The sequence below is a fragment of the Micromonospora cremea genome, from assembly GCF_900143515.1.
Classification (GTDB): Bacteria; Actinomycetota; Actinomycetes; order Mycobacteriales; family Micromonosporaceae; genus Micromonospora; species Micromonospora cremea.
Genome location: NZ_FSQT01000001.1, coordinates 1,037,361 through 1,095,031 on the forward strand (window position 1 = coordinate 1,037,361; position 57,671 = coordinate 1,095,031).

Here is a 57,671-nt window from a genome sequence, read left to right on the forward strand (position 1 = left end):
CCACGCCACAGATGACCCTCATCGACCTGGCGGCCGACCCGTCGGCAGTGGTTCGAAAGGCGGTCGCGTCCCGGACCGACGCACCCGCGCAGGCGCTGCGGTCGCTGACCCGGGACCCTGATCGTCAGGTCCGGGAGGCCGTGGCGAGAAATTCTTCGACCTCGGTCGGCAATCTCCTGCGTCTCGTCAAGGACGCCGACCGGTGGGTCCGCTGGGCGGTCGCCGGCAACCCGGCCTGCGACGAGTCGGTTCGACAGGTGATGGCGGAGGCGCCCGACAAGGAGCTACGCGGTCTCCTCGCCGAGACGCGGGGTTTGGAGCCGGAGCTGGCCGCCCGGCTGATCGACGACGTCTCACCCGAGGTACGGGAACGACTCGCCACCCACACCCACGACCCCGACGTGATCACCGCCCTGATGGCCGACCGCACCGCCCGCGTCCGCAAGGGGGTCGCCCGCAACCCGCGGACCACCGCCGCGCAGCGCAGCGTGCTCGCCCAGGACCCGGTGGTCGACGTCCGCGCCGCGCTGGTTCGCGCGGTCGAGCTGGACGAGGCGGATCTGGAACGCCTGGTCGACGACCGTTCGGTGCAGGTCCGACTGGCGATGGCGAAGTCCGAGATCATCCCGTCGCGGATCCGAAAGGCCCTCGAGCGGGATCCCGACGAGACGGTGGCCAGCGCGGCGAGAAGTTTCCGCCCGGGAGCTGGCAACTCCCCGGTGGTACGGGCGCCACGCGTCGGTCAGCGGCGCTCCGGGACCGGCCCCGGTCGACCGGGCGGCGCCACACGCTGAGGCCGGCGCCATCGGGGCCGGGACCCGTTCAGGGCGGGTGGACACCAGGGGACGAAGATCCGCGTAAGCCTCAGCCGGGCGCGCGGCGGCTTACCGGGTCCACGGGCTCGACGGGCGCGCGGCGTCGGCGCAGCAGCGCGACGCCGGCGGTGAGGACGAGCAGTACGAGGGCCGCCGCGTGGCGGTGACGGGCGTGGTGGCTGGACGGGCGGGCATGACCCGAGGCTAGCCCGGGGACCTGGCCGGACACCCTTACCGCCCGCTTACGGCACGCGAACCCGACACTGACCGGGAGGCACGGGGCGACGGGCGCCTCCGGGCCGACCAGGGCTGTTAACCTCCGGGGTCCATCACGGGGGAGGTAACACGATGGTTGGTCCGACGGAATCGCCGACCCAGGATCTCGGCGTGCTGTTCCCAGCGCCGCCATCCCGGCGCGGCGGGCGTCGCCTGCCGTGGGCGCTGGGTGGCCTGCTGATCCTGCTGCTGCTCCTCGGCGGCGGGCTGTATGCCGTCGCGCCGCTGCGCGACCCGCTGCCCGCCCCGACGGTCGAGCTGACCGTACCGGCGTCGATGACCATCCCCGGTACGGCGCCGCGACTGCCCTGGCCGCGTACGGGTCAGGCGATGATCTCGGTCGGCGGGCTCGGAAACCTCGGCGCTTTCGGCGGGTCGAAGCCGGTGCCGATCGCGAGCGTGACGAAGGTGATGACGGCCTACGTCATCCTCACCGAGCACCCTCTCGCCGTCGGCGAGCAGGGGCCGAAGCTGACGGTCAGCGCCGAGCAGGCGGCCGCGTACCCGGCGGAGAAGGCACGCGGCGAGTCGCTCGTCGAGGTGCGGGCCGGGGAGGTCATCACCGAACGGCAGGCGCTGCAGGCGGTGCTATTGCCCTCGGCGAACAACATGGCGCGCATCCTCGCGGCCTGGGACTCCGGCAGCGTCGCCGCCTTCGTCGAGAAGATGAACGCCGTCGCGGACGATCTCGGCATGTCCGACACCGACTACACCGATCCGTCCGGCCTCGACCCGGAGACCGTGAGTACGGCGCGGGACCAGGTGATCCTGGCGAGCAGGGCGATGGCGTTGCCGGCGTTCGCCGAGATCGTCAAGCAGAAGCAGGCGACCATACCGGTGGCCGGCACGGTGCAGAACTACAACGAGCTGGTCGGTCGCAACGGGGTGGTCGGGATCAAGACCGGCTCCACCGACGAGGCCGGCGGCTGCCTGGTCTTCGCGGCGGTGGTCACCGTGGGCGGCCGGAAGCTCAGCGTCGTCGGCGCCGTCCTGGGCCAGCCTGGCGCCAACACCCCGGTCCAGCTGGACCGGGTCTTCGCGGTGACCCGGTCGTTGCTGCGCTCGACAGCGGCCGCGCTCGCGGTCCACACGCTCGTCGAGGCCGGCGAGCAGGTCGCCACCGTGCGCGGCCCGCTCGACACCGGCAGCACCATCCACGCCACCGAAAAGGTCGAGGTGGTCGGCTGGCCGGGCCTGCGGGTACGGCTCGACGCGCAGATCCCCGCGGTGTCGTCGCGGATCGCCGCCGGCGCCGAACACGGCCAGCTCACCGTCGCGGCTGGCGACGGCGAGTTGGTCGCCACGGCGCTACGCACCGGGGCGGCGATGGAACCGCCGACCACCTGGGAACGCATCCGCCGCCACCGCTGACCGTCGGACGGGGCCAGTGCCCCCGTGCGGTGCGCTCTGCACGTCTGCCGTCCAGCCATCGCTCGCCGTGGCGGATGGCGGTGCACGCGGCGCATGGGTAGATGCAGTCGGCCGTGCCGCCCGCCGACCGGACGTGTGGGCGGTTCCGGCGGACGCGACGGGCGTGCCGAGGCTGCTGGTGCCCGGCGCCGGTGAGCTGACGGTGGTCCGCGGTCAGGTGTCGTCGCTGGACGGGGTCACCGGAAGGAGGGTTTGGGTAGGTCCGGGACGGCGAGCCGGTCGGCCCGCTCGCGCAGGTGCCGGGCGATCTGGTCGCTGGCCAGGGTGAAGCCGGCCGTGAAATCGGCGTCGAGGGAGATGCCGGTTGCGGCAACATGTTGGTCGGCCTGCTGGCGTAGCTCGCGGGCGAGCGTGTTGCGCCAGCGGATCACCTCCTCGGTCAGGTGCGCCCGTTGAACCGCCAGCCGGCGCTGCGTCGCGGTCAGTTGCTCCTCCATCCGTTCGAGCCGGTCCAGGGTCTCATCGAGACGGTCGAGCTCCGGCAGGTCAGCCAGGATCGCCCGCCCGATGGCGGTCGAGTCCACGCTCGGGCCGCCGGGGTGCAACGGCTCGATGGCGCTGGTCACCCGCGCCGTCCACTGCTCGTGCCGGGCGTCCCGCTGGTGGGGGAGTGCCGCCACGGCGTCGCGTAGGGCTGCCAGCACCGGGGTGGGCGAATCGGCCGGGTCTGCGGACGGAGCAGCCGTGGCCAGGACGCCGCGGCGGGGGTTGCGCTCCGGCGTCCCCTCGAGCTCCCTCGCCCGATGCGCCATTTGCTTGACGAACCCGGCGTACGCGGCCCGGTAGCCGACCTGGTGTTCACCCTCGCCGGTCACCGGTGCGTGACCGACCCGCTCCGCCTCGAGCCGGAGGGCGTCGGCGATGGTGGTGTCCGGATCGCCGATCCCCAACGCCGGGCCGTGCAGCACCAAGTCGCGCAGCGTGCCGAGCAGGCTCTCGGCGTGCTGGCAGCGCTGCCGGGCGTTCGCCATCAGGTCCAGCTCCGGCACGGCGCGCCAGACCGCCGAGGCCGCGGCGGTCGTGTCGTCCGGCACCGGCGCGTGCCGCCGGACTATCTCGCCGATCGCCTGCACCGGTTCGGGTGTGTGGGTGGACCTCGCCAACGCCAATCGCCGCAGCAGGGCCAGCACCTCGGCCTGGTGCTCCGACCCGGCCGACGACAGGTCCCCGGTCAGGTCCCGCAGGTTGGGCGGCCAGGGGGCCGGCAGTACGCCCCGGGGTGGCCGGCGCAGCGGGTGACGCGATCCGCGCCGAAATCGATTCCACCAACCCATCGATCCAGCTTCGCACCCGACGATGATCATGCGCAATGTGTCCGGTACGCCCTCTTCGGGCGATTCGGGGGCCAAGTTGCCCGGGCGGCGACCTTCTCCGCCGGTCCAGGGTGCCCTCCACCGAGGTCACTCGCCAGCCAACCTCATGGTCTGTGGGGCGGCTCCCGGCTGCCGGTCGGACGGTGCCTGGTCGAGTGCGTGGGCGCGGACGCCGCGCGTCAGCAGGTAGCCGATCATCCAGAACTCGCCGACCGTCGCCGGTAGGACGAGAACGTCGGCGACAGCGTGCGCATCAGGGGCGAGGTATCCGATGAATGCGCTGAGCAGGTATCCGATGCCACCGCCGACGAGGATGAAGCCGAGCGGGCGGGGCATCCAGTTCGAGCGGAGCACGCAGGTGCCCATGGGAATGAGCCACAGGCCGAAGAACAGCCCTCCGACGCCCCACAGGTTTCCGCTGGTCAGGTAGAGGAGTTGGATGCTGGCCGCCGCGTCGCCGATGGGGTCGAGCGCGATGTCGAGCGCCGTGGCGAGCAGCGCCGCGCTGACGAGGATCACGACGGCGTTGATGAGGCCGAACGCGGCGATGGCGCTGGCGGCACGCGCGTCCGCGGTGCGGAACAGCCGGTAGAACCAGGCGGCGGCGAGGGCCTGGGTGACGACGATGAGCAGTTCTGCGGCGACGCCGGCCCGGGCGAGTGACTGGTGCTGGACCAGATTGGCGAGCGTCGGACCGGGGTCGTCGGCCGCGAAGAGGCGCGGCCGGATGAGCAGAAAGCCGAGTGCGCCGGTGATGGCGAGGCCGAGGTAGAGCAGCCCGGTTGTGCGGGCCGTGCGGATCAGCGCGGGCATTGTGGCTCCTTGGGGAGGCCGTACCGGCTCGTGAGGTGGTCGCGATCCAACCAGCTCCCTTACAACGTAAGGCAACCATACGATGTAAGGTGCTGGCAAGATTTGGGGGACAGGTGGCAGCAAAGACATCTCGACAGCCGCTCAGCCGTGAGCGCGTACTCGCGGCGGCGGTCGCCCTGGCGGACGTGGAGGGGATCCAGGCCCTGACGATGCGCCGCCTCGCAGGCGACCTCGGCGTCGAGGCCATGTCGCTCTACCACCACCTGCCCGCCAAGGAGGCACTCCTCGACGGCGTCGTGGACACCGTGATCGCGGAGATCGACGCCGCGGTTGGCCGCCTCTTCGCGAACGGTGACGGCGAAGACTGGCGTACGCGGCTGCGCGGGCAGTTCCTCGCGGCGCGTCAGATCATGGTGCGGCACCCGTGGATGCCAGGGCTGCTGGGCTCGCGCCGCGCCATTCCCGCCGGCCTGTACACGTACTACGACGGAATCGTCGGGACTCTTCTCAACGCCGGGTTCTCGCACCACCTCGCGCACCGCGCGGTGCACGCGTTCGGCAGCCTGCCGCTCGGGTTCGCGCAGGAGGTCTTCAGCCCGGCGGCGGGCGCGAGCATGGAGGCCGACGTGGCGGCAGCGGACCTGGCCGCGATGGCCGAGGCTCTGCCGCACCTGACAGCCATGGTGGCGACCGAGATGCACGACGGCAGCGACCCCACGCTCGGCTGGTGTGACAGCCAGCTCGAATTCGAGTTCACCCTCGACCTGCTCCTGGACGGGCTCGAACGCCTCCGCGGCCTGGGCCCGTCCAGGAGCTGATTCACGACAGACCCCCCGTGGCGAACCTGTCCGGGCAATGTCGGGCACCTATGCAACGATCGGTGGGCGTCCCGCCACACCTCGTACCCCTTTGGAGAGCACGATGTCCCTCGCCCCGGCTCGGGTCTTCGCCGCGCTCAACGCTGTGCAGCCCCCCGACCAGGCGTCCCCGGTGATGGGCAAGGCCGTCGTGCTCGGCGGCAGCATCGCCGGCCTCCTGGCCGCCCGGGTGTTGTCCGACTACGCGGAGAGCGTCGTCATCATCGACCGGGACGACCTGGAGGTGACGGGCGAGCGGCCCGGCGTGCCACAGGGGACGCAGCTGCACGCGCTGCTGCCCGGTGGCTTCCTCCAGTTCGAGCGGCTGTTCCCGGGATTTCGCGAACGGGCCCTGGCCCAGGGAGCGATCGAGGCTCCACCCCCGGCGAGGCGCAACTACCTCGACGGCCGCCTCAAGGTGATCGTCCCCGATGATGCCGACAGCCTGGCGGGCAGCCGGCCTCTCCTGGAGGGGCTGATCCGCGAGCAGGTGCTGCGACTGCCGAACGTCAAGACGGTCACCGCCCGCGCCACGGGTCTCGTGTTCGACGGTGCGGTGACCACCGGTGTCCGCTACGACGTCGGCGGGGTTCCCGGCGTCGAGAGCGCTGACCTCGTGGTGGACGCCATGGGGCGTTCGAGCAGGCTCTCCGACTGGCTGGAGCAGGCCGGTTGGGACCGACCCGCCACACGGCGGATGACCGTGCACCTGAACTACGCGACCGCCCTGTTCCGACGTCCCGAGGCGACCCCGGCTTCGACGGTCGTGCTGGCCCTGCACACCCCGAGGATGTCGTTGGACGTGGCCGGTGCCGCCTTCTTCGCGGTCGAAGACGGTCGGTGGATGGCCATGATGGCCGGTTACGGGGACAACCGCCCGGGGCGTACCGCGGAGGACTTCGTCCGTCGGCTGCGGGAGCAGTTCCCACCGGAGTTCGGCGCGGTTGCCGGAAACGAGATGCTGGGCGACGTCCAGACCTACCACCATTCCGACAGTCGCCGGCGGGACTTCCACGCGCTGAAGCGTTTCCCGGCGGGGCTGGTCAGCGTCGGTGACGCCGTCGCGTCGTTCAACCCGGTCTACGGGCAGGGAATGACCGCGGCGGCCCTGCACGCGGCCTGCCTCTCGATGTACCTGCGGTCAGGCCCGGACCTGAACGCGCCCGCGCGCCGGTACCTCGCCCTGCAGAAGGTCGTGGTCGACGCCGCCTGGTCGACGTCGACCTCCGCCGACCTGGCGTTGCCGCACGTCGACGGGCCCTACCCGCGTGGCTACAAGTTCTCCAGTTGGGCCAGCCGGCAGATCATCACGGCGACCGTCACGGACGTGGCGACCGCGCGACGGTTCAACGAGGTCGTCTCCATGCGGGAGCACCCGCTCTCGCTGGCCACACCCCGTGTGATTCTGGGCGCCCTGCGCGCCAACCGGCGGGCGCGCTGATCGGTCCGCCCGAGGTGTGCCCCGGGTGCCAGAAGGTGTCGGCCCGGCGGTCTCGCGACGCGACCGCCGGGCCTGCCTCCGGTTACGGTGCCGCACGGGTCATACGGCCGCCGCGTGCGACTTATCGCTGGGTCTTGCGCAGGATGTCGACGACGAAGCGGTGGTCGTCCAGTTGCGGAAGGCCCGACACGCCGACCCAGCCGACCACGCCGGTGCCGCGTACGCGCAGGGGCACCGCGCCTCCGGCGGCCGCGTACCGGGAGGCCGGCAGGCCGTACCTCTCCGCCAACGTCACCTGCTTGTCCTGGCAGAGCCGGGCCATGTACAGCGACGAGTGCTCGAACCGCATTACCACGCGCCCCTTGCGGCGCAGCCACGCGTCGTTGTCCGCCGTCGAACCGGGCAGGCCGCAGTGGAACAGCTGGCGCCCGGCCCGCCATACACCCACCGCGATCGGGAGGCGCTGCTCGCTCGCGGCGGCAACGGCGAGCATTCCCAACTCGTACGCGTCCGTCTCCGACAGGCCCGCAAGCTCCAGCTCGCTCTCCTCGCGCAGCAGCTCGTCCAGCGTGGGCCACGGGTCCTGGTCAGATGGCATGCGTACCTTCTCCTTGTCGAGTGGCGGACCGAACCGGGCAGGGTCGACCGCGGGGTCGCCCTGGGTCAGGCCGCGTGGCGTACCTGGTGATTGTCGCAAACCCGCTGGTCCCGGGTCCGAGCCGGCAGCGGAGCGGACGACCCTGACCGACGTGTCGATCACCAGGCGCAGGGGGCGTAGTCCTTCAGGAAACAGCCGTACAGGTCCTCGCCCTGTTCGCCGCGGACGATCGGGTCGTACACCCGCACCGCACCGTCGACCAGGTCCAGCGGGGCGTGGAAGCCCTCGTCCGCCAGCCGCATCTTCGTCGGGTGGGGCCGCTCGTCGGTGATCCACCCGGTGTCGACGCTGGTCATCAGGATGCCGTCGGTCAACATCTCCTGGGCGCTGGTCCGGGTCAGCATGTTCAGCGCGGCCTTGGCCATGTTGGTGTGCGGGTGCCCGGGCCCCTTGTAGCCGCGACCGAACTGGCCCTCCATCGCCGACACGTTCACGACGTACTTGCGGCGGGCCTTCGCGGCGGCCATCGCCGGTCGCAGCCGGCTGACCAGTACGAAAGGCGCGGTCACGTTGCACAGCTGCACTTCGAGGAGCTCCACCGGGTCCACCTCGTGCACCCGCTGGACCCAGCTGTTGACCGAGTCGAGGTCCGGCACGAGGCCGCCCGCGTCGATGGCCGTGGACGCCGCGATCCGCTCCGGCGAGGCGGAGCCGCTGGTCAGCGCCAGCGCGGTCAGCGCGTGCGGGGTGAGCGCGGTCGACTGCGGCCCGGCGGTCAGGCTCCCCGCCGGGGTGCCCTGACCGCCCGGCTTGGCGAAGGTGATCAGCTCCGGCAGCGGCCCCTCCGGCAGGGCGGCGGCCTCCGCCGCGACGAGCTGCGAATACGCCCCGGGCGAGCGCCGGACGGTCTGCGCCGCGTTGTTGATCAGGATATCGAGTGGTCCCTGGCTGCTGACCGAGTCGGCGAGGGCGATCACCTGGGCGGGGTCGCGCAGGTCGATCCCGACGATCCGCAGCCGGTGCAGCCAGTCCGCGCTGTCCGGCATCGCCGCGAACCTGCGCACCGCGTCGTGCGGGAACCGCGTGGTCACGGTGGTGTGCGCGCCGTCACGCAGCAGCCGCAGCGCGATGTACATGCCGATCTTCGCCCGGCCGCCGGTGAGCAGCGCGCGCCGGCCGGTCAGGTCGGTGCGGGCGTCCCGGCGCTCCCGGTTGAGCGCCGCACAGGACGGGCAGAGCTGGTGGTAGAAGGCGTCCACCTCGCGGTAGCGCTGCTTGCAGACGTAGCAGCCGCGCGGGTTGTGCAGGACGCCGGCGGTGGCACCCGCGGTGGGCGAGGCGAGGGGAATGCCCTGCGTCTCGTCGTCGATCCGGCCGGGCGCGCCGGTGGCGGTGGCAGCCGTCACCGCGCGGTCGGCCGCCACGATGGCGTCGCGCCGCTCCTCACGTCGCCGCTGCTTGATCACCTTGTAGAGCTTCGCGGTGGCGCGCTGCACCCGCACCACGTCGGGGTGGTCGGACGGCAGAGCTTCCAACGCCTCGAAGACGCTGAGACAGGTCTCCAGCTGGCTCCGGTCAATCCCGGACTGACCGTTTTCCGTAACGTTGTCCACCGTCATGCGTCTTCGTCTCGTCCCGTTCCCTGCGCCGGATCCAGCCGGCCCGCCCCACGTCCGACCCGGAACTGTACGCACCGCACGGCCCCGGGTGCATCCCACGCGGCTGCCCAGCCCCAGCCCGGCGACGCGGACCGCGACAGCGGGGAACGGGTGGCCGCCGCTCAGGCCGGGTCGGCGCGGCCGAGTCGCCAGTAACCCATGAAGGCCACCGCCCGCCGGTCGAGACCCCGTTCGGCGACCAGGTGCCGGCGCAGGGCCCGGATGACGCCCGCCTCCCCGGCCAACCACGCGTACAGCGGAACCGGTGGCACGGTGTCGGGAACCTCCCAGAGGATCTCGGTGTCGACGTCCACGTCCGCGACGGGCTGGGCGGCCTCCGTCGCGTCGCCGCCCAGCAGTTCCCCCGCCGCGGCGGCGACCGCCGGCACCAGCCGGCTGCCGTGCGCGCCCGCGTGCCGGGCCAGCCAGCGGACCTCGACTCGCGGGGGAGCCACCAGCGGCAGCACGTCGTCGACGTCGGGCACCTCCAGCACGACCGTGCCGCGGGCATCGCGTGGAAGCCGTTCGCAGATGCCGCTGATGGCCGGCACGGCGGTCTCGTCCCCGGCCAGCAGCAGGTTCGCCGCCGATGAGGGGCGGAACTCGATCCCGCCGTGGTCACCGTCGTAGCCGGCGTCGGGCCCGAGGATGGCGATCTCGTCGCCGGCGCTCACCCGCCGGGCCCAGCGGGTCGCCGGGCCGCCGTCGCCGTGCAGCACCAGGTCGACGTCGACCTCGGCCAGGTGCGGCCGGACCGCCCGTACGGTGTAGGTGCGCACAGGATTGCGCAGGTGCTCGGGCAGGGCCCGCCACTTCGCGTACCAGTCCGGTCCCTCCGGCAGGTGCACCCCGCGACGGCCGGGCAGCGGCAGAGCCAGCTTGATCCGCTGGTCGTAACCGTTGTCGGCGAAGCGGTCGAGGTCCGGCCCGGTGAAGGTCACCCGGATGAAGGACGGGCTCAGCCGGCGTACCGCGCGGACCTCGACGGTGAACAGGCGCCACGGGGCGATGGGCATGGTCTCGGTCATGGTGCCTCTCTGGTGCTCGGGCCGGCCTGCTACCGGGGGTTGTTCGCCACGGCGCGGGAGCGCCACAGCAGCCAGACGAGGTACGGGGCGCCGATCATGGCGGTGACCAGGCCGGCGGGGATCTGGGCCGGAGCGATGAACGTCCGTCCGAGGGTGTCGGCGATGCTGACCAGCGCCGCGCCGAGCAGGGCCGCCACCGGAAGCACCCGGGAGTGCCGGCCGCCGACGAGCGCTCGGGCGGCGTGCGGGGCGACCAGGCCGACGAAGCCGATGACCCCGACGGCGCAGACCGCGGTGGAGGTGAGCAGCGCCGCCGCGCCGAGCGCGACCAGCCGGGTGCGCTCCAGCGGGACGCCCAGCACCCGGGGGGTGTCGTCGTCCAGCGTCATCAGGTCGAGTTCGCGTCGGGCGGCGACCACGGCCGGGGTGAGCACCAGCAGGGCGATCACCACCGGAAGGACCTGTGTGGATGTGCGGCCGTAGGTGGACCCGGACAGCCAGGTCAACGCCTTCCCGGTGTTCCAGGGGTCGAAGGCGACGATCAGGTAGGTGATCAGCGCGGTGCCGCCCTGCCAGGCGCCGAAGCCGATCAGCACCAGCCGGTCGGAGCTGAGCCCGCCGCCACGCCAGGCAAGGCCGTAGACCAGGGCGAACGCCAGCATCGCGGCGAGCCCGGCGACGCCGGAGACAGCCCACACGCCGGCCAGCGGCACGAAGGTGAGCAGCGCGACCGCGCCGAGTCCGGCGCCGGCGGTGATGCCGAGGATGCCGGGTTCGGCGAGCGGGTTGCGGCAGACCGCCTGCACGGTGGTGCCGGCGACCGCGAGCGCCGCGCCGGCCAGGACCGCCGCCGCGACGCGCGGCCACCGCTGGTCCAGCACGAAGGTGTACGCGGGCCCGGTGGTGCCGTCGACCCAGTTGACGAGGTCACCGAGGAGCACCCAGGTGTCGCCGGCGAGCATGCCGATCGTCACGGCGGCGACGGTGACCACGGCGGTGACGGCGACGACGGTGCGGTGGAAGGCCGGGGAGCGGATGGCCGCGTGCCCGCCGGGCGGGCGGCGGGTGGGGCCGGCGTCGCGGTGCCGGCGAGCCAACCAGATGAGGATCGCCGCGCCGAACAGGGTGGTCACTACGCCGGTGGGAACCTCCACCCCGGCCTGCCCACCCATGATGGCGCGCAGCAGCACGTCGGAGCCGAGCACGATGACGACCCCGGTGATGCCGGACAGCGGCAGCAGGATGCGGTGCCGGTGCACCCCGGGCACCACGGGGGCGAGCAGCCGGACGATCACCGGGGCGCACAGGCCGACGAAGCCGACCGGGCCGGTGAGGGTCACCGCCGCCGCGGACAACAGCACCGCCAGCACGGTGACGGTGAGTCGGGTACGCCGGACGTCGAGGCCCAACACGGTGGCGGTGTCGTCGCCGAGGGCGAGGATGTCGAGGCGGTGCCCGAGCAGCACCAGCACAATGACGGCGCCGACGATCACCGGGGTGAGCTGGGTCAGCGCGACCATGTCGCTCTGCACCAGCGAGCCGTTCCCCCAGGCGAACATACCGATGGCGGCCTGCTCGAACAGGAGCAGCAGCAGGGTGGTCATCGAGCTGAGCGCCAGCGCGGTCGCCGAGCCGGCGAGGATGAGTCGGGTGGTGCCGGCCTGTCCACCGGCGGACATCGCCATCACCAGAGCCGCGGCGGCCAGCCCTCCGCAGAAGGCGAGTGCGCCGGCGGGCAGGGCGGGCAGCGAGATGCCGAACGCGGCGACGGAGACGATCGCCAGGTGGGCGCCGGCGTTGACGGCCAGGGTGTCGGGGGAGGCGAGTGGGTTGCGGGCGATCGACTGCAACGCGGCTCCGGCGACACCGAGCGCGACGCCGATGGCCAGCCCGGCGAGCAGTCGGGGCAGCCGGGAGGCGACCAGGACACGAGCCGCCTCGTCGTCGACGCCGGCGGCGAGCCGCAGCAGGTCGAGGGCGCCGACGGTGGAGGTGCCCTGGGTGAGGTGCACTGCGGCGACAACGAGCAGCAGCAGGGTCGCGGCGAGCGAGACGGCGACGACGCGGGGCACGGCCAGCCGCCCGCCCGGAGCTGGCCGGGTGGCCGGCTCCGGGCGCGGGGGTGCGATCAGCACGCTCACACCGTGTAGGTCTTGACGAGCTGGTCGATGTACTGCTTGCCGGACAGCGGACCGCCGAAGGTCCAGACGCCGTCGGGCATCTTGTGCAGGTTGCCCCGCTGCACGAAGGGCAGCGACTTCCAGATGGCGTTGCCGGCGAGACCGTCAGCGAACACGTCGGCGCCGTCGGAGGCGTTGTAGAAGAGGTGCAGGTTCGGGTCCTTGAGGACGGTCATGCCTTCGACGTCGGTCTGGCCGAGGCCCCACACCTCGTCGGTCTTGCCGGTCCAGGCGTTGCTGAGGCCGAGCTGGATGCCGATCTGGGAGACGAGCGCACCCTGGCCGAACATCCGGATGCTGACGGTGCTGCCCTCCTTCCAGCCGTCGGCGATGGCGAACGGGCGGCCGGCGGCGCCCGCGTCGGCGATCTTCTTCCTGCCGTCGGCGATGGCCGCGTCGAAGTCGGCGAGCAGCTTCTCCGCCTCGGTGGTCCTGCCGACCGCCTTGGCGATCATGGTGAGGTCCGCGCGCATCCGCCCGAGGTTGTCCTTGGCGTCGCTGCCCCTGGCGACCACGACGGGGACGTACTTCTCGAGCTGGCTGACCAGGCTGGCGCTCCGCTCGTCCTCCAGCACCACCAGGTCGGGCTGGAGGGCGACGATCGAGTCGACGCTCGGCTCGCCGCGCGTGCCGACGTCCTTGACGCCCGGGTCGAGCTTGGCGGCGGTGACCCAGGTGCCGTAGCCCTTGGCGTCGGCCACGCCGACGGGCATGACGCCCAGGCTGACCAGCATCTCGACCTCACCCCACTCCAGGCCGACGACCTTGGTCGCCGGGGCCTTGAGGGTGACGTCCTTGCCGCGGCCGTCGGTGACGATGACCGGCCCGCCGGCCGTCGAGGCGGAGGCCTCGGGGGTCGCGGCGTTCTCGGTGGTGCCGCAGGCGCTGAGCGACAGCGCGGCCACCACGGCGATGAGGGCGGTGAAACGGGTACGGGTCATGACGATCTTTCTCTGGTGCGGATCGGGTGGTCGTTCAGATCGGGGTGCGGGTCAGGTGCCGCCCCATTGGGCGGGTGGTGACCAGTCCGCTGAACGGATCGGTGGTCACCTCGATCCGGATCCCGTAGGTCTCGGTCAGGGCGTTCTCGGTGAAGACCGCGGCCGGGGTGCCGGTGGCGCGGACCCGGCCGTTGTGCAGCAGGACCACCTCGTCGGCCACGGTGGCTGCCTGGTTGAGGTCGTGCAGCACGACGCCGACGGCGACGCCGTGGTCGTCGGCGAGGTCGCGGACCAGGTCGAGGATCTCCACCTGGTAGCGCAGGTCGAGGAATGTGGTGGGCTCGTCGAGGAGCAGGACCGGGGTGTCCTGGGCCAGGCAGGTGGCCAGCCACACCCGCTGCAGCTCGCCGCCGGAGAGTTCGTCGACCGGTCGGTCCGCCATCGCGGTGACGCCGGTGACGTCCATGGCCCGGGCGATGGCGACGGGACCGTTCGGATCGTCCGCCCGCCAGCGTCCCCGGTAGGGGTGGCGCCCGTACCCCACGACGTCACGGACGGTGACCCCGCTGGGTACCGGCCGGCTCTGGGCGAGCAGGGTGACCCGACGGGCGAACTCCCTGGCCGGCAGGCTGGCCGCGGTGCCGCCGTCGGCGAGGTGAACCATGCCGGCCTCGATCGGGTGCAGCCGGGCCAGGGCGCGCAGCAGGGTGGACTTGCCGCTGCCATTGGGTCCGACGAGCGCGGTCACCGCGCCCCGGCGGAGGCTGATCGCGGCGCCGTGCACCACGGTCACCCCGTGATAACCCAGGCGGAGGTCGACGCCCGACAGGCTGTGCTCTCCGGTGGCCGACGCCAAGTCCTTCTGCATGAGGTTAGGCTAACCTAACCCGCAGATGGCGTGTCAAGACGGGTCCGGACCTGCCGGGATTCGTGCCGCGCACCGCGGCATCGACATCGCTGAGCCGGTGTGGAATGGCAGATCGGTGGGTGGCAACCAGAAATGGCGGGGTCGCTGACACTGACGACGGCCGATCTGGTGGCTACGGTCGTGGATGCCGACGTTTCCCGACCACCGAGGAGTGACCGTATGACCCCCTCGCCGTCCCGGCTCTTCTCGGAGATAGCGACCGCGGAACGACCGGCCGAGACCAGGGTGCTCATGCGGCGGGCGGTGGTGCTGGGCGGCAGCATCGCCGGGCTCATGGCGGCCCGGGTGCTGAGTGACCACGCCGACGAAGTGCTGATCATCGAACGGGATACGTCCGATGTGGACAGCGGCCCGCGACCCGGCGTGCCGCAGGGCAGCCAGGTGCACGCGCTGCTGCCCTCCGGTCAGATCCAGTTGGAACGCTGGTTTCCGGGCATCGTCGACGAGGCGCTCGCCCTCGGCGCCCCACCGCCACCGAGGGATCCGAGCGCGGCAAAGATCTTCGTGAACGGCGTGCTGGGGCTGCCGCCGGCACCGTCCGGCACCGGCCCGATGCTGATCACCACGCGCCCGTTCCTGGAGGCGCTGGTCCGGCGGCGGACCCTCGCCATCGACAACATCCGAATCGTGTACGGCCGCGCGGACAACCTGGTCTTCGCCGACCGGCGCGTCACCGGCGCCCGGTACGTGCCGGACGGCCGGACCGAGCCGATCGTCGAACCGGCGGACCTCGTGGTCGACGCGATGGGCCGGTCCAGCCGGCTCAGCAACTGGCTGGCCGACAACGGGTGGCCGCGCCCGCCGATGCAGCGGATGCCGATCAAACTCAACTACGCGACCGCGCTCTACAAGCAGGACCCGGCGGTCAGCGACGCCTGGGTGGTGGTCTACCACACCATGGCCGGCAAGGGCCGATCCGCCCGGATCGGTGGGATCAACTCGGTCGAGGGAGACCGTTGGATCATGCTGGTCGCCGGCTACGACCAGGACCGGCCCAGCCGCGACGTCGCCGACTTCACCGCCCGCTGCCGCCAGCACTATCCGCAGATGTTCGGCGACATCGCCGAGCGTGGCGAGATGCTCGGCCTGGTGGTCACGTACCACCAGGCCGACAGCCGACGCCGGGACCTCCACCGGCTCGACCGGATGCCCGCCGGACTGGTCGCGGCCGGAGACGCGATCGCGTCCTTCAACCCGGTGTACGGCCAGGGCATGACCTCCGCGATGCTGCACGCCTCCTGCCTGTCGGCGTACCTGCGCTCCGACCCGAAGCTGCACGAGGAACCGGCGCGGGCGTACTTCGACAAGGTGCGGGTGGTCGTCGACGCCGCCTGGCAGATCTCCACCTCGGCCGACATCGAGCTTCCACACGTCGACGGCCCGTACCCACCCGGGTACAAGGTCACGAAGTGGTTCGGTGACCTGGTCTTCCGGACGTCGCTGACCGATCCGGTGCTCAGCGCCCGGCTGGGCCGGGTCACCACCATGCTCGACCATCCGGTGACCCTGAGCCGGCCCGGCACCCTGCTCCGGGCGCTCCGGCTCGGCCTGTTCCGGAGCCAGTCCGCCGCCGGACCGGCGCACACCCCCTAGTCCTGTCCGGCCCGTGGCCGATGACCATGAGCGGGTTGCCGGCGGCCCGATGCACGGGTTGGGGGATGCTAGGTCCGTGCAGATCACGATCCTCGGCCCGCTCGCCGTCAACGGCCAGCCGGTCCGGGGGGAGCGGCTCGCTGCGGTGGTCCGCGCGCTCGTCGACGCGCGTGGGCGGGCGGTCTCCACCACGCTGCTCGTGGACGCCGTGTGGGACGGCACGCCACCCGACGACGCGACCGGCGCCGTCCAGGCTCTCGTGTCCCGGGTACGCCGCCTCGGGCTGCCCGTGGTCGCCGTGCCCGGGGGATACCGCCTGCCCGTCGAGGAGATCTCCGTCGACGCGGTCGAGGTACGGGCGCTCGTCGAGCGGGGGCGTGCCGCACTCCGTACCGGTGACGTCCCTGGCGCCCGCAACTCGGCCGACCAGGCCCGTGCGCTGTTCCCCGAGGTCCCGGAACTCGTCACCGCCGAGGAGACGCGCCTGTTCGCCGACGTCGCCGCGCTGCGCGCACAGGCCGCACTCGCCGGTGCGGGGCCGTTCGACGAGGCGGACCTGCGCCGGCTCGTCGCGCGTACCCCGCCGGACGAGCCGTCGGCGGCCCTGCTCGTCCGGGTGCTCGCCGCCCAGGGCCGGGACGCGGACGCGCTGGAGGTGGTCGAGCGACTTCGCGCCGAACTGGCCGACCGGTACGGCACCGATCCGTCGCCCGTGATCACACAGGTGCACCTGGCGCTGCTGCGCGGCGAACTCACCACCCCGGCCGTCGTGGCGCTACCCCGGCCACCGGCACGGATCACCCTGCCCGCCGCGTGGCGCCGGCCGTTAACCGCCCTCGTCGGCCGGGAGCGGGACGTCGAGACAGTGGGCGGAGCGCTGACGGAGGCGCCGCTGGTGACGATCGTGGCGACCGGCGGCGCGGGCAAGACCCGGCTCGCCGCCGAGGTGGCGCGGCGCGCGACGGCGGCCGGGCGGCCGGTACGGGTGATCGAACTCGCCGGCCTGCGCTCGCCCGACGAGGTGCTGCCCACGGTGCTCACGGCACTCGGCGGAGCGGACACCTCGGCGACCGGCGGCAACCTGGGCCTCGAACGGCGGGTGCTCAGCCCCGAGGAACGGTTGCGCGCCGTGGCGCCGGACCTCGACGGGCTGGTCGTGCTGGACAACTGCGAGCATGTTCTCGACGCGGTGGCCACCGTCGTCGCGGACCTGATCGCGGTGATCCCGCCGGAGGTCGCGGTCCTCGCGACGAGCCGGGCCCCGCTGGGCCTGGCCGGCGAACTGGTCCACCGCCTGACCGTGCTGCCCGACGCCGACGCGCTCGGGCTGATCGAGGCCCGGGCGAGGGCCGGTGGCGCGGTGCCGACCTGGGACACCGAACGGGCGCTCGCGCTGTGCCACCGGCTCGACAACCTGCCCCTGGCTCTCGAACTGGCCGCCGCGCGACTGCGGCACATGCCGATCGACGACGTGCTCGCCGGGCTGACCGACCGGTTCGCGCTGCTCGACGACGCGTTGCGGGGCCTGCCGGAACGGCACGCGAGCCTGTGGGCGATGGTCGACTGGAGCCGGGAACTGCTCGCGCCCGACGACCGCGAGCTGCTCCAGCGGATCGCAGTCATCCCCGGGGCGTTCACCGCGGACCTCGCCGCCGCGGTCGCGCGGACCCCGCACGTACGACGGGGCCTGGCGACGCTCGTCGAACAGTCCCTGCTGACCCTGGTCGAGGGCGACGGTCAACCCCGCTACCGGATGCTCGAAACCGTCCGTGAGTACGGCGAGGCCCGGCTCGACGCGGCCGGTGACCGGGAACCGGCCATGGCCGGCCTGGTCGGCTGGGCCCGGGAGCAGGCCGTCGCGTTCGCCGACCGGTTCGTCGGGCCCGGCCAGATCGAGGCGCTCGCCCGCTGCGCCGCCGAGCAGGACAACCTGGTCGCCGGCCTGCGCTGGGCGCTCGGGCACGACGACGAGCCAGCCGCGGTCGACGTCGCCACCGCGCTGCTCCACGTCTGGACGGTGCGCGGCCTGCACCTCGAGGTCGTCGGGTGGGCACGCGGCCTGTTGCACGTCGCGGACCCCGACAGACGGCGACGCTCGGCGATCCTGCGCGGCCGGGCCGCCGGCCACCCAACGCCCAACGCCGACCGGCTCGCCTGGACGTGCCTGCTGATCGGCGTCAACGCCGGTATCAGCGGCGAGCTCCGGCTCGCCGTCCTCGCCCGGCGGGCCCTCCGGATCGTCCTCGCCGAGCGGCCCGACGAGGTGTCGCCCCGGCTGACCGCGCTCGCGTCGGCGCTGCCGGGCTTCGACGCGTCCGACCCGGAGGAGAGCATGAAGGCCGCCGCCGAGATGATCGCGCACCCGGACCCGTACGTGCAGGGGCTCGGACTCTTCGCCCGCGCGGCGGTACGCGAGAACGGCGGCATGCCCGAGGCGTCGATCGTCGACGCCGAGCAGGCGTACCGCCGCTTCGAGGTGGCCGGTGACCACTGGGGCATGGCGATGGCGGCAGGTGCCGTCGGGCAGTTCCTGATCCCGCGCAAGGACGCCGGCTCGGCCGAGTGGCTGGCGCGCAGCATCCGGCACATGGAACTGGTCGGTGCGGCGCAGGACGCCCGGTCGATCCGGGTACGGCTGGACGTGCAGCTCGCACTGACCGGCGACCCGGAAGCCGAGCGGCGGCTGGGCGAGACGGCGACGCCGGGCGAGGCCGAGGAGATGGACGCCGCGCTGGCGCGCCTCGGGCTGGCCCACCTCGCATGGCAACGCGAGCGGTACGACGAGGCGCTCGCCCACGCCGACGGGGTGACCCGGAGCCTGGCCGGGTGGGCCGGCGCGCCACCGCAGCCGCGCGTCATGCTCCGGGTCGCGGTGGCGGTCCTCCACCTGCGGATGGCCCAGGTGCGACCTGTCCCGGGGAAGGACGCCGACGCCACCGCGGCCGCGTTGCTGACACTCGCCGGGAACGAGGCCCTGTCGACGAGGGATCTGCCGGTGATCGGGTCGTGGGCGCTCGGTGGCGCCGAACTGGCGGCGTACCGGGGCGATGTCGCGACCGTGCGGGAACTGTCCGCCCTCGGGACGCGCGTCGGCGCCCAACTCGGGTTTTTCGCCCCGCCCGGTGACGCCGAACGGCTCACTGCCGCCCTCGGGGACGAGGAGCAGCGTGAGCCGTTGCTGGCCGCGTGGCGCGAGCGGCCGGTCGCCCCGGTCATCGCCCGGATCCGCGAGCTGATGGACAGCCTGCTCGCCTAGGCTCAGATCTTCTTGCGGTACGCGCGCAGCGCCAGCGGCATGAACACCGCCACGAAGCCGGCACACCAGGCGAGCGTCCACCACACGTGCGAGCCGACCGGTGTGCCGAGGAACAGCCCGCGCACCGCGGCCACCAGGTGGGTCATCGGGTTGACGTCCACGAACGCCTGCATCCAGCCCGGCAGCGTGTCGGCGCTGACGAACACGTTGGACGCGAAGCTCAACGGCATGATCAGCGCGAACATCAGGCCCTGCACGGCGCCCGGGGTGCGCACCTTCATCGCCACGAAGACCGGCAGCCAGCTCAGGCAGAGCGCGAACAGCACCGCGAGCAGGCAGCCGGCGATCGCCCGCAGCGGGTCGGAGTCGATCCGGAAACCGAGCAGGTAACCGATCGCGAGGGTCGAGACCGTGACGATCACGTACCGGACGACGTCGCCCAGGACCGCACCGACCAGTGGCGCGGAGCGGGGGACCGGCAGCGACCGGAACCGGTCGAAGATGCCCTTGGCGATGTCGGTGTTCAGGTTGACGCCGATCGCGATGGCGCCGGTGGCGATGGTCTGCGCCAGGATGCCGGGCAGCAGGAACTGCAGGTAGTCGTGGGTGGATCCGGCGACCGCGCCGCCGAAGATGTACACGAAGATGATGAGGAACAGCACCGGTTGCAGCGTGACGTCGATGAGCGCCTCGGGCGTACGCCAGGTCTTGATGAGACTGCGTTTGGCGAGCGCCAGGGAGTGCCGGACGAGCCGGAACGGTCGTGGGTTCGGAACGGCCGTCGAGAGCACCGGACTCGTCGTGGGTGCTGCGGTGACCAGGGTGCTCATGCCGCGACCTCCTTCAGGCTAGTGGTGTCGTCCTCGGATGCCGTACGCCCGGTGAGGGTGAAGAACACCTCGTCGAGGCTCGGCAGGTGCAGGGAGAGTTCGGTGACCGCGATGCCCGCGGCGGCGAACCGCGCGACGCTCTCGGTCAGTGCCTCGTCGTTGGTGACGGGCACCGCGAGCACGCCCTTGCGGATCTCGTCGGCCTGCGCGCCGGAGCCGACCTCGGACAGGATCGCCGCGACCCGGCGCAGGTGCGCCGGGTCGGACGGCCGGACCTCGAGGGTCTGGCCGCCGACCACCCGCTTGAGCCCCTCGGGTGTGTCGTACGCGATGACCCGGCCGTGGTCGATCACCGTGATCGCGTCCGCGAGCGCGTCGGCCTCCTCCAGGTACTGCGTGGTGAGCAGGACCGTCGAGCCGTTCGTCACCAGCGACCGGACCACGTCCCACATGTCCTCGCGCTTGGCCGGGTCGAGCCCCGTGGTCGGCTCGTCCAGGAAGATCACGTCCGGCGAGCCGACCAGGCTCGCGGCCAGGTCCAGCCGTCGGCGCATACCGCCGGAGTATGTCTTGGCCTGCCGGTCGGCGGCGGTGGTCAGGTCGAACCATTCGAGCAGTTCGGCCGCCCGCCGCCGGGAGCCGTTGCGCCCCAGTTCCAGCAGCGTGCCGAACAGCTCCAGGTTCTGCCGCCCGGTCAGGTCCTCGTCGACCGAGGCGTACTGGCCGGTGAGGCCGATGGTCTGCCGCACCCGCTCGGCGTCGCGGACGACATCGAAGCCACTGATCCGGGCGGTGCCGCCGTCCGGGGCCAGGAGCGTGGAGAGGATGCGTACGGCGGTGGTCTTGCCGGCGCCGTTGGGGCCGAGCACCCCGAGCACCGTGCCCCGGGGTACGGCGAGGTCCACGCCCTGAAGCGCCCTCGTCTTCCCGAAGGTCTTGACGAGGCCCTCGGCCTCGATCACCAGGTCAGCTGTCATGTCGTACAGCGTGCGGGGGCCGCCTGACACGGCCCTGACACGCCACCGACACCGGCGCCGACACGTCGCCGAAGCCGTGGCGGCTTCGCCGCTGCGCGCCGGCGGCTCGCCACTGACCGCACCACAGCGCGCGGTCGGCGCGCCGGGGGTGTACGGGGCGGTGCGGCAGCGACGAGAATGCCGATCAACGTGAATGTCCCTCCGGCAACGGCGGCTGGGGGACGCGACGGGGGGAGGACGCGGTGACAGCAGCACAACGCCTCGGCGCGGCGGGGGTGGTCCTCGGCCTGGTCATGGCCGGGCTGAGCGGGCCCCCGGCCGGCGCGCACCAGCGTGATCACGGCTACTCGGCCGAGATCCGCCGCGCGTCCTACGGCGTCCCGCACATCACCGCCACGAGCTACGCCAACCTCGGCTTCGGGGTCGGGTACGTGCAGGCGGAGGACAACCTCTGCGTCATCGCCGAGAAGGTGGTGACGGTCAACGGCGAGCGCTCCCGCTACTTCGGCGCGACCGGCCCGACCGACGCGAACGTGCGCAGCGACCTGTTCTTCCGCAAGGCCATCGACGACCGGTCTGTGGAGCGGCTGCTCGACGGCCGCCGCGACGGCGTGCACTCGCCGTCCAACGACGTCCGCGACCAGATCCGCGGCTTCGTCGCCGGCTACAACTCCTACCTGCGCCGCACCGGCGCGTCGAGGCTCACCGACCCGGCGTGCCGGGCCAGGCCGTGGGTGCGCCCGCTGACCGAGCTGGACATCTGGCGCACCAGCTGGGCCAGCATGGTCCGGGCCGGCTCGCGGGCGATGCTCGACGGGATCGTCGCCGCCGCGCCGCCCACCGCCACCGGCCCGGCCGCCGTCCAGGACGCGCCCGGCGCGGCCGCCGTGCTCGCCGCCAGCGACGGCGCCCCCGCCGGGGTGGGCAGCAACGCGTACGGGCTGGGCGAGGCGGCGACCGCCAACCGGGGCGGCATGGTGCTGGCCAACCCGCACTTCCCGTGGGACGGCGCGGAACGCTTCTACCGGATGCACCTCAAGGTGCCCGGCCGCTACGACGTCGAGGGCGCCGCGCTGATCGGCGACCCGATCGTCGAGATCGGGCACAACCGCACCCTCGCGTGGAGCCACACCGTCTCCACGGCCCGCCGGTTCGTGTGGCACCGCCTCGCGCTGGTCCCCGGCGACCCCACCTCGTACTACGTGGACGGTAAGCCGCGGAAGATGACCACCCGCACGGTCACCGTCCAGGTCCCCGGCCCGAACGGCGACACGGTACCGGTCAGCCGAACCTTTCACGACACCCACTTCGGGCCGGTCGTGGTGGTGCCCGGCACCTTCGACTGGACCGCCGGCACCGCGTACGCCATCACCGACATCAACGCCACCAACAACCGGGCCTTCGACGGCTGGTTGCAGATGGGCCGCGCCGAGACGGTCCGCGACCTGAAGCGGGTGCTCGACCGCTACCAGTTCCTGCCCTGGGTCAACGTGATCGCCGCCGACGCCCGCGGCGAGGCGCTCTACGCCGACCATTCGGTGGTGCCCCGGGTGACCGACGCCCTCGCCGCCGCCTGCATCCCGGCGCCGTTCCAGCCGCTCTACGCCAGCAGCGGCCAGGCCGTCCTGGACGGTTCCCGGTCGTCCTGCGCGCTCGGCGCCGACCCGGACGCCGCCGTGCCCGGCATCCTCGGCCCGGCGAACCTGCCGGTCCGCTTCCGCACCGACTACGTCACCAACTCCAACGACAGCTACTGGCTGGCCAACCCGCAGGCCCCGCTGGAGGGCTACGCGCGGATCCTCGGCGACGAGGGCACTCCGCGCAGCCTGCGTACCCGTCTCGGCCTCGACCAGGTGCAGCAGCGTCTCGCCGGCACCGACGGGCTGCCGGGGCGCGGGTTCACCGCCGACCGGCTGTGGCGGACGGTCTTCGGCAACCGGGTGTACGGCGGTGAACTGGTCCGCGACGACCTGGTCGCGCTCTGCACCGCCCAGCCCACCGGCACCGCCTCGAACGGAGCGACGGTCGACCTGCGCGCAGCCTGCGCCTCCCTGGCCCGCTGGGACCTGCACGCGGACCTGGACAGTCGCGGCGCGCACCTGTTCACCGAGTTCGTCCTGGCCAACGGGCTGCGCTTCGCCGACACCTTCGCCGTCACCGACCCGGTGCGCACACCGCGTCGGCTGGACACCGCCAACCCGGCCGTGCGCACCGCGCTCGCCGACGCCGAGCAGCGCCTCGCCGGCATCCCGCTCGACGCCCGACTCGGCGACATCCAGACCGAGCCGCGCGGCGACCGGCGTATCCCGATCCACGGCGGACGCGCCGAGGCCGGCATCTTCAACATGATCGTCAACAACCGGGTGCCGGGCGTTGGCTACCCGAAGGTGGTGCACGGCTCGTCGTTCGTGATGGCCGTCGAGCTGGGCCGAAACGGGCCGTCCGGGCGGCAGATTTTGACCTACTCCCAGTCCACCAACCCGAACTCACCCTGGTACGCCGACCAGACCGCCCTCTACTCCGGCAAGGGCTGGGACACGATCAAGTACACCGAGGCGCAGATCAAGGCGGACCCGAACCTGCGCACGTACCGGGTGGGGGAGGGCCGCCACCACTGACCCGCCGGCACGCAGGCGGCCGGGCTCCCTGGCGGGGAGCCCGGCCGGTGCCGGTCATCGCCTCCGGCAGAACTGTCCGGCTCAGCGGGGGTGGGCTGCGGCGCGACAGGTACCCGAGGCGCGAACGGTTCTCCGCGCGGTGGTCCACCTGCCTCTCAGCCCGGTAGACGGCCCCGCGTGGAGACGAGGTGGTACGACATGACGGCGAACCCGGGATCGCGGACCAGCCTGCGGAACGCGTTCAGTTGGTTGGCTGACAGTCCCGACGCGAGCAGGTCCGGCTCCAGCTGGCGGGAGTTCGTCTCGTAGAGCGACGTTCCGGTCGAACCGCCGACCCAGCTCTGCGAGTGGGTGATGGTGTCGAGGTCGGTCAGACCGGCGAGGGCCATCTCGGTGTGCACGTCCTGCGCCCACCCCAGGTCGGCGCCGTGCTCCTGCAGGACACCCATCATGGTGTCCATCACCTGCGCGAAGAGCTTCGCCGCGTCGTCGCTCGGTGCGGTCAGCACCCGCAGTGGCGCGGTGCAGTCGAACTCCTCGACCACCAGCCACCCGCCGGGAGCCAGCGCGCCGGCGAGCGTGCCGAGGACCCGTCGTCGATCGGGCAGGTGCAGCAGCACCAGTCGGGCGTGGATCAGGTCGAACGCGTCCCCGGGCGGCGGTTCGGTGCGGACGTCGTGCTGGCGTACGTGCAGGTTGCCCTCGGCCACGAGGTGCGTGGGGTCGATGTCCGTGGCCAGCACGTGACCGTCCTCGCCGACCGCCCGGGCGATCCGTCGGGCCATCGAGCCCCCGCCGGCTCCGACCTCCCAGCACCTCGCCCCCAGGCGCAGCACCGGGCGGGCCAGGCGACGCATTGTGATCGGATCCAGGAAGGACTCCAGCGCCTGCATCTGTGGGACGGCGTCCGGTGCGCCGTTGTCAAAGGTGTACGCGCCATCGGTGGTAGCGGTTGCCATCGGTGTCTACCTCTCCGAGAAAGGTCGGGTGACCTACGGGGTGTCGGCCCAGAGCCGAGGGGTTGCTCGGTTGGCCGGGGGCGGCGGGGCGGCGGCGACGGTCAACATCGCCGCCAGCGGGGCCGGATCGGTACGGGCCTCGACCGTCGGTCGGTCATAGACCACCTGGCCGTACTCCAGCACCGCCACCCGATCCGCGATCTCGATCGCGTGCTGGAGCTGCTGCTCCACGAGCAGCACGGTCAACCCGTCGGCGGCCAGGCCACCGATGAGCTCGCGGACCCGCGCCGCCAGGTCGGGGGCGAGCCCCTCACACGGTTCGTCGAGCAGCAGCACCCGTGGTTGATTGAGCAGGGCACGGGCTATCGCCAGCGTCTGCTGCTCGCCGCCGGACAGCTCGCAGCCGCGGTGACGCAGCCGCACCGCCAGCCGAGGCAGCAGCTCGAGGATCCGGGCCACCGTCCAGCCCTCGCCGCCGGCGGTCGCGGCACGCCACGGCGCGGCCGCCAGGACGAGGTGCTCGGCCACGGTCAACCGGGAGAAGACCCGCCGGCCCTGCGGGACGAGACCGACCCCGGACTGAGCGATGCGGTGGGGTTGCCGGCCGGCAACCCGCACCCCGCCGATCTCGATGTGACCGCTGGATGCGCGCACCAGGCCGGCGATCGTGTGCACGAGGGTGCTCTTGCCCGCGCCGTTGCGACCCACCACGGCCTGGATGCTGCCCAAAGGCACCCGCAAGCTCACCTCGTGCAGCACGATTCCGCCGGCGTAGCCGGCGCAGAGACGCTCCACAGACAGCATCAGGACACCCCGTCGGCGTAGGCCTGCCGCACCAGCGGCGAGGTACGGATCTCGTCCGGCGTCCCGGCGGCCAACGTCCGGCCGTCGCGCAGCACGGTGACCGTGTCGGAGAGGGCGTACACCAGATCCAGTCGATGTTCGACCAGTAACACGGCGACCGCCCTGGGCAGCGCCCGGAGCAGCTCGACCAGCCGGCCGACCTCGGTGGCGGACAGCCCGGCCGCCGGTTCGTCGAGCAGAAGCAGGCGGGCGACCTGCGAGTGGCAGGAGACCGTCGCTGATCAGGGCTCGCGGGCGCCGTACACGCGCAGGATGCTGTGGCGCAGCGCTGCCACCGTCTGTGCGGTGGTCATGCGGCCAGCGGCAACTTCACCGCCGGCCGCATGACCGAGCGCGATGGTCGCGGAGACCAACCAGGCCGGGCTGAGGGTGCCGTCGAACTCGCCGGTAGCCTGGCCACGCCTGATCAGCCGCTCCAGGCGGTCGATGACCGGGGCATGCTGACGGTCGGAGTCCGCCTGGTCATTGGCGGTCACCGAGGGGTGCAGGAGCAGCGGGTACCGGTCGAACAGCCGCCAGGTGACGTCCAGCCAGCGCAGCAGCGCCTCGGTGACGGTGCCGCTGTCGACGTTGGCGGCGTCGAGGGCGGCGACGGCTTCGGCGGTGATGCGGTCGATGACCGCGGCCACCAGCAGCGGCCGGGACGGGTAGTGGGCGTACACGGTTTGGCGGGTGACGCCAGCTGCGGCGGCAACCTGTTCCACCTTCGCCGCCGGATGCCGACCGAGCACCTGGACGGCGGCGTCGAGTACGGCGGCGGCGCTGCGCTCGGCGTCCGAACGCCGTCGGCGGCGCCGACCACCTGTTATCTCTGACATGTTGTCTAATCTACCGTCCACCATTATCGTGGACACTCTGTAAAAGATAACTCGTTTTAGGGAGATCAAATGACGCCCCATGCCGATCTGACCGGCTATCTGGTCTCCTATCCGCAGGAAGCGGGGCTGGGCGACGAGGATCCGGCGACTGTGCTTGACCGCTACCACACACCGGACTATGAGCTGGTCAACGACGGCGTGCTGCTGGACCGGAAGCGGCTGCTGGATCACATCCGTCCGGCCCGCAAACGGGCAGCTGGTCTCCGTGTCGAGGTGGAGCAGGCGCTGGTGGACGGCGACCAGGTAGCCGCCCGGTACCGGCTCATCGCGGAGCTGCGTAAGGGCGGCACCATCACCACGGAGATCTACATGTTCGGGGAGTTGGCTGCTGACGGTCGGCTGCGCCGGGCCATCCAAGCCACCCGGACGGTGCCATCCGAATAGTTCCACAGGTACGTCAAGCGCCGCCTCGACGCTTGACGACCTCGGTGAGGTTCATGCCCGCTCAAATGGGGCTCTGGCTTACCGGGCGTTGAGGTGCCCGCAGGTGTTCCGGGTGGTGACGCAGCGGGTGCGTAGGCGCTGGTTGTTCGGGTTGCGGAAGCCGTAGGCGTCGCCGGCAACGGTTTTGATCACTCGGTTGGTGCCTTTGGAGCCGGCGTTGGTGATGCCGGCGTGCAGGAACGCGAGATTCTGCGGCCACCACACTTCGACGGTGGTGGCGAGGCGCTCGAGCTCGGGCACGTCGGCTCGGCGCAACGGCGGTAGAACCGATACAACAGTCGGCAGATCTGTTCGCGGTCGGTGTGGGTGCGAGCGGTGGCGAGCAGGTCGTGGAGGCGGCCGTTGCCCGCGCACTCCAGCAGGGCCGTGGTCTCCTTGGCGGGCATGGTCCGCAGATCGTCGTAGTCGAACTCGACCGCGTCGTCCCGCGTCGGGCTGCCCCGCAGGCCGGTGCCGAACAGACGCAACCGCCACGTGTCGACATCCACTCGTGGGTGCTGGTGTGGTTGCGGACGAAGAACCGGTCGGTCGGGACCACGTGGCCCTGCCCAGTTATGGCCTCCCACCGGATCTCGGCGTTGCCGTCGCGATAGGTGAGCAGGCCCGGGGGGAGCGGCTTGACGATCGCCGCACCAGCGCTCGGCGGGTCGGGCGCCTCTCCCGGCGGGAGGGAGGCTGGCACGGGGCATCATCACGTTCACGCAGGGTCCGGTCGCCGCGAGTGATGTCATCGTCGCGCTGTCGGGCGGTGGTTCGTTCGGTGCCGCCCAGAAGTGGCATGACCTGTTCGCCGTCGGAACGGAGCAGCCGCGCGTCGGTGACATCAACGGCGACGGTAGGGACGACATCGTGACGTTCACCTGCAACGCTGACGCCGATGTCTACGCGGCCGTCTCCACCGGGACGGGCTTCGCCGGGACCACGGTCAAGTGGAACGACTTCTTCTGCCTGGCGGGCGAGTTCCCCTACCTCGGCGACGCCAACGGCGACGGCATGGACGACATCATCGTCTTCACCAAGGGCGCCACGAACGACGTCCACGTGGGGCTCTCCACCGGCACCGGCTTCCTCGGCGCCACCAAGTGGCACGACTACTTCGGCCTCAACGGCGAAACGACCCTGTGAGCACCCCCGACAGGAGTCACGCCATGTTCCGGCATTCGCGTACCCCCGCGCGTCGCGCCCTGGTCGCGCTTCTCACCCTGGCCGCGGCGGTCCTGGCCGCCGTGGTGGCGCCGCCCTCGCCCGCGTTCGCCGCACCGACTTTCAAGGCGCCGTTCCCCTGCGGGCAACGGTGGACGTACGACCACCACAGCGCCGAGGTCCGACAGGCGCTGGACTTCGTCCGCGCCGACGGCGGCACCACCGGAGGCACTCCGCAGGTCGCCTCCGCCGCCGGCGTGGCCCGGCACTACTCGCAACCCAGTGGGGCCGGCAACTACATCGTCATCGATCACGGTGGCGGGTGGACCACCTACCACTTCCACCTCAGCGCCTACTCAGTGCCCAACGGCGCGTACGTGCAGCAGGCCCAGCAGATCGGCATCACGGGCAGCACGGGAAACTCCTCCGGCCCGCACGTCCACTACGAGCAGCTCTACAACGGCGTCGGGCAGACGATCGTCATCAACGGCGTCTCGCTCGCCCCCTACCCGGCTCAGTACAACCAGAAGTACCTGGTCAGTGACAACTGCGGCGGGTCGTCCGGCGGCCGGTACCTGGCCGGCTCGCCGACGGACTTCACCGGCGACGGCCGCGACGACATCGTCGCGTTCACCCGGGGATCGCTCAACGACGTGTACGTGTCGGCCTCCACGGGATCCTCGTTCGCCGGGACGTCGGTGAAGTGGAACGACTTCTTCGGACTGAACGACGAGACGCTGCTGTCCGGGGACTTCAACGGCGACGGGCGCGACGACGTCGTGGCGTTCACCCACGGCTCGCTGGCCGACGTGTACGTGGCGCTGTCGAGCGGGTCGTCGTTCGCGGGCGCCACGAAGTGGCACGACTGGTTCGCGCCGAACGCCGAGGTCGCCGCGGTGGGGGACGTCAACGGCGACGGCCGCGAGGACATCGTCGCCTTCACCCACGACGGCGCCGGGGACGTGTACGTGGCGCTGTCCACCGGGTCGTCGTTCACCGGCACGGCGCTGAAGTGGCACGAGTACTTCTCGATCGCCGGCGAGTATCCGGCCCTGGGTGACGTCGACGGCGACGGCAGGGACGACATCATCACCTTCACCCAGGGACCGGCCACGGCGGCGGACGTCATCGTCGCCCTCTCCACGGGCAGTTCCTTCGGCGCCGCCCAGACGTGGCACGACCTGTTCGCCGTCGGGACGGAACAGCCGCGCGTCGGGGACATCAACGGTGACGGCCGCGACGACATCGTGACGCTCACCTGCAACGCCGACGCGGACGTCTACGCGGCCGTCTCCACCGGCACCTCGTTCGTCGGCACCACGGTGAAGTGGAACGACTTCTTCTGCCTGGCCGGCGAGTTCCCCTACCTCGGCGACTACGACGGCGACGGCAAGGACGACGTCATCGCCTTCACCAGGGGCAGCCTCAACGACGTCTACGTCGGCCTCTCGACCGGCAGCGCCTTCCAGGGCGGCGTCAAGTGGCACGACTTCTTCGGCCTGCCCAACGAGACGACCCTCTGACCCGCCCGTACGCGGCCTCCGGCTCGTAGTTCCCCCCTGTCACCGGACCAAGGAGGTTCCGATGTCCAACCTTCCCGCGTCCTCGCCGATCAGCCGGCGGCGGCTGATGGAGAACACCGCCGCGGACCGGGAGGCGGAGCTGCTTCTTCTCGACGGCTCCCGGCGGCACATCATCGACGGCCTGATCTTCAGTCCCGTGCGTATCTGCAGAGACGAGGTGCTGGCCCGGACCGTCGACAGCCCGCTGGTTCTCATCGGCGAGGGCGTCCACGACGTGTCGCACGACCACATCGCCATTGACAACGTCGCCGCGAGTCACGCGGCGATCCAGCATCTGGTCGAGATCGGGCGCCGCCGGATAGCGTTCATCGGAGCTGGCGACGACGGCGACCGGCAGTCGGCGCACCTGCGGATGCGCGGTTACCGCGAGGCCCTGGCCGCGGCCGGCCTGCCGTACCGCCCGCGGCTGGTCGCCCCCACCCACGAGTTCGGCCGACATGACGGCAGGAAGGCCATGCGTGACCTGCTCGCCCTCGGCGAACTCCCGGACGCGGTGTTCGGCTACAACGATCTGGTCGCCATCGGCGCGCTTCGGGCGTTGACCGAGGCCGGATACCGGGTGCCGGAGGACGTCGCGGTGATCGGCATCGACGACGTCGAGGAGGGACGGTTCAGCACCCCGACCCTCACCACCATCGCGCCGGACAAGGAGGCGATCGGCCGTCTCGCGGTACGCCGCCTCGTCGCCCGGATCGAGGGTACGGAGGTCACGGCGCCGCTGACCGTGCAGACGCCGCTCCGGCTGGTCCGCCGGGAAAGCACGAATCCCCGTGTGGCAGTCGCCGACCGGCCGGACAGGTAGCAGGTGTGACGGCGATCGAGAGGCAGTCATGACCCGGCAGGGCGAGGAGGAAACCCGGGTGCTCTCGCCGTATCGGTCCGCTATCGTCCGCCGAATGGATCTTCAAATCGTGACGGTCGCGCAGCGGCCCGACCTCGCACCGCTGCTGGACGACTTCGACGGCGCCTGGCCGGAGTTCATGCAATGGGATCCGATGGCTTCGCTGTACTACGCGGTGGCCAACGAGCTGTACCCGGAGTACGTCCTGCTCGCCATCGACCCCACCGAGCCGGGCCGGGCGGTGGCGCGGGCCTACAGCGTGCCGCTGGCCTGGACCGAGGAGCGGCTGCCACCGGGCGGATGGGACCGGATGGTGCAGCGTGCGACGATCAACCGCCTCGCCGGCACGCCGACGAACATCGTCTCCGCGTTGGAGATCTGCGTCCGCCCCGAGGCCCGCGGCCGGGGCCTGTCCGCTCGGATGCTCGACGCGATGCGCGAGAACGCCCGCCGGCTCGGTCATGACACTCTCGTCGCGCCGGTACGCCCCAGCGGCAAGCACGCGGTTCCCGACGAGCCGATGGACCGGTATGCCGTCCGCGTCCGCGACGACGGCCTGCCGGAGGACCCCTGGTTGCGGACGCACGTCCGTGCTGGCGGGGTGATCGACTCCGTGGCGCCACGCTCGATGACCATCCCGGGCACGTTGCAGGAGTGGCGGCGCTGGACCGGCCTGCCCTTCGATCGCACCGGCCCGGTGCGCGTGCCGGGTGCGCTCGTCCCGGTCTGGTGCGACGTCGAGCACAACCACGGCGTCTACGTCGAACCGAACGTGTGGGTCCGCCACCAACTCTGACCTGCGCTCCGCATGCATCGGAGCGGCCGGCCCCGGTGGCGATCCATAGCGCTGGCGGTACGACCCAGAGAGGATGTCCTGTCAGATCCATTGATTTCAATATGATGACCGCATCGTGATTCAGGTGCGCTCACGAGGCGTGCCGCCCTGATGCGGAGGAATGCATGGCTCGTTGGCGTACCCTCACCGGCCTCTTGGCCACCGTGTTGGCCGCGGTGACCGCGGGCAGTCTCACTCTCTCGGCACCGTCGGCCGCGGCCGACGTCATTCCGACGCCCAACGTCGTCGGTGGTACCCGGGCCGCCCAGGGCGAGTTCCCCTTCATGGTCCGGCTCTCGATGGGGTGCGGCGGGGCCCTGTACAGCTCGCGGCTGGTGCTCACCGCGGCGCACTGCGTGGGCGCCACCGGTACCAACACCAGCATCACCGCGACGCTCGGGGTGGTCGACCTCCAGTCGTCCAGCCGGATCACCGTCCGGTCGAACTACGTCTACCGGGCTCCCGGCTACAACGGCAGCGGCAGGGACTGGGCGCTGATCCGGCTGGCCACCCCCGTCACCGGGCTGAGCACGTTGAAGATCGCGAACACGACCGCGTACGACAACGGCACCTTCACCGTCGCCGGCTGGGGCGCCGCTCGCGAGGGCGGCTCGCAGCAGCGGTACCTGCTCAAGGCGACCGTCCCGTTCGTCAGCGACTCCACCTGCAACTCCTACTACGGAGGCGAGATCATCCCCGCGCAGGAGATCTGCGCCGGCTACGCCAGCGGTGGCGTGGACACCTGCCAGGGGGACTCGGGCGGCCCGATGTTCCGCCGCGACGCCAGCAACGCCTGGGTTCAGGTCGGCATCGTCAGCTGGGGCAACGGCTGCGCCCGGCCCAACTATCCGGGTGTCTACACCCAGGTGAGCTACTTCGCCTCGACGATCGCCTCCGCCGCCGCGAGCCTCGGCGGCTGACCGTACGCCCGATCGGGCGGCCCGGCCGGCGACGGCCGGGCCGCCCGCATGCGAGCGCCGGCCTTGAATGAGCCACCACGATCGACGCGGCGCGGGCCACCGTCAGGGTCAGTCGCGCGTGAGCCCTGGCGGGAGGGCGTCGTCGTCGGGTCCGACAGGGCGGGCGTTCACCAGCGGGTTGCGGTGCAGCGCGGTGATCAGGGCCGCATCGCCGCCGATGTCGGTCCAGGTGTCGTCCCAGAGGGCGGAGACGAGCCAGGAGTGATCCGCGGGAAAGAACAGGTCGGGCAGCGATCCTTCGCCGCGCATGTGGCCGGTCCGCCAGGTCAGGGCCTGTCGGGGGCCGGCCTCGACGAGCAGATAGCGCCAGTCCCAGTAGAGGGACACCATCGGAGCGAGCGGGAAGACGATGTCGTGTGCGCCGGTGTCGAGATAGCCCAGCCACCAGGGCTGGTCGGCGGTCTGCTCGGCGAGTTCGTCGACCACCGCGCGTTCGTGGGCTGCGAGCGCGACACCATCAGGCGGGTAAAAGGTGGCGTAGGCGTCGAACACCGGAGGGATCGCTGTGGTGATCGAGACACCGTGCGTGGTTCGGCCAGCGAGCCAGGCGACGTTGCTGGCCGTACCGATCCGCCAGCGTCGCCCGTCCTTGGTGACGTCCATCAGCCCATCCAAGCCGATGTGTCAGTCGACCGGGCCCTGTCGAGCCGGATCATCGGAGCTACCCGGTCGCGACCTGTCCGGGCCATCTCGGCCACATCGCAGCTCAGGAACGTCGCGCCCTCGGCGGGCTGCGCGTCCTCGGATGGCTCAGCGGCGCTCGGGGACGGCCATCTCGCCGAGCAGCGACCAGTCCTGCTGCGCCACGGTGGCGTTCACGATGCGAGGCGTCTCGGCGAGGTGGGGCGGCAGGTCCTCCTGCGCCTTGCGGAAGTGGGCGGACTGCACGTGCGCCGCGCCGGCCTCGTCGTCGCGAAACGCCTCGACCAGCACGTACTCGGCCGGGTCGTCCAGGCTGCGGGACCAGTCGAACCACAGGCAGCCCGGCTCGGCCCTGGTCGCGCCGGTGAACTCGGCGGCGATCTGCGGCCACCGGTCGGCGTGCTCGGGCAGAACCCGGAACTTGGCGGTAATGAAGATCATGGCGTCCAGGCTACCCAGGCGACGAAGGATCGGCAGCAACCATCCCGTGCGCCGGCGGACGGCGTGCGCGGGTTTGCCTCCGGGAATAGTAAGGATTGTGAACAGTAGGTGTTACAGTCACTCCTGTCGATGAGTGGTCGAGTCATCGGCACGTCGTATCCCAGGAAGGAGTGATCCCATGTCGAGACTGCGGGCCCTGGTCGCGCTTGCGGCACTGGTTGTCGCCGGCGGACTGGTGGCAATCATCCCGGCGACCGCCGCATCCGCTGCGGCCTGCGCAGCGTCGTGGCAGTCCTCGGCCGTCTACACGGGAGGCGCCCAGGTCTCCCACAACGGCCGCAACTACCAGGCGAAGTGGTGGACCCAGAGCGAGGCTCCGCCGGGCACCACCGGCGTCTGGCAGGACCTCGGCGCCTGCGGAGGCGGCACCACGCCGCCACCCACGGGAAGCTGCAACCACCCGAACTGGGTCGCCGGCACCTGGTACGCCACCGGCAGCATCGTGCGGTACACCAACGGCCTGTACTACATCGCCGAGCACGACAACCCGGGCTACGACCCCGTCATCAGCACCTGGTACTGGGAGCCCTACACCTGCGGCGGCACACCGCCCACCAACCCGCCCACCAACCCCGGAGGGTTCGTGGTCAGCGAGGCCCAGTTCAACCAGATGTTCCCAAGCCGCAATTCCTTCTACACGTACTCCGGGCTCGTCGCCGCACTCAGCGCCTACTCGGCGTTCACCAGGACCGGCAGCGCGACCGTCCAACGCCAGGAGGCCGCGGCCTTCCTGGCGAACGTGCACCACGAGACCGGTGGACTCGTCCACGTGGTGGAGCAGAACACCGCGAACTACCCGCACTACTGCGACCCCGGCCAGCCGTACGGATGCCCGGCGGGGCAGGCCGCCTACTACGGTCGCGGGCCGATCCAGCTGAGCTGGAACTTCAACTACAACGCCGCCGGGAACGCCCTCGGGCTACCCCTGCTGACCAACCCGTGGCTGGTGCAGAACGATGCCGCGGTGGCCTGGAAGACCGCCATCTGGTACTGGATGACCCAGAACGGGCCGGGCAGCATGACCGCCAACAACGCGATGGTCACCGGCGCCGGGTTCGGTGAGACCATCCGCAGCATCAACGGTTCGATCGAGTGCAACGGCGGGAATCCCGCCCAGGTGCAGAGCCGCGTCACCAGGTACCAGCAGTTCATTGGCATCCTGGGCGTGTCGGCCGGAGCCAACCTGTACTGCTGACGCGCGGCCGGGCCTCGTCACCCGTTGCCGCGTGGTGTCGAGGCCCGGCAAGCGGGGAGCCTTAGCGGATTGTTAAGTAACGGGCCAGTGGTTACACTCGCCGGCGGCACTGGGCAGACTGGGCCAATGCCCGCCGCCGATCCGCCCCCTGACTCCGCTCACCGCCGCCGTGCCGGGGCGTTCGTCGCCGTGGTCGCCACGTTCGTCATGGTGGTCGCGGTCGGCGCCTGGTCGCTGTGGGACCGGGTCGCGGGCGGCGGCGGTGCACCGCTGCCGGGTGGTGCGGCCGCCCTGAGCGCAGCGCCCGACGCCGACTCGGCGGGTGGCAACCCCACCTGCGCCGGCCAACCGGCCCGGGCCCCCCGCGAGCTGCGCGGCATGTGGATCACCACCGTGAACAACATCGACTGGCCGAGCCGTCGCGGGCTGCCGGCCGAGACGGTGCGGGCGGAGTTCCGGGGTTGGCTGGACCTGGCCGTGGGGCGCAACCACAACGCGGTCTTCGTGCACGTACGGCCGAGCGGGGACGCGCTCTGGCCGTCCAGCTACGCGCCGTGGTCAGAGTGGCTGACCGGACGCCGCGACGGCCGCGACCCGGGCTGGGACCCGATGGAGTTCATGGTCGCTGAGGCGCACGCCCGCAACCTGGAGTTCCACGCCTGGTTCAACCCGTACCGTGGGGGACAGCCGGCCACGGTCGGCGGACCGGGACCCAGGCTGGACCAGCTCGCGCCGACACACCCGCTGCGGCGGCACCGCGACTGGGTGGTGACCTACCCCAGTGCCGACCGGCCCGGCAGCCGCCTCTACTTCAACCCGGGAATTCCTGAGGCGCGCGCCTTCGTCGAGGACTCGATGTTGGAGGCGGTCCAGCGGTACGACGTCGACGGAGTGCACTTCGACGACTTCTTCTACCCGTACCCGGAGGCCGGACAGGACTTCCCGGACGGCGCGGCGTTCGCCCGGTACGGCGGGGGGTTCGCGAACAAGGACGCCTGGCGCCGCGACAACGTGAACACGCTGGTCCGGGAGATGAGTGAGCGGATCAAGGCCATCAAGCCGTGGGTGAAGTTCGGCATCAGCCCGTTCGGCATCTGGCGCAACAAGCGCACCGACCCGGCAGGCTCCGCTACGGCCGGCTTGCAGAGCTACGACGACATCTACGCCGACACCCGACTCTGGGTACGCAAGCAGTGGCTCGACTACGTCGTACCGCAGCTCTACTGGCACATCGGGTTCGACAAGGCCGACTACGCCAAGCTCCTGCCGTGGTGGGCGGCCACGGTGAAGGGCACCCGGGTGCAGCTCTACATCGGCCAGGCCGACTACCGGGTGGGCGAGCGCGGCGCCTGGCGCGACCCGGGCGAGCTGGACCGCCAGCTCGCCCTCAACCGCCGGCACGGGGTGAGCGGAAGCGTGCACTTCAGCGCCAGGCAGGTGCGCGCGGACAAGCTCGGGGCGGTCAGCCGGTACAGCGCGGCGCACTACGCCACCCCGGCGCTGGTGCCCACGATGGCGCAGCTGCCGGCGGCGCCACCGGCCGCGCCCGAGGTCACCGACGTGCGGAGTGCGGACACCGGCGGGGTGGCGTTGACCTGGCGCGGGGAGGGCGCCGTGAGCTTCGCCGTCTACCGGGTGGATGGCGACGCGGCCCTGCTCGTCGGCACCGCCCGCGGTACGGGTTGGGTCGACCGCACCGCCCCGGCCGACCGTCCGCTCACCTATTGCGTGTCCGCGCTGGATCGCAGCGGGAACGAGGGCCCACTCAGCGCGGCCGCGCCGGCATCGCCGTAGACCGGTCTCCGTCACCCTGGCCGCCTCGGCACCGCCCGGGCCGCGAAGCAGGTGCGACACGCCCGTTCAGTGAGGCTGGATGAGGCACATCCCGCCGGGGGCGGGCCGGTCCATCGTGGCCAGCGCGTGGGGCACCTCGGTGAGGCCGATGGTGCGGGTGACGAGCTCGGCGGGGCGTAGGACGCCGGCGGTGACCAGCCGGAGCAGCTCCGGATAGGCGTGCGCGGCCATGCCGTGACTGCCCCGCAGCTCCAGCTCAAACGCGATCACGAGATCCATCGGCAGGGCCGGCCGGCCCTGTGCGGCGGGGAGGAGCCCGACCTGCACGTGCCGGCCGCGCCGGCGCAGGCTCTCGATGGAGGCCGTGCAGGTGGCATGACTGCCCAACGCGTCGAGTGACAGGTGCGCGCCGCCGCCGGTCACCTCCCGAACGGCGGCGGCCACCGCGCCGGGACCGGTCAGGGCGCTGCCGTCCACGCAGACCGCGGCCCCGCAGCTCCTGGCCAGCTCGAGCGCGCCGGGGGTGACGTCGACCGCCACCACCCGCGCGCCGCTGGCCGCCGCGATCATCACCCCGGACAGGCCCACACCGCCGCAACCGTGCACCGCCACCCACTCGCCGGCGGCGACGCGCCCCTGGCCGACCACGGCCCGGAACGCCGTGGCGAAGCGGCAGCCGAGCGCCGCCGCGGCCGGGTAGTCCAGCTCGTCGGGGAGCCGGACCAGGTTGACGTCGGCGTTCCGCACCGCCACGTACTCCGCGAACGAGCCCCAGTGGGTGAAGCCAGGCTGCGTCTGCCGCTCGCAGACCTGCTGATCGCCGGCGAGGCAGGTCGGGCACTGCCCACAGGCGCAGACGAACGGCGCCGTGACTCGATCGCCGGGCCGCCAGCGGCGTACGCCGGCGCCGACGGCCGTGACCACGCCGGCGAACTCGTGACCGGGGACGTGCGGCAGGCGGATGTCGGGATCGTGGCCCTGCCAACCGTGCCAGTCGCTGCGGCACAACCCCGTCGCCTCGACGCGGATGACCGCGCCCCCGGGCGGCGGCACCGCGTCCGGGATGTCACGGACCTCGGGTCGGCCACCGAACTCGTCGAAGATCACGGCACGCATGCGCCGCATCCTCACACGCCGACGGGCCGACCGAAGGCCCCACCCCACCCGCAGCCGCTGGGCCGGCTGTCCGCCGCGAGAGGTCCCACCCACGGCGACGAGAGTCCCCGCCGTCGCAGCCGACGGCGGGGACGCACTGCGTGGCGGCGGACTACTTCAACGCGAGGGTCCGAGCGTCGGCGGCGATGACACTGGCGACCTCGGCCGGCACCAGCTTGCCGGCCTGCCGGTCGACGTAGGTGGCCAGCTCGGCGTACTGCGCGTGGACCAGCTTGACCGTCATGGCGTTGATGGCGGCCGGCTCGGCGCCGGAGGTGAGGATCAGGTAGCCGAGCCCGGCCTGGCTCACCGTCACGGTGAACGTGCTGGTCGCGGTCGCGGTGCCCTCCGGGCCGGTCACCTCGGTGCGGACGGTGTGCCTGCCCGCGGTCAGCTTGACCAGGTCGAGCCTGCGGCCGACGGCCGACTTGTTGCCGTCGAGCGTGACGGTGACGGTGTCCGCGTTGGTGGCGGCGACCGCGATCACCGGGGACTGGGCCCGGTCGAGCCGTGCCCCGTCGACCGGTGAGGTGATCTGCACGGTCGGGTCGGCCGAGGCCCGCTGCATGAACGCCGAGTTCCAGCCGGCCAACTCGGACGCGCGGTTGGTGATGACCGCATCGGTGCCGATCCGTTCCAACCGCTGCCACAGGCCGGCGGAGTCCATCGTCCAGGCCATCACGGCGACGCCGGCGGCGTGCAGCGGGGCGACGACCTCCGGCTTGGCGAGCAGCGCGTTGCCGTCCGGGTTGTACGCGGTGAGGTGCAGTTCCCTGGAGATCGCGACCGGATCGGCGTCGAGGCTGCTGCGGAGCAGACCGAGCGGCAGTTCGGGAGCGAGTTCGTAGGTGTACCTGAGGGCGTCGACCTCGAAGCTCTGGACGAATACCCGGCCCATCATCTGCTCGTCCCGGATCACCTGGATGATCGTCGCGACCTCGGCCCTGGTGTGCTTGCCCTTGATCTCCAGCAGCAGGCTGCCACCCCGATTACGCAGGTCCGCGAGCTGTTCGGACAGGGTCGGCACCCGCTCGCCCACGTACTGCGGACCGAACCAGGAGCCGGCGTCGAGCGCCTTGATCTGCGCGGCGGTCAGGTCGCGGACGTTGCCGCTCCCGTCGGTGGTCCGGTCGACGGTGCCGTCGTGCAGGATGAACGGGACGCCGTCCTTGCTCGGCTGGACGTCGTTCTCGATCCAGTCGGCCCCGCCCTTGCGCGCGATCTCCTGCGCGACCAGGGTGTTCTCCGGGGCGGCGGCGGACGCGCCGCGGTGTGCGATCACCGTGAACGGGCTGCCCTCCGGGCGGATGTAGCCGTTCGGTGGCAGCTCGGTGACGGTGACGTCGTCGTACGAGACGGTGCCGCCGTTGACGAAGAGCGCCTGGACGCCGTTGGGGGAGCGCTGGAGGCTGTTCGTGCGCATCGCCTCCCGCCCGTCGAAGATCCAGCGGGCCTGGTTGCCGTGCACCTCGACCGCGACGCGGACGTCCCGACCGGTGCCGGCGGCGTACGGGGCGGAGGCGGTGTTCGTCACGACCCAGGCGTTCACCGTCGTCCGCTGGGCGAACTCGAGACCGTTGGCGGCGGTGGTGCCGCTGCGCATGGTGGCGATCCACCACGGCGTGGCGCCATCAGCCGGGACGTCGATGCCGAGCGATGCCCAGCGGGTCGCGGCGGAGACCGACTCGAAGCGCATGGTCGCCTCGAGCCGGAAGTCGCTCAGGTGCCGACCAAAAGTGATCTTGTTGTTCTCGCCCGAGCTGGCGGAGGTTCCGTACAGGCGGCCGTTCTCGACCTTCCACGCGCCGTCGACCGCGTTCCAACCGGCGGGCAGTGACCCGGAGGAGAAGTTCTCCGAAACGACGACGTTGCCGGGTTCGGCGGTGGCGGGCGACGACGTCGCGACGGCCACCGCGACGGCAGCGCCGGTGACGGCGAGCGCGGCGATGGTGGCGGCGGCCCGGGTACGCGCCGTGACGAGCCTGGTCACGGCGCGGCCGAGCGGCGATGATGCGGATAGGACAGTCATGGTCCGGACGGTAGGAAGCGGACCCGAACTGATGATCAATCGAGCGTGGCTGAAGCCCGAACGCTGGATGTACCGACCGGGAGCAGAAGGCGGATGCCCGCGGGAGTCGCTAGTGGTTGAGGTAGGCGAGGACCGCGCGGACGCGTCGGTTGGCGTCCTCAGCCGGCGGCAGGTCGAGCTTGGCGAAGATGTTGGTGATGTGCTTCTCCACCGAGACCGGCGCAAGGACGAGCGCGGCGCAGATAGCCGCGTTGGACAGGCCCTGGGCCATGAGGCCGAGCACCTCACCTTCCCGTGCGGTGAGCCCGTCGATGCCGTGGTTGCGGCTGTTGCGGGTGAACAGCTGCCGTACCACCTCGGGGTCCAGGGCGGTGCCACCGTTGGCGACCCGCTGCACCGCGTCGAGGAAGTCGTCGAGGGCGGTGACCCGGTCCTTGAGGAGGTAGCCCACACCGCCCCGGCCGTCGGCGAGCAGTTCCACGGCGTAGGCCCGTTCGACGTACTGGGAGACGATGAGCACCTTGGTGTCCGGGTCCGTCGCCCGCAGCGTCAGGGCGGCGCGGAGCCCCTCGTCGCGGAAGCCAGGCGGCAGTCGAACGTCGACGATGGACAGGTCGGGCCGGTGCTCGGTGACGGCCGCCAGCAGGGCAGGTGCGGTGTCCACGGCGGCGACGACGGTGTGGCCGGTGTCGGTCAGCAGCCGCACCATGCCGTCCCGAAGCAGCAGCAGGTCCTCGGCGATCACGATACGCATCAGTGGGGCAGCTCCGCGGACAGGACGGTGGGACCGCCGGGTGGACTGGTGATGGTGAGCCTGCCGTCGAGTGCCTCGACGCGGCGGCGCAGGCCGTCGAGCCCGGAGCCGGCCCGGTCGGCGCCGCCCTGCCCGTCGTCGGTGAGCGTGACGGTGACCGTACCGGCGCGTCGGGCGAGGGTGACGACGCAGGTCCGGGCCTCGGCGTGCTTACCCGCGTTGGCGAGACCCTCCGCGATGACGAAATAGGCCGCCGACTCGACCGCTGGCGGATACCGGTCGGCCGGGTCGCCCCGGATCTCGACGGCGAGGGGGCTGTCGCCGGCCAGGGCGGCGACAGCGGCGTGCAGCCCCCGATCGGTGAGGATCGGCGGGTGGATGCCACGTACCAGCCGGCGCAGCTCGGTGAGGGCGTCGTCGAGCTGCCGGCGGGCGAGGTCCACGTCGGATGCGGCGGCCGCACCCGTGCGCAGCTTGCGGGCGGCCAGCGCCAGCGTCATGCCGGCGGCCACGATCCGGGCCTGGGCGCCGTCGTGCAGGTCCCGCTCGATCCGACGCAGCTCCGCCGCCTGAGCATCGACGACCCGACGGCGGGTTCGTGCGAGACGAGCGGCCTCCTCGACGAGCTGTCGGTGCGTGCCGGGCGCCAGCAGGCCCCGGGCCGCGCGGGCCTGGGCGCGCCCGGCGGTCCGCAGAAACCACGCGGTGACCGGCAACAGCAGCACGCCGAGGACGGTCAGGCCGAACGGGCCCGGCACCGTCGTCATGAGCGGACGCATCGGGAACGGTGCGTGCGGGTTCGGCACGGCCCACGCCCACGCCGGCGCCACGACGGCGGCGAAATCGACGACGGTGACCACGATGGCGGCAATCCCGCCCGCCAGGCCCAGCGGGAACACCGCGACCAGCCAGGCCAGGTCACGCCAGGTGGCCGGTTGCACGGCGACCGCGCGGACCCGCTGCCGGACGGTGCCGCCCTCGCTCGGCAGGTACGGCGCGGCGATGGCGGCGCCGAGCACCCAACCAGCCCGGTGCCGCTCCAGGTCCGCGAGGCGCCGGGTGACCCAGGTGGCGCCGAGGAACGCCGGACCACCGAGCTGCGTGATCGACAGCAGGCTGACGGCGAGGGTGGAAGCGAGGCTCCAGGCGAGGCCGACGACACCGGCGACGAGGCTGCTGAGCAGGTACGCCAGCGCCGACGTCGTTGTGCGGATCATCGCGGCGATTCTATCGGCGGCACCCCACGCGGCCACCGGCCGGACCCGGCCCCGAACGATCCGGAGGACGGGTCCGAGCGGCGATCCGTTCGGAAGCACCTGTCAGAGTCCGTCGTTCAGGGCCGGCAGGCTGCCCCGCCGCAACAGGACCCGGGCCGGTACGGCACCCGCGACCAGCCCCAGCGCCGCGACACCGCCGAGCATTCCGGCGTACGTGCCAGTGTCGACGAACAACCGCACCGTGCCGTCCTGCGCGGCGCTGAACGCGCCGACCACGATCCCGGTGACCAGTGCCCCCAGCACCAGCCCGACCGTGACCGTGATCATTGCCTCGCGGTCGACCAGCCGGTGCAGCTGTGCGGTCGTCGCCCCGGCCAGCCGCAGATCGGCGAATTCGCGGCGGCGCGCGACGGTGGCGATGGCGAAGGTGTTGACCACCGCGATCGCCGTGAAGCCGAGGGAGACGACCACCATGAGCTCCCAGGCGCCCTGCTGGTTCTGCTCGTCACCAGCGGGTGCCGCACCGAGCGTGGGGGTCAGCCGCAAGCCGGGCCACGAGGCGGCGATCCGGTCCGGGACGTCGCCTCGGTAACGCAGCCCGACCGTGCTGACCAGTCCGCGCGGGTCGTGTGCCGCCACCAGGCCGGCGGGCAGCGCGAGGTCGCCGAAGCCACGAGCCCGGGCGTACACCCCGGCGAGGCGCAGGTCGACCTGGTGGCCGTCGGCGAGCCAAATCCGCACGTCGTCGCCCACCCGCCAGCCGTACTGACCGGTTATGTACTCGCTGGCGGCGAACGTGCCCGTGCCGGGCAGCGTCCCGGCGCGCAGGTCGAGGTCCAGCGCGGCCTCGGTCCCGGCGATCAGCACACCCTGGCTGGCGAAGTCCTCGGGCTTGCCACCCTGCTCGACGATTGCCCGCGTCGGCAGCGTCGCCGCCGCACCGGTCACCCCGTCGAGAGCGACGAGCCTTTCGACGGTACCGAGCGGAAGCCCGCCCGGCGCGGTCACCTGCGCCGTCGCGGCCGCGGTCCGCTCCGCCTGTTCCCGCCCCGCCAACTGGCCCAGCAGGGCGCTGTTGAGCAGCATGGTGGCATTGATTGCGAACATGAGCACGAGCGGAACAGCGACCGCCGCGACCCGTCGCCGCTCGGACCGGGTGACCAGACCGGCCAGCCAGCCGGTCACGCCGCCGGCGCCGACGAGGCGGGACACCGGCGCCGTCAGCGCCCGGACCAGCAGCGGGCCGAGGGCCGCGACAGTGCACAGCAGCAGGGCGGACGACACGAAGGTCATGCCCATTCCGAGTGGCCCGTCGAGCGGAACGAAGGTGAGCAGGGCGATCGCGCCGGCGGTGGTCACCGCCGCGACGGCTGTCCGCGGGACCAGTCCGCCGGTCGGTGCGTTCGCGGTCTCGGCGAGTGCCTGCGTCGGGGCGATACGCACCGCTCGACGTCCGGCGATCCGAGCACCGAGGAAGGTCACCAGCATCCCGGCTGCCGCGGCGGCGACGAGCACGACCACGTTGGTCCGTACGACGAACTGGGCCGGCACCGCGCCCAGCTCCCGGAACCGGGCGGCCACCACGTGGGCGAACACCACACCCAGCGGCGCGCCGGGAAGCGCGGCGGCCCCGGCGAGCAGGAGGCTCTCCACGCCGAGCAGGCGGCGCAGCTGACCGGGAGTCGCGCCGGCCGTGCGCAGTAGGGCCAGCTCGCGCAGCCGCTGCCGGACGCCGAGCGTGACCGTGCCGGTGAGGACGAAGACGGCCGCGAACGCGGTGATGCCGATGACGAACCCGAAGATCGAGATGGGTCCGATGTAGTCCGGCAGGGCACCGGGCAGGTCGGCCCGGACACGTTCAGCGCCGATGAGCACCTTGGCGTTCCCGGCAACTCCCCGGACGGCATCGCGAAGCGCGTCCGGGTCGGCACCGGGTCGGGTGAGGACGGCTACCGCGGTCGGCCCGGGCAGCCCGGAAACCGCGGCCACCTCGCCGTCGGCGACGAACAGCGCGCCCTGGGCGGGCAGCCCGTCACGGCCGGCCGGTGCGGCGACACCGGAGACGACCATGGGGTGGGACCCGGTCTTCGTAGTAACGACGAGACGCCCGCCTACCGCGGTGCCCGACCGCTGGGCCAGGTCGACGTCGATGACCACCTGGCCCCGGCCGGGCGCCGCGCCGACGCGCAGCGCGTACGGCGTCAGCGGTGCGGAGGCCCAGCCGTGTCCGATCACCGGAGCGTCGTCGGCGCCGCGCAGTGGACGTCCGTCCGGCGTACTCGCCTGGACCGGAAAGGCGACGTCCGCGATCGCGGCCGCGACACCCGGGAGGCTACCCAGCCGGCTGGCGAGGTCCACCGGCAGCGCGCCGGCCCCGGTGAGCCGTTCGGACTTGACCTTGCGCTTGACCTTGGCCTTGTCCTTCTTCTGCTTGGTGGTGACGTTCTCAAGGGTGACGTCGCGGTCGCCCGAAACGACGATCGGCGCGGCCGCGAACCGGTCGGCCGGCGGCTTCGCCGTGAGCACGGAGGCGAGCAGCAGGCCGCCGCCGGCGAGCAGGGCCACGGCCAGCAGCGCGGCGAAGAACGTGCCGGCGTAGGCGCCACGGTGCTGGCGCAGGGTGCCGAGAGCGAGCCGCATCATCGGATGGTCACCGCCGTCATCTGGGCCGCGACCTTCTCGGCGGTCGGGTCGGCGAGTTCGGTGACGATCCGCCCGTCGGCGAGGAACACCGCACGGTCGGCCCACGCCGCGGCGGTCGGGTCGTGCGTCACCATGACGATCGTCGTGCCGATCTGGTCCACGGCCTCACGCAGCAAACCGAGCACCTCGCGGCCGGTCGACAGGTCCAGCGCGCCGGTCGGCTCGTCGGCGAAGATGACCTCCGGCCGGCTGGCGAGCGCGCGGGCGAGCGCGACCCGCTGCCGCTGACCGCCGGACAGTTGGCCGGGCCGGTCGTCCTCCCGGCCGGTGAGCCCGACGCGGCGCATCACCTCCCGCGCCCAGTCTCGGTCCGGTCGCGTTCCGGCCAGCCGTTGTGGGAGCAGGACGTTGTGCCAGACCGACAGTGAGTCCATCAGGTTGTACGACTGGAAGACGAACCCGACCCGCTGCCGCCGTGCCTCGGTGAGCCGGGGCTCACGCAGCCCGCCGATGTCCTGACCGGCGAGGAGCACGCGGCCACTGTCCGGCCGATCCAGGCCCGCCGCACAGTGCAGGAGCGTCGATTTGCCCGAGCCCGACGGACCCATCACGGCGCAGAACGAACCGGCCTCGAAGGCGACCGACACGCCATCCAACGCCCGGACACCGCCCCCACCGGCATAGGTCTTCGTCACGTCGAGCACCTCGACGACCAGCCCGCGAGCGGGGGTAACATCGCTGTTTCGCATAGCGGAAAGCCTGGTCGACGCGCCGTTTTCGGACCACACGGCGACCCATGATCTCGGTGGTGGGGAAACCCCTACCGAGGGATCGGTCCGCCTCCGGGCAGGTCGGTCAGTCCGGCAGGCCGGTGCAGGCGACCTCGTCGATGGTGCACGCCGTGGGGGCGGAGCCGATCGACGCGCCGTTGACCCGGAACGTCACCCGGACCGAGGCGGTGCCGGGCACCTGCCCGGCGCTCTCGTCGGGGACGAACGTCCACACCGCACCATCCTGACTGGCCCACGCGCCCTCGACCGAGCTGACACGCAGCGACTCCCTGGGCAGGGTGACGACCAGCTTCCACTGCGCCACCGGCACCTGGCCGGGATTGTTGATCGTCACGGCGGCGCCGTAGCTGAGCAGGGAATTCTCCGCGATGGCGAAGTCGGCGCTCAGGGCGGCCGGCGTGGGTGGAGCAGTCGCGGGGGTCGGTGTGGGCGTGGTGGTCGACGGCTCGGGGGTCGGCGTCGGTGAAGTTGCCGTCGCCTGCGGGGATGCGGGCCTCGTCGGGCTGGTCGCCGCCGGTCTCGCCTGGCCCGCCCTGGGCGTGTCGGTGGGCAGCGTGCCCACCTGGTCAGCCGATGGCGGCGGGTCGAGGGTCACCGGCGCCAGCTCTTCCGGCGTTCGCAGCACGCCGACGACGGAGACCGCCGTGGCGATCAGCACCCCGAGCGCCGCGACGAGAGCCACCCAGGCGGCCCGCGAGACGTCGCCCCGGCCGGTGACCACCCGCCGTACGGCAGCGGCGATGGCCACGATCCGGTCCAGCAGAATGATCACCACAGTGCGCCGTGGCTGGGGCGGTGTTGCCGGCACTACCTGTCTCCCCCTCAATTCGTCACCGGACACGCGCCTGCGCTCCCCCGGTCGGGGGTGCCACCCGTCCCGGTCACAGCGCGCGAAGCCCGACGAGTATCGCCTCAAGCAGGTCCGCGGTCGGCAGCTCCGACAGCGTCGGCGGTTCGTGCGTCTCGATCAGCCCGGCCGTGAGCAGGTCACCGAGGAGAACCCGGACGGTCCCCAGGGGCAGGTCCAACTCGGCGCCGACCTCAGCCACCGACAATGGATGGTGACACAGCTCGACGATCCGCGCCTGTTCGGGGAAGAGCGGCGCACGCGGTGTGGCCCCCCGCCGGGCGACGACCAGTGAGATCAGGTCGAACCGCCCGCGGTCGGTCGCGGTGCGTCCGCCGGTCATCGTGTAGGGACGGGCCACCGGGCCGGCGTCGTCGTCGTACCACGCCTCGTCAGCGGTGTCGGAGGTGTGCACCACTGTCCCCGCTCCTCGCCGCGGAGGCCGGTTCCAGGCTGACGGGCAGGTGCCGCTCGGCCTGTCCCACGAACAGCGCCACCTCGTACGCCATGTCCCCGACCTCGGCGTCGTCCCCGGCGATCCGAACGGTGAGGATGGTCCCGTTGCGGATGGTGGCGACGAACAGGAACGCCCGCGACATCTGCACCACGATCTGGCGCAGCCCGCCCGCGTCGCAGGTCCGGGTGGCGGCCAACCCCAACGCCAGCAGGCCGGCGACCACGCCGGAGATCTGCTCGGCCAGCCTCGCCTCGACATGCCGGGACCCGCCCAGCGGCAGCCCGTCCGGAGAGAGCACCACCGCGAACTCCGCGCCACGCACCCGGTCGACCAGGCGGTCCAGGGCGCCGGTCAGGCTGTCTCCGGTGACCACTGCATGCGTCATCGATGTCTCCTTGCTGCTCTCGCGACCGGCAACTCGACGGTGTCGGGGCCGGTGGTGCCGGGTTCGGGCCGGGTCGGACCGGGTTGGCGGGTCCGTACCGGCAGCTCGCCGTGGCCGCTCGGGCCCGGCTCGCCGGCTGCTGCCCGGGCCGGCCGGTCCGCGGCGTCGGGGGGCGACGTGGCCGCTCCGCCACCGGCGCCGGTGACCGTGACCGTGACCAGCCTGGCCGGAAGGAGCACGATCGCGGCCGTCCCGCCGCGCTGGCTGGGACGCAGCGACACCCGTACGCCACAGCGGGCGGCGAGCACGGCGGCGGTGTACAGCCCGGCCGGGCCGGCGGGCGGACCGTCCGGGGGCGGGTTGCCGAGCAGGTGGTTCGCCTCGGCCAGCGCGGTCGCGTCGAGCCCCGGGCCGTCGTCGACGACCAGGATGGCGCAGCCCTGCGGCCGGTGTTCACCGGCGACCCGGACGGTGGTCTCCGCCGCCGAGAAGGCGAGGGCGTTCTCGATCAGCTCGGCCAGCAGATGGACGACGTCCGTGACGGCGGGGCCGGCGAGCGTCCAGGGCCAGTGCGGCGCGATCAGGACCCGGTGGTAGTCCGGCACCTCGGCGACCGCACCGCGTGCGACGTCGAGCAGCGGCACCGGGCGCCGCCACCGGCGGGCTGGCGTCGCGCCGGCCAGGGCGATCAGCTTCTCCACGTTGCGCCGGACACGGGTGGTGAGGTGGTCGAGCCGGAACAGCTCGTCGGTCTCCTCGGCGGCTCGCTCCCGCCGCTGCATACCGTCCAGCAGGTTGAGCTGGTCGCGTAGCAGCACCTGGTTGCGTCGGGTGAGCCGCAGGAACAGGTCCCGCGTGGCGCGTTCGGTCGCCGTAGCCTCCCCGGGCTGGGCCGGGGTCTCGACGCCCGCCGTGACATCGGGTCGGGCCAGCGCCGCGCTGACCGGTGGCTCCGGCCAGCGGCGGTCGGTGCCTGATCGGGCCACCTGGTCGGTCAGCCGGCGGACCGCGCCGGCCCAGCTCAACAGCACCACGATCACCGCGATCAGGCCGAGCCCCACCACGGCGCCGGTGCGTGCGACGATCACGGCGGCACCCGGCGTGGCCCGCTCGACACTGCTGCGGGCGGTCGTGGTCACCAACGCGTGCAGCGCGCCGAGGGCCGCGTCCGCCGCCGCCCGCCAATCCGGCCCGGTGATTCCGTTCAGGGGGTTCGCGCTGTCCGTCCGCAGCAGCGCGTCCTCCAGGGCGAGCAGGTCCGCGAACTGCGGGCCCGCCGTGAGCCGCTGATGCTCTCCCGGGCCGTCGGCCGGCAGCCCGGCGGTCGCCTCGGCGCCCGCGTACCGCCGGTTGCTGACCAGGTCGGCCAGGCGGCGCCGCTCCTCGGTGGAGATCCGGTCACCTGCCAGGGCGGCGCTGACCAGGGTGTCCTCCCGGGCCAGCAGCTCGCGGGCGCGGGCCAGCGCGATCACCGCACGGGTGTCGGCGGCGAGCGCACTCTCGTACGCGCCCCACTCCGGGCCGTACACGGCGAAGGCGGCGTCGACGAGCTGGTCGTACCCGTCGACCGCCTCGGCGCGGTCGAGCCGCTCGGCGTCCACCTGGGACCGGACGGTGCTCAGGCCGTTCAGTCGCCGGCCCAGCTCGTCGGCCCGGTCGCGGACCGCGTCGGCGGTGAGCAGCCGCAGGTCGCGGCCCTCGGTGAACGCGCGAACTTCGGCGACCGCCCGGTCGGTCCCCGCACGTGCCCCGGCGAGCGCGGTCCCCGGCCGTCCGGCCGCGGCGATCGTCTCGGCGGTGAGCCGGCGCTCGGTCTGCAGGCTCAGGATCAGCCGGTCGATGGGCTGGCCCAGGGTGTCCGCCAGGGTCCGTACCCGGAGCAGGTCAGCCGCGTCCTGGACGCTCAGGTAGGCCGCGTACGACCAGAGCGTGGCCAGTACGGCCGCCAGCGCGACGAGCCGGGTCCGCATCCGCCGGTCCTCGGGCCGCGTCACGCTTCGCACCGCCCGGTCCGCCCGCGTCCACCGCGTTGCCGCCTCATCGGGCCGTCCGTTGCGGCCACGGCTGGCCGGCCGCGTTGCTGGCACGGTCGGCGACCATGGTGCGCAGCAGCGCCAGCAGCTCGGCGCGGTTGGCGCAGTTGAGCCGGTTGCGCATCCGGGCCACGTGGTGCTCCACGGTCTTGGCCGAGATGAAGAGCCGGTCGCCGATCTCGCGATAGGTCAGCCCGGCCAGCACCAGCTCGGCCACCTCGTATTCGCGGTCGCTGAGCCCCTGCTGGGTGGGGCCGGTGGCGGCGTCGGCGACCTGGGCGGCGCTCTCGCCGGTGGCGGGCCGCTGCCCGCCGTTGGCTCCGGCGGGCCGGCCCTGCAGGACTCGGGCGCACTCCAGCAGGGTGGTCATCGCCCGCCGGTCCGAGGTGCGGATCGCGGCCTGCCCGGCGAGGCGAGCGCCGTCCCAGCACAGCCCGGTGTCGTGCAGCCCCCGGGCGGCGGCCTCCACCCGGACCGGGTCGACCACCCCCCGCAGCACCTCCACCCAGCTCTCGGCGGCCGCGGCGACCACGGCCGCGTACCGGCTGTGGCCCGCGGCGGCGAGCAGGGCGGCGACGTGTTCGTCGGCGGCCACCGGCTCGTCGGTCAGGATCGCGGCGTGCAGCCCGCTCCAGTGCAGCGGGACGCTCCACAGTGCCGGTTCCCCGAGCCGGCCGAGCAGCGCGCGGCCCTCCCGCAGGTACGGCTCCAGTCGGGCCAGGTCGCCCAGCCGGGCGCCCGCGATGGCGAGCTCGCCCAGCGGTAGCAGCGCGAACAGGTCGACGGGGTGCCGAACGACCGCCTCCAGCGCCTGCCCCCAGCCGCGCTTGAGCGCGCCGAGGTCGCTGTTGCGCCGAGCGATGCCCATCTGGAGCGCGGCGGCGAAGAGCTGGTCGCGTGACTCCAGCGGCCGCCCGTCGACCGCCACCGCGGCGAGGTGTTCGGCCGCGGCGAGCGTCTGGCCCCGGACCATCAGGATCCAGGCCTGCAACAGCCGGTGACGGCGGGCCATCAGCGGGCCGCCGACACCGGCCGCCAGGGCCCGGTGCAGCACCCGTTCGGCGATCTCCAGCTCACCGCAGTGCACGGCGGTCAGGGCAGCCAGCGCGGCGGGGCTGTCCGGTAGGAGGGCGGCCCGCCCGTCCGGTTCCAGCAGCGCGGCGGCCTGCACGAGCGCGGAGAGCGCGGCGGTCGGCGTGCCCGCGACACTCTCCCGTACACCGTCGGCCATCAGCCGGGCGGCGCTGGCGTGCAGCGTGGGTGGTTCGCCGGCCGGGTCGCCCGTCGGCGGCTCGGTAGCGGCGGCCAGGTCGCCGGTGGCGAGCCCGCCGACGGTGGCGAACGCCAGCGACGAGGAGGTGCCGGCCCATCGGTACAGCTCCACGCTGCGGTCGGCGTGACCGCGGTGCGCCAGGGCGGTCGCGGCCACGATGGCGGCCTCCGTGCGGTCGACGGGAGCGGCCGCGGCCAGTAGTCGGTCCGCCAGTCGCAGGGCGCCATCGAGATTGCCGGCGAGCGCCGCGGCCAGCGCCTGCCGGGCGCTGCCCGGCCATCCGGCTGCCGTGGCGGCGGCGAACAACTCCGCGGCGAAGGCCGGCTCATCGGCCAGCGCCTCCTCCGCGGCGGCCGCCAACGTGGCGGCCGGGCAGTCACCGAGCACGCCGACCGCGAGCAGCGACCGGACCAGCGGCAGCACCGCGCCGCCGCGCGCGAGCTGCAACTCGGTGAGCCGACGCCAGACCGCGGTGCGGTCCGTGGCCGGGCTGAGCGCGGTGACGGCCCGCCGGACGATCGGCGCGAGCCGGCCATCGGCGCCGAGCAGCCCGGCCGCCCTGGTCGTCGCGATCAGCTCATCCACCGCCTCCGGCTCGCGGCCCAGGAGCGCGCCGAGCATGCTCACCGGCAGCGGCACACCCGCCGCGACGGCGAGCAGCAGTCGGCGGACATCGGCGGGCAGGACCTCCAGGTCCGGCCCGAACTCCAGGACGACGGAGCGCGGTGGCTCCGCCGGGACGCCGGTGCCGTTCTCCGGCCCGCGCAGCCCGCGGGCCAGCCGCTCGACGTCCCGGGGCACGCCGGCGGTCTGTGCGTGCACGAAGTCGACCAGGTCGCTCCGCCGGCCCAGCCCGGGCACGGCGGCGAGGTGGGCGGCGGTCTGCTCCCGGGTGAACGCGGTGAGCAGCAGGGCCCGCCCGTCCCGGCGCAGGGCGTCGGCCAGCTCCATGAGGGCCGCCGAGCGGGGCCACGGGCGGTGGGCGACCACCAGCCGGTGCCGATGGGTGGCCACCAGGCGCAGCAGCGCCCCGAGCCGCGCGTCGTCGAGCAGGTGCGCGTCGTCGACCAGCACCAGCGCGTCGGGGTCGACCGGTTCGCTCGGCTCCGGGGCGCCCATGTGCACGGCGATCCCGGCCTGCTGTTGGACCCGGGCCAGCTCCGCGAGCAGCGCGGTCTTGCCGTGGCCGCCCGGCCCGGCCAGGCCAACGGTGAGCGGACCGGTCGGGTCCTGCGCGACCATGTCCAGCAGGGCCGTCGGCCCCTTGCCCAGGATCAGCCTGGACTCGGCGACGTCATTAATGATCATTGTGGTCATCCTTTGCGTCCCCGGCTTCGGGCCAGTGCCAGGCGGGACGCCTTCGGCAGTTCCAGTGGGAGGATCCGGATTGGGGGGCGGGGTGGCGGATCGCCCGGGACGATGGTGTCGTGGTGGTGGCGGCGCGTCGCCGGGATGGCGGCCCGACCGGCACCGGAGACCGGCGCCGGTTCGCGGACCGGCTCCGGTCGGCGGGGACGCGGCGACACCACCTGGCAGGCGGCCATCGCCGCCCCGGTGGCGGCGGTGAGTTGTGAATCCGGCTCCACCTCGACGGGGACCGGAAGGGCCGTGGTGATCAGCTCGGTGACGAGCGGGATGCGGGCGGAACCGCCGGCGAGCAGGACGCCGTCGAGCTGCGCCGGTGCCAGGCCGGCGCCGTGCACGGTCCGGAGCAGCAGGTCGACGGTGGCCTGCACCGTCGGGCGGATCATGCCCTCGAACTGTGCCCGGGTCACCGGTATCCGCGCCGGGCCGGCCGGCAGGGGCAGCACCACGTCGGCTGCCAGGTCGACGGTCAGCTCCCGCTTGACCCGCTCGCACTCCGGAAGGAGACCGCGCAGGGCGGCCTGGGTGCCCCGACGTGCGGTGGCGGCCAACTCCCGGGCCAGCACGGTGCGTACGTGCCCGGCCAGCGCCTCGTCGAAGTCGGTGCCGCCGATCGGATCGAGGCCCTGCGGGACGCCGAAACTCTCGTACGTGCCGCGTGGGGTGCGGCGCACCAGGGCCGCCTCGAAGCTGTTGCCCCCCAGCGCGTAGACCGCTGCCGTGGTGCCCGCGAACCCGCGGGCCGCGTGGCTCTCGGCCACCGTGACCGTGAGGGGCAGCAGCGTCACGTTGCGCAGGCCGAGGTCGAACAGCGCCCGGTGCAGCAGATCCCGCCGGTACGGGCGCCAGCCCGCCGGATGGCTGAGCACGATCGCCTCGGCCGGGCCGCCCTCGAGGGCGTACACCCGCTCCACCACCCACGTCGCCAACTCGGCGGTGAGCGTCTGCGGCGCGCATGCTTCGCCGCCGAGCAGCAGGGGCACGTCGTCGCCGATCCGGCGGACGAAGTCCCTCGTGGTGCGGCTGCCGTCGTCGGTAAGGGGCTCGCCGACGTGCAGCGAGCCGTCCTCGGACAGGTGCAGCACCGACGGCACGAGGGTCGAGCCGGCGTGCAGGGGGACCGCCTCGGGACGCGTCCAGGTCGTACCATGTCGCCGCGCGACGGCGGCGGCGGTGTTGGTGTTTCCGATGTCTATCCCCAGGACGTACGGCATCCGTTTCATCTCTCCCCGTGAGTTGGCCGGCCGGTGGCGATCGCGTCGGCGCTGCCCGGCGACCCACCCCCGGCGAACCCCGCGGGCTCCTACGTTCGTACCAGAGATCGCTCCCTGGTCGGGACCCTAATCTGGCCGGGACGGTTTCCCCCAGTCCCCCTAACGTACGAGGTTGCGGAGACCCTAATGCAGCGGGCCAGGATGCGGGCCGAGCCCCGATGTCCGGGGTCGCTCCCCGAAATAACGTCACTGTCGACGAACGACGGTCGCTGACGCCACATCCGAGGAGAAACCGGCACATGGACTCGAACCAGACCCTCCACGACTTCGTGCTCGACCTGCTGACGAACCCCGACGCGCGGTCGGCCTTCGACCTCGACCCGGAGGGCGCGCTGAACGCCGCGGGGCTCACCGACATCACGGCCGCCGACGTGCAGGACGTGGTTCCGCTGGTGGTCGACTACGCCCCGGGCCAGGGCCTCGCGCCGCTGGCCCCGGTCGGGCAGCTCGGGTTCGACCCGCTGGTGACCGACGCCACCGACGTGGTCGGTCAGCTCCAGAGCGTGGCGCAGCAGATCAGCATCACCAGCGCTCCCAGCGGCCTGGACGTCAAGGCCGGCGTGCTGGGCGCCATCGCGGTCGACCCGACGACGGTCGCCGCCGGCGTCACCGTGCTGCCGGGGATCGGCGTGGGTGTCGGTCCGAACGGCCTCGACACCGACCTGACCGGTGTGTCCGACGTGGCGCACACCCTCGACGCCGACGTGGTGGAGCCGGTGGACGGCATCGTGGACCCGGTTGTCGGTGACGTCACCGGCACGGTGGGCAACCCGACCGGCCTGATCGGCACCACCGACCCGGGTCTGCTCGGTGGCGACCTGCTCGGCGGCGACCTGACCGGTGGTGTCCTCTCCGGCACCGAGGGTCAGCTCGGCGGTGTCGTCGACTCTCTCGGTGTCGACGACACCCTGGGCGGGCTTGGCCTGGGTGACGGCGGCGGCGTCGTCGGCGGCGTGGTCCCGCCGCTCGACGTGCCGTCCGTGGTGGGCGGCGTGACGCACCAGGTGGACGGGCTCGTCCCCGGTGTCACCGGCACGGTCGGTGACGTGACCGGCGGCCTCACCGATGGCGTGACCGGCGACCTGCTCGACGGGGGGCACGGCTCGTCCGACAGTGGACTGCTGGGCATCACCGGCGGTCTGCTCTGACGGGGATTCCCGGTAGGAGCGGGAGGCCGGATCGCCGTGGGCGGTCCGGCCCTCTCCGGTTCCACATCCGGTCCCTCTTGATAATTGAGCCGAAATCCGCACACTTGGTGCGGTGATGGCGGGGATCTGGTTGGACGTGCTGGACGAGATCGCCCGCACGTGCAACGCACACGGCCGAGGTGACCTGCTCCAGACGGTGCGGCAGAAGCGTGCCCAACTGCTGGACCCGAAGCTTCGCGTCCTGGTCATCGGGGAACCGAACCAGGGCAAGAGCCAGCTGATCAACGCGATCATCAACGCGCCGGCCTGCCCGGTCGGCGACGGCCGCACCACCGTTCTGCCGACCGTGGTGCAGCACGCCGACGTCGCGTCCGCCGCCGTGGTGCAGGCGCCGCCACCGGCCCCGGGCCGGCCCGCCGGCGCCGCGCCCGCGGCGATCGTCGAGCGGTCTCCGGTGGCGCTCAACCAGGTCGCGGCGGGGGTGGCCGGCACGATAGGGCGTCGGCCGGGCGGCGGCCCGGCGTACGTCGAGATCGGGCTCCCCCGCGCCCTGCTCGGCGCCGGACTGGTGCTGGTGGACACTCCCGGCACCGACCAGATCACCGCGCTCGGCGGCAACGCCCCGGTCGCCGCTCCCACCCGTGCGGACACCGTGCTGCTGGTCTCCGACTCCACTCGGGAACTCTCGGTCACCGAGTTGAACATGTTGCTGCACGCCATGCGCTCGCATCCGAACGTGGTCGTGGTGCAGAGCAAGACGGATCTCGTGGCGGACTGGCGCGCGGTCGCCGAGCGCAACCGACAGCACCTGGCCGACGCGGGCGTCCCGGCGCCCGTGATCCCGGTCTCGGCGGCGTTGCGGCTGCGCGCGGCCGCGGCCGACGACCGTGGCCTCAACGCCGAGTCGGGCTTTCCCGCGCTGATCGCCCGGTTGCAACGGGACCTGTCCGGCAAGGCCGATCAGCTGGCCCGGGCCTCGGTGCAGGGGGTCGCCCGGACGGTGGTGGAGCAGTTGGCCGCGCCGTTGCGCGCCGAGCTGGCGACCCAGGAGGCCGAGGAGCAGTCCGGGCCGATCTCCCGGCTGCACGCGGCCCAGCGTGAGGTCGACGAGCTGCGCCGCTGCTCCACCCGGTGGCAGAACACCCTCACCGACGAGATGGCCGACCTGCTCTCGGACATCGAGTACGACCTGCGCGACCGGACCCGGCAGATCCTGCGCACGGTGGACGAGGCGTTCGACACGGCCGATCCGTTGGTCGCGTGGGACACCTTCCAGGACTGGCTGGAGCGGAGCCTGGTGGAGGCGGCGGAGGCGAACCACGAGTGGCTGATCCAGCGCTGCGACTGGATCGCCCGCCGGGTGGCCGCCAACTTCGCCCGGTACGGCTACGACGTGTTGCCGCCCTGGTCCATGACGATGCCCGAGGACATCGGTGGCCGGCTGCCGGAGCTGGAACGGCCGAGGATCGACAAGTTCACCACCGGTCAGAAGCTGTTCACCGGCATGAAGGGCTCGTACGGCGGCATGCTGATGTTCGGTCTGGCGACGACGTTGGCCGGGATGCCGATGATCAATCCGGTCTCGGTCGGCATCGGCGCGCTCTTCGGCGGCAAGAGCATCCGCGACGAGAGCAAGCAGTTGCTGCGGCGCCGACAGGCGACCGTCAAGACGGCGATCCAGCGGCATGTCGACGACTTCTTCGTCCGGATGATCAGGGACTGCCGGGACGCCGCCCGGCAGGTGCAGCGGATGCTGCGCGACCACTTCACGGGGCTGACCGAGGAGCTCCAGGAGGCCATCGTCCAGTCGTTCCGCAGCGCGAAGCAGGAGGCCGACACCGATGCCGCGCTGCGTGACCAGCGGCAGCGCGAGATCCGGCTGAAGATGACCCGGTTGGCCGCGCTCTACGAGCAGGCCCAGCAGCTGAGCGCTAGCCGCGCGGCTCCGGTGCTGCTGGAGCCTCGGGCGTGACCGTCGGGCTGCGGTTGGACGAGGCCGCGTGGGGGTTGCTGCACCAGGCCATCGACCTCTACCAGGACAACCCCCGGGCCGTCGGGCGGTTGCGGCATCAGGTGGCCCGGTTGGAGCAACCGCTGCGGATCGCGGTCGCGGGCCCCTGGCGTGCCGGCAAGTCGACGGTGCTGAACGCGCTGATGGGGGAGGAGGTCGCGCCGGTCGAGGGAGCCGACGGCGTCTTCACCTGGTACGAGGACGGCGCCCAGCCGCACGCCACCGCATACCCGGCCGGCCAGCCTCCGCAGGAGTTGACGGTGGTCAAGTCGGCGACCGGGATGCGGGTGGACCTCGGCTGGGGGGCGGGGGAGGTGCGCGACATCGTGGTGCAGTGGCCGACGCGCGCACTGCGCCAGGTGACCCTCATCGACACCCCGGCGGCCACCAGCAGCGGTGAACAGGGTCGCGTGCCGGTGATGGACCGGGTGCTGCGGGACGCGGACGCGGTGTTGTACCTGACCCGCGATGGTCGCGACAGCGATCTGCGGGCGTTGGAGTCCGGCCGGGAGAGTGCGGTCGGGCAGGCCGCGCCGGTAAATGTGATCATGGTGCTGTCCCGCGCGGACGAGACCGGTGGTGGCCGGATCGACGGGCTGCTCACCGCCCGCCAGCTGGCCCGGCGGCACCACCGGGATCCGCGGGTCAGCGCGCTCTGCGTGAACGTGGTGGCGTGTAGCGGGGCGATCGGTCTGGCGGGCCGGATGCTCAGCGAGTCGGACTTCGCCGCGCTCGCGACGCTGGCCCGGGTGTCCCGGGCGGAGCTGGAGGCGCACCTGCTCTCCGCCGACCGCTTCCTCCGTGGCGAACTGCCGGTACGGCTGGACCCCGAGGTGCGCGCGGCACTGCTGGATCGGTTCGGGCTCTTCGGGATCCGGCTGGCGGCCACCCTGGTCCGTAGCGGCTTCGACAGCCGGGTGAAGCTGTCCGCCGAACTCATCCGCCGTAGTGGGCTCACCGAGCTGCGCGAGTCGATGACCCGCTGCTTTCTCGATCGCCGCGACACGCTGAAGGCCCGGTCGGCGTTGGCCGCTGTGGAGGCCCTGGTGCGAGCCGAGCCCGTGCGGGGCGCCGACGAGCTGGTCGGCGCGGTCGAGCAGATCCTCGCCGGTGCGCACGAGTTCCGGGAGCTCCGCCTGCTGGTCACGCTGCGCAACAGCCGGCTCGGGTTCGACGCCGAGCTGGTCGCCGAGGCGCAGCGGCTGATCGGTGGCGACGGGGTCGGGCTGGCGGCCCGACTCGGCGTCGAGCACGAGGCGACCGTGCAGCGGCTCTGGGAGGTCGCCGCCGAGGCGCAGTGGCGATGGCGGGACCGGGCCGAGGACCCGCTGCTCCCACTGGCTCAACGGCGCGGCGCGCAGGTCATCGTCCGCAGCTGCGAGGGGATGCTCGCCGAGCTGGCCGCCGGCGGCCGGTGATCCGGCGGCGGGACTGCCGGTCTACCGAAACCTTTTCGCAAGCTTTTCAGGAGTCCGGCAGCCGTTTGCGGGCTCGAATCCCCGGCAGGCCAGGTGCCCAGTCTGCCTACGTAGGACGGCAAGGAAGCCAGTAAGAGCGGTTCAGGTTTTACCCGCCTGACATCTTGCCGAAACCGTTTTCGTGCGCGACGCTAGCGGCGGAAGTGACATCCACCACCCCGGTCGCGGCGGTAATGACGTGCTGCACGAGCCGCGCCGGATTCGGCGGGAGGCGGGGGCGCGATTTGGACGTTGCAATCTCGCGACATGCCGGACGGTCGCCAGTGGACCGATGCACACCACTGTCGCCAGATCTGCCTGGCGGTCACCGCGAGCGGTCGCGGTGGTCGACGGCATCGCCCTGGCGTCGCGGCTCCGGCCCGCCCCGGCGATACCAACGAATGAAGGACCCGGACTGATCCTCGCTCGCGGAACCCGCGTAGCGGCTCCCTCCGAACGATGAACCCTAGGAGAGCAACCATGATGAGAACCTTGAGCAGGCGCACTGCTCTGCGTTCATTGGCAGGAGTCCTCGTGGCGGCGCTGACCGTGGGCGTGGCCGCGTGCAGCAGCGACGACGGCGGCACGAGCGCGGCCGAGGCCGGGCCCAACGGCGTCGA

48 protein-coding genes and 1 pseudogene (2 of these 49 cut by a window edge) are annotated in these 57,671 nt (G+C 72.3%); 19 read left to right on the plus strand and 30 right to left on the minus strand.

Annotated features, from left to right (window positions below; translation table 11 throughout):
* Positions 1 to 794, plus strand: partial view of a hypothetical protein gene (locus tag BUS84_RS04680; RefSeq protein ID WP_074309040.1) — the 3' portion only. It extends 115 nt beyond the left edge of the window; 794 of the gene's 909 nt are visible here — the last part of the coding sequence; the start codon falls outside the window, past its left edge; the stop codon is at positions 792 to 794.
* 408 nt (positions 795 to 1,202) lie between these two features.
* Positions 1,203 to 2,462 (plus strand): D-alanyl-D-alanine carboxypeptidase family protein, encoded by a 1,260-nt coding sequence (locus tag BUS84_RS04685; RefSeq protein WP_159450986.1) that lies wholly within the window; start codon positions 1,203 to 1,205, stop codon positions 2,460 to 2,462.
* A gap of 236 nt (positions 2,463 to 2,698) precedes the next feature.
* On the opposite strand, the gene BUS84_RS04690 is transcribed toward BUS84_RS04685, so the two are convergent.
* Positions 2,699 to 3,796: a hypothetical protein gene (locus BUS84_RS04690; RefSeq protein ID WP_074309043.1), complete on the minus strand. Its 1,098-nt coding sequence runs from the start codon at positions 3,794 to 3,796 to the stop codon at positions 2,699 to 2,701.
* 126 nt (positions 3,797 to 3,922) lie between these two features.
* Positions 3,923 to 4,648: a DUF4386 domain-containing protein gene (locus tag BUS84_RS04695; RefSeq protein WP_074309045.1), complete on the minus strand. Its 726-nt coding sequence runs from the start codon at positions 4,646 to 4,648 to the stop codon at positions 3,923 to 3,925.
* 113 nt (positions 4,649 to 4,761) lie between these two features.
* Here BUS84_RS04695 and BUS84_RS04700 point away from each other — a divergent pair, with 113 nt between their 5' ends.
* On the plus strand, positions 4,762 to 5,466 hold the full coding sequence (locus BUS84_RS04700; protein ID WP_074309047.1) for a TetR/AcrR family transcriptional regulator: 705 nt from the start codon (positions 4,762 to 4,764) through the stop codon (positions 5,464 to 5,466).
* Between the two features lie 103 nt (positions 5,467 to 5,569).
* A complete protein-coding gene (locus BUS84_RS04705; protein ID WP_084757424.1) occupies positions 5,570 to 6,946 on the plus strand; it encodes an FAD-dependent oxidoreductase in 1,377 nt (458 codons plus the stop codon).
* A gap of 121 nt (positions 6,947 to 7,067) precedes the next feature.
* Here the strand turns inward: BUS84_RS04705 and BUS84_RS04710 are convergent, their stop codons facing one another.
* From BUS84_RS04710 to BUS84_RS04735, 6 genes are all read right to left on the minus strand, one after another.
* A complete protein-coding gene (locus BUS84_RS04710) occupies positions 7,068 to 7,544 on the minus strand; it encodes a heme-degrading domain-containing protein (protein WP_074309049.1) in 477 nt (158 codons plus the stop codon).
* Between the two features lie 158 nt (positions 7,545 to 7,702).
* Positions 7,703 to 9,163: an SDR family NAD(P)-dependent oxidoreductase gene (locus BUS84_RS04715; RefSeq protein WP_074309051.1), complete on the minus strand. Its 1,461-nt coding sequence runs from the start codon at positions 9,161 to 9,163 to the stop codon at positions 7,703 to 7,705.
* A gap of 161 nt (positions 9,164 to 9,324) precedes the next feature.
* A complete protein-coding gene (locus BUS84_RS04720; RefSeq protein ID WP_074309052.1) occupies positions 9,325 to 10,230 on the minus strand; it encodes a siderophore-interacting protein in 906 nt (301 codons plus the stop codon).
* Positions 10,231 to 10,259: 29 nt separating this feature from the next.
* Positions 10,260 to 12,362: a Fe(3+)-hydroxamate ABC transporter permease FhuB gene (locus BUS84_RS04725; RefSeq protein ID WP_074312083.1), complete on the minus strand. Its 2,103-nt coding sequence runs from the start codon at positions 12,360 to 12,362 to the stop codon at positions 10,260 to 10,262.
* 5 nt (positions 12,363 to 12,367) lie between these two features.
* On the minus strand, positions 12,368 to 13,351 hold the full coding sequence (locus tag BUS84_RS04730) for an ABC transporter substrate-binding protein (protein ID WP_074309054.1): 984 nt from the start codon (positions 13,349 to 13,351) through the stop codon (positions 12,368 to 12,370).
* Between the two features lie 34 nt (positions 13,352 to 13,385).
* Positions 13,386 to 14,219: an ABC transporter ATP-binding protein gene (locus BUS84_RS04735; protein WP_074309055.1), complete on the minus strand. Its 834-nt coding sequence runs from the start codon at positions 14,217 to 14,219 to the stop codon at positions 13,386 to 13,388.
* A 219-nt stretch (positions 14,220 to 14,438) separates the two neighbouring features.
* Here BUS84_RS04735 and BUS84_RS04740 point away from each other — a divergent pair, with 219 nt between their 5' ends.
* Both BUS84_RS04740 and BUS84_RS04745 read left to right on the plus strand, forming a co-directional pair.
* Entirely contained in the window at positions 14,439 to 15,872 is a 1,434-nt protein-coding gene (locus BUS84_RS04740; protein WP_208869523.1) for an FAD-dependent oxidoreductase, read from the plus strand.
* A 76-nt stretch (positions 15,873 to 15,948) separates the two neighbouring features.
* A complete protein-coding gene (locus BUS84_RS04745) occupies positions 15,949 to 19,128 on the plus strand; it encodes an ATP-binding protein (protein ID WP_074309057.1) in 3,180 nt (1,059 codons plus the stop codon).
* A 2-nt stretch (positions 19,129 to 19,130) separates the two neighbouring features.
* Here BUS84_RS04745 and BUS84_RS04750 read toward each other — a convergent pair whose 3' ends face one another.
* Together BUS84_RS04750 and BUS84_RS04755 are read right to left on the minus strand one after the other, a co-directional pair.
* Positions 19,131 to 19,958, minus strand: a complete 828-nt coding sequence (locus BUS84_RS04750) for an ABC transporter permease (protein ID WP_074309058.1) — start codon at positions 19,956 to 19,958, stop codon at positions 19,131 to 19,133.
* The gene (locus tag BUS84_RS04755) at positions 19,955 to 20,935 is read right to left on the minus strand and encodes an ATP-binding cassette domain-containing protein (RefSeq protein WP_074309060.1); all 981 of its coding nucleotides are present in this window, start codon (positions 20,933 to 20,935) and stop codon (positions 19,955 to 19,957) included. Before BUS84_RS04755 ends, BUS84_RS04750 begins: the two co-directional genes overlap by 4 nt.
* A gap of 293 nt (positions 20,936 to 21,228) precedes the next feature.
* Here BUS84_RS04755 and BUS84_RS04760 point away from each other — a divergent pair, with 293 nt between their 5' ends.
* The gene (locus BUS84_RS04760) at positions 21,229 to 23,553 is read left to right on the plus strand and encodes an acylase (protein WP_074312087.1); all 2,325 of its coding nucleotides are present in this window, start codon (positions 21,229 to 21,231) and stop codon (positions 23,551 to 23,553) included.
* A gap of 155 nt (positions 23,554 to 23,708) precedes the next feature.
* Here BUS84_RS04760 and BUS84_RS04765 read toward each other — a convergent pair whose 3' ends face one another.
* From BUS84_RS04765 to BUS84_RS04780, 4 genes are all read right to left on the minus strand, one after another.
* Positions 23,709 to 24,512 carry a class I SAM-dependent methyltransferase gene (locus tag BUS84_RS04765; protein ID WP_074309062.1) on the minus strand — a complete coding sequence of 268 codons (804 nt, stop codon included), beginning with the start codon at positions 24,510 to 24,512 and terminating at the stop codon, positions 23,709 to 23,711.
* A gap of 33 nt (positions 24,513 to 24,545) precedes the next feature.
* Entirely contained in the window at positions 24,546 to 25,316 is a 771-nt protein-coding gene (locus tag BUS84_RS04770) for an ABC transporter ATP-binding protein (protein WP_074309064.1), read from the minus strand.
* Entirely contained in the window at positions 25,316 to 25,468 is a 153-nt protein-coding gene (locus BUS84_RS39575) for an ABC transporter ATP-binding protein C-terminal domain-containing protein (protein ID WP_244298380.1), read from the minus strand. Before BUS84_RS39575 ends, BUS84_RS04770 begins: the two co-directional genes overlap by 1 nt.
* Positions 25,469 to 25,597: 129 nt before the next feature.
* Positions 25,598 to 26,194, minus strand: coding sequence for a TetR/AcrR family transcriptional regulator (locus BUS84_RS04780; protein WP_208869524.1), 597 nt, complete (start codon positions 26,192 to 26,194; stop codon positions 25,598 to 25,600).
* Between the two features lie 69 nt (positions 26,195 to 26,263).
* Here BUS84_RS04780 and BUS84_RS04785 point away from each other — a divergent pair, with 69 nt between their 5' ends.
* A complete protein-coding gene (locus BUS84_RS04785) occupies positions 26,264 to 26,638 on the plus strand; it encodes a nuclear transport factor 2 family protein (protein ID WP_074309068.1) in 375 nt (124 codons plus the stop codon).
* Between the two features lie 78 nt (positions 26,639 to 26,716).
* Here BUS84_RS04785 and BUS84_RS39580 read toward each other — a convergent pair whose 3' ends face one another.
* Positions 26,717 to 26,938, minus strand: a complete 222-nt coding sequence (locus BUS84_RS39580) for a transposase (protein ID WP_167627010.1) — start codon at positions 26,936 to 26,938, stop codon at positions 26,717 to 26,719.
* 149 nt (positions 26,939 to 27,087) lie between these two features.
* A pseudogene (locus BUS84_RS39585) lies at positions 27,088 to 27,546 on the minus strand (hypothetical protein); the annotation flags it as partial.
* 1 nt (position 27,547) lies between these two features.
* Between BUS84_RS39585 and BUS84_RS39590 the strand changes: the two are divergent.
* From BUS84_RS39590 to BUS84_RS04820, 5 genes are all read left to right on the plus strand, one after another.
* The gene (locus BUS84_RS39590; RefSeq protein ID WP_084757207.1) at positions 27,548 to 27,823 is read left to right on the plus strand and encodes a hypothetical protein; all 276 of its coding nucleotides are present in this window, start codon (positions 27,548 to 27,550) and stop codon (positions 27,821 to 27,823) included.
* A gap of 23 nt (positions 27,824 to 27,846) precedes the next feature.
* Positions 27,847 to 29,364 (plus strand): VCBS repeat domain-containing M23 family metallopeptidase, encoded by a 1,518-nt coding sequence (locus BUS84_RS04805; RefSeq protein WP_084757209.1) that lies wholly within the window; start codon positions 27,847 to 27,849, stop codon positions 29,362 to 29,364.
* Positions 29,365 to 29,425: 61 nt separating this feature from the next.
* Positions 29,426 to 30,226: a LacI family DNA-binding transcriptional regulator gene (locus BUS84_RS04810; protein ID WP_074309070.1), complete on the plus strand. Its 801-nt coding sequence runs from the start codon at positions 29,426 to 29,428 to the stop codon at positions 30,224 to 30,226.
* 94 nt (positions 30,227 to 30,320) lie between these two features.
* Positions 30,321 to 31,061, plus strand: coding sequence for an N-acetyltransferase (locus BUS84_RS04815; protein ID WP_074312091.1), 741 nt, complete (start codon positions 30,321 to 30,323; stop codon positions 31,059 to 31,061).
* A gap of 164 nt (positions 31,062 to 31,225) precedes the next feature.
* Positions 31,226 to 32,020, plus strand: a complete 795-nt coding sequence (locus BUS84_RS04820; protein WP_074309071.1) for a S1 family peptidase — start codon at positions 31,226 to 31,228, stop codon at positions 32,018 to 32,020.
* 108 nt (positions 32,021 to 32,128) lie between these two features.
* On the opposite strand, the gene BUS84_RS38945 is transcribed toward BUS84_RS04820, so the two are convergent.
* Together BUS84_RS38945 and BUS84_RS04830 are read right to left on the minus strand one after the other, a co-directional pair.
* The gene (locus BUS84_RS38945; protein ID WP_208869525.1) at positions 32,129 to 32,683 is read right to left on the minus strand and encodes a hypothetical protein; all 555 of its coding nucleotides are present in this window, start codon (positions 32,681 to 32,683) and stop codon (positions 32,129 to 32,131) included.
* 147 nt (positions 32,684 to 32,830) lie between these two features.
* Entirely contained in the window at positions 32,831 to 33,163 is a 333-nt protein-coding gene (locus BUS84_RS04830) for a putative quinol monooxygenase (RefSeq protein WP_074309073.1), read from the minus strand.
* A gap of 178 nt (positions 33,164 to 33,341) precedes the next feature.
* Between BUS84_RS04830 and BUS84_RS04835 the strand changes: the two genes are divergently transcribed.
* Positions 33,342 to 34,418 (plus strand): glycoside hydrolase family 19 protein, encoded by a 1,077-nt coding sequence (locus BUS84_RS04835; RefSeq protein WP_074309075.1) that lies wholly within the window; start codon positions 33,342 to 33,344, stop codon positions 34,416 to 34,418.
* Between the two features lie 126 nt (positions 34,419 to 34,544).
* Positions 34,545 to 36,212, plus strand: a complete 1,668-nt coding sequence (locus BUS84_RS04840; RefSeq protein WP_074309077.1) for a glycoside hydrolase family 10-like protein — start codon at positions 34,545 to 34,547, stop codon at positions 36,210 to 36,212.
* Positions 36,213 to 36,278: 66 nt separating this feature from the next.
* Here BUS84_RS04840 and BUS84_RS04845 read toward each other — a convergent pair whose 3' ends face one another.
* The 12 genes from BUS84_RS04845 to BUS84_RS04900 all read right to left on the minus strand — a co-directional run bounded on the left by BUS84_RS04845 (position 36,279) and on the right by BUS84_RS04900 (position 52,375).
* Positions 36,279 to 37,328, minus strand: a complete 1,050-nt coding sequence (locus tag BUS84_RS04845) for a zinc-dependent alcohol dehydrogenase family protein (protein WP_074312095.1) — start codon at positions 37,326 to 37,328, stop codon at positions 36,279 to 36,281.
* 151 nt (positions 37,329 to 37,479) lie between these two features.
* Positions 37,480 to 39,396, minus strand: a complete 1,917-nt coding sequence (locus BUS84_RS04850; protein ID WP_074309079.1) for a glycerophosphodiester phosphodiesterase — start codon at positions 39,394 to 39,396, stop codon at positions 37,480 to 37,482.
* A gap of 109 nt (positions 39,397 to 39,505) precedes the next feature.
* Positions 39,506 to 40,150, minus strand: coding sequence for a response regulator transcription factor (locus BUS84_RS04855; RefSeq protein WP_074309081.1), 645 nt, complete (start codon positions 40,148 to 40,150; stop codon positions 39,506 to 39,508).
* Positions 40,150 to 41,367: a sensor histidine kinase gene (locus tag BUS84_RS04860; protein WP_074312098.1), complete on the minus strand. Its 1,218-nt coding sequence runs from the start codon at positions 41,365 to 41,367 to the stop codon at positions 40,150 to 40,152. The genes BUS84_RS04855 and BUS84_RS04860 overlap by 1 nt, the downstream gene beginning before the upstream one ends.
* Before the next feature lie 102 nt (positions 41,368 to 41,469).
* Positions 41,470 to 44,007: an ABC transporter permease gene (locus BUS84_RS04865; RefSeq protein ID WP_244298381.1), complete on the minus strand. Its 2,538-nt coding sequence runs from the start codon at positions 44,005 to 44,007 to the stop codon at positions 41,470 to 41,472.
* Positions 44,007 to 44,759 carry an ABC transporter ATP-binding protein gene (locus BUS84_RS04870; protein ID WP_074309085.1) on the minus strand — a complete coding sequence of 251 codons (753 nt, stop codon included), beginning with the start codon at positions 44,757 to 44,759 and terminating at the stop codon, positions 44,007 to 44,009. The genes BUS84_RS04865 and BUS84_RS04870 overlap by 1 nt, the downstream gene beginning before the upstream one ends.
* A 106-nt stretch (positions 44,760 to 44,865) precedes the next feature.
* On the minus strand, positions 44,866 to 45,573 hold the full coding sequence (locus BUS84_RS04875; RefSeq protein ID WP_143728233.1) for a cellulose binding domain-containing protein: 708 nt from the start codon (positions 45,571 to 45,573) through the stop codon (positions 44,866 to 44,868).
* A 109-nt stretch (positions 45,574 to 45,682) separates the two neighbouring features.
* A complete protein-coding gene (locus BUS84_RS04880; protein WP_425293424.1) occupies positions 45,683 to 46,066 on the minus strand; it encodes a DUF742 domain-containing protein in 384 nt (127 codons plus the stop codon).
* Positions 46,041 to 46,490 (minus strand): roadblock/LC7 domain-containing protein, encoded by a 450-nt coding sequence (locus BUS84_RS04885; RefSeq protein ID WP_074309089.1) that lies wholly within the window; start codon positions 46,488 to 46,490, stop codon positions 46,041 to 46,043. Before BUS84_RS04885 ends, BUS84_RS04880 begins: the two co-directional genes overlap by 26 nt.
* Entirely contained in the window at positions 46,487 to 48,484 is a 1,998-nt protein-coding gene (locus BUS84_RS04890; protein WP_143728234.1) for a sensor histidine kinase, read from the minus strand. The genes BUS84_RS04885 and BUS84_RS04890 overlap by 4 nt, the downstream gene beginning before the upstream one ends.
* Before the next feature lie 43 nt (positions 48,485 to 48,527).
* Positions 48,528 to 51,104 carry a helix-turn-helix transcriptional regulator gene (locus BUS84_RS04895; protein ID WP_084757212.1) on the minus strand — a complete coding sequence of 859 codons (2,577 nt, stop codon included), beginning with the start codon at positions 51,102 to 51,104 and terminating at the stop codon, positions 48,528 to 48,530.
* Positions 51,105 to 51,109: 5 nt separating this feature from the next.
* Positions 51,110 to 52,375 (minus strand): Hsp70 family protein, encoded by a 1,266-nt coding sequence (locus BUS84_RS04900; RefSeq protein WP_159450987.1) that lies wholly within the window; start codon positions 52,373 to 52,375, stop codon positions 51,110 to 51,112.
* Between the two features lie 299 nt (positions 52,376 to 52,674).
* Between BUS84_RS04900 and BUS84_RS04905 the strand changes: the two genes are divergently transcribed.
* From BUS84_RS04905 to BUS84_RS04920, 4 genes are all read left to right on the plus strand, one after another.
* Positions 52,675 to 53,583: an IniB N-terminal domain-containing protein gene (locus tag BUS84_RS04905; protein WP_074309093.1), complete on the plus strand. Its 909-nt coding sequence runs from the start codon at positions 52,675 to 52,677 to the stop codon at positions 53,581 to 53,583.
* A gap of 115 nt (positions 53,584 to 53,698) precedes the next feature.
* Positions 53,699 to 55,555, plus strand: a complete 1,857-nt coding sequence (locus tag BUS84_RS04910) for a dynamin family protein (RefSeq protein WP_084757213.1) — start codon at positions 53,699 to 53,701, stop codon at positions 55,553 to 55,555.
* Positions 55,552 to 57,012 (plus strand): P-loop NTPase family protein, encoded by a 1,461-nt coding sequence (locus tag BUS84_RS04915; RefSeq protein ID WP_208869526.1) that lies wholly within the window; start codon positions 55,552 to 55,554, stop codon positions 57,010 to 57,012. The genes BUS84_RS04910 and BUS84_RS04915 overlap by 4 nt, the downstream gene beginning before the upstream one ends.
* Before the next feature lie 573 nt (positions 57,013 to 57,585).
* Positions 57,586 to 57,671 carry the 5' end (the start) of an ABC transporter substrate-binding protein gene (locus tag BUS84_RS04920; protein ID WP_244298382.1) on the plus strand. 1,156 nt of this gene lie beyond the right edge of the window, so only the first 86 of its 1,242 coding nucleotides appear in the window; it begins with the start codon at positions 57,586 to 57,588; its stop codon lies off the right edge, out of view.

Coding starts and splice junctions, on each gene's coding strand:
- BUS84_RS04910 (WP_084757213.1), top strand. CDS start 53,699: ATGGCGGGGATCTGGTTGGACGTGCTGGACGAGATCGCCCGCACGTGC.
- BUS84_RS04830 (WP_074309073.1), bottom strand. CDS start 33,163: ATGATCTTCATTACCGCCAAGTTCCGGGTTCTGCCCGAGCACGCCGAC.
- BUS84_RS04810 (WP_074309070.1), top strand. CDS start 29,426: ATGTCCAACCTTCCCGCGTCCTCGCCGATCAGCCGGCGGCGGCTGATG.
- BUS84_RS04785 (WP_074309068.1), top strand. CDS start 26,264: ATGACGCCCCATGCCGATCTGACCGGCTATCTGGTCTCCTATCCGCAG.
- BUS84_RS04760 (WP_074312087.1), top strand. CDS start 21,229: ATGGCCGGGCTGAGCGGGCCCCCGGCCGGCGCGCACCAGCGTGATCAC.
- BUS84_RS04750 (WP_074309058.1), bottom strand. CDS start 19,958: ATGAGCACCCTGGTCACCGCAGCACCCACGACGAGTCCGGTGCTCTCG.
- BUS84_RS04865 (WP_244298381.1), bottom strand. CDS start 44,007: ATGCGGCTCGCTCTCGGCACCCTGCGCCAGCACCGTGGCGCCTACGCC.
- BUS84_RS04815 (WP_074312091.1), top strand. CDS start 30,321: ATGGATCTTCAAATCGTGACGGTCGCGCAGCGGCCCGACCTCGCACCG.
- BUS84_RS04870 (WP_074309085.1), bottom strand. CDS start 44,759: ATGCGAAACAGCGATGTTACCCCCGCTCGCGGGCTGGTCGTCGAGGTG.
- BUS84_RS04905 (WP_074309093.1), top strand. CDS start 52,675: ATGGACTCGAACCAGACCCTCCACGACTTCGTGCTCGACCTGCTGACG.
- BUS84_RS04845 (WP_074312095.1), bottom strand. CDS start 37,328: ATGCGTGCCGTGATCTTCGACGAGTTCGGTGGCCGACCCGAGGTCCGT.
- BUS84_RS04730 (WP_074309054.1), bottom strand. CDS start 13,351: ATGACCCGTACCCGTTTCACCGCCCTCATCGCCGTGGTGGCCGCGCTG.
- BUS84_RS04840 (WP_074309077.1), top strand. CDS start 34,545: ATGCCCGCCGCCGATCCGCCCCCTGACTCCGCTCACCGCCGCCGTGCC.
- BUS84_RS04805 (WP_084757209.1), top strand. CDS start 27,847: ATGTTCCGGCATTCGCGTACCCCCGCGCGTCGCGCCCTGGTCGCGCTT.
- BUS84_RS04690 (WP_074309043.1), bottom strand. CDS start 3,796: ATGGGTTGGTGGAATCGATTTCGGCGCGGATCGCGTCACCCGCTGCGC.
- BUS84_RS04740 (WP_208869523.1), top strand. CDS start 14,439: ATGACCCCCTCGCCGTCCCGGCTCTTCTCGGAGATAGCGACCGCGGAA.
- BUS84_RS04820 (WP_074309071.1), top strand. CDS start 31,226: ATGGCTCGTTGGCGTACCCTCACCGGCCTCTTGGCCACCGTGTTGGCC.
- BUS84_RS04715 (WP_074309051.1), bottom strand. CDS start 9,163: ATGACGGTGGACAACGTTACGGAAAACGGTCAGTCCGGGATTGACCGG.
- BUS84_RS04895 (WP_084757212.1), bottom strand. CDS start 51,104: ATGATCATTAATGACGTCGCCGAGTCCAGGCTGATCCTGGGCAAGGGG.
- BUS84_RS04720 (WP_074309052.1), bottom strand. CDS start 10,230: ATGACCGAGACCATGCCCATCGCCCCGTGGCGCCTGTTCACCGTCGAG.
- BUS84_RS04885 (WP_074309089.1), bottom strand. CDS start 46,490: ATGACGCATGCAGTGGTCACCGGAGACAGCCTGACCGGCGCCCTGGAC.
- BUS84_RS04710 (WP_074309049.1), bottom strand. CDS start 7,544: ATGCCATCTGACCAGGACCCGTGGCCCACGCTGGACGAGCTGCTGCGC.
- BUS84_RS04860 (WP_074312098.1), bottom strand. CDS start 41,367: ATGATCCGCACAACGACGTCGGCGCTGGCGTACCTGCTCAGCAGCCTC.
- BUS84_RS04850 (WP_074309079.1), bottom strand. CDS start 39,396: ATGACTGTCCTATCCGCATCATCGCCGCTCGGCCGCGCCGTGACCAGG.
- BUS84_RS04835 (WP_074309075.1), top strand. CDS start 33,342: ATGTCGAGACTGCGGGCCCTGGTCGCGCTTGCGGCACTGGTTGTCGCC.
- BUS84_RS04705 (WP_084757424.1), top strand. CDS start 5,570: ATGTCCCTCGCCCCGGCTCGGGTCTTCGCCGCGCTCAACGCTGTGCAG.
- BUS84_RS04855 (WP_074309081.1), bottom strand. CDS start 40,150: ATGCGTATCGTGATCGCCGAGGACCTGCTGCTGCTTCGGGACGGCATG.
- BUS84_RS04770 (WP_074309064.1), bottom strand. CDS start 25,316: ATGCTGTCTGTGGAGCGTCTCTGCGCCGGCTACGCCGGCGGAATCGTG.
- BUS84_RS04755 (WP_074309060.1), bottom strand. CDS start 20,935: ATGACAGCTGACCTGGTGATCGAGGCCGAGGGCCTCGTCAAGACCTTC.
- BUS84_RS04695 (WP_074309045.1), bottom strand. CDS start 4,648: ATGCCCGCGCTGATCCGCACGGCCCGCACAACCGGGCTGCTCTACCTC.
- BUS84_RS04765 (WP_074309062.1), bottom strand. CDS start 24,512: ATGGCAACCGCTACCACCGATGGCGCGTACACCTTTGACAACGGCGCA.
- BUS84_RS04780 (WP_208869524.1), bottom strand. CDS start 26,194: ATGTCAGAGATAACAGGTGGTCGGCGCCGCCGACGGCGTTCGGACGCC.
- BUS84_RS04900 (WP_159450987.1), bottom strand. CDS start 52,375: ATGCCGTACGTCCTGGGGATAGACATCGGAAACACCAACACCGCCGCC.
- BUS84_RS38945 (WP_208869525.1), bottom strand. CDS start 32,683: ATGGACGTCACCAAGGACGGGCGACGCTGGCGGATCGGTACGGCCAGC.
- BUS84_RS04735 (WP_074309055.1), bottom strand. CDS start 14,219: ATGCAGAAGGACTTGGCGTCGGCCACCGGAGAGCACAGCCTGTCGGGC.